Origin of the sequence: Micromonospora sp. NPDC049497 (genome assembly GCF_044465805.1) — a bacterium.
Taxonomy (GTDB): Bacteria; Actinomycetota; Actinomycetes; order Mycobacteriales; family Micromonosporaceae; genus Micromonospora.
This window is the reverse complement of record NZ_JBITMC010000029.1, coordinates 1-55,048: the sequence shown is the minus strand read 5'-3', so window position 1 is coordinate 55,048 and position 55,048 is coordinate 1. Positions and strand designations below refer to the sequence as shown.

The window sequence follows — 55,048 nt, the reverse complement described above, 5'->3', positions numbered from 1 at the left end:
GCGTCGACAACCTCGCCGACTGGATCGCCACCCGCGGCTACATCTCCTGACCCACACCAGAAAGGGCCGGCCCCCACAAGGGGCCGGCCCTTTCGTCATGCAGGGATGTCAGCCGACGGGCAGGGGCGGGCCGTCGCCGGCCAGGCGGTAGGAGGCCTCCCCGACGGGCTCCACCAGGCCGTCGGTCACCAGCCCCGCCAGTGCCCGGGACCGTTGCACGTCGTCTGCCCACACCTGGTCGAGGCGCTGCCGGGGGACCGGGTTCACGGCCTCCCGGAGGACGCCGAGCAGCAGTCCGCGTACCTGGCGGTCGGTGCCGGCGTACCGCTGGGGGCGGCGGGTCGGTCCGGTGGGCGCGGCCTGTCCGGACGCCCGCCAGGCGCAGACCGACTCGACCGGGCAGATGCCGCAGCGTGGTGCGCGGGCGGTGCAGACGATGGCACCGAGTTCCATGAAGGCCGCACTGGCCAGTGCGGCGGCGGCCGGCTCGACCGGGAGCAGTTCCTCGGCGGCGACCAGGTCGGCAGGGCGGGTGGTGGGACCGGCGTCGGACTCGCCGGCGACCGCCCGGCAGACCACCCGACGTACGTTCGTGTCGACCACGGGGTGCCGCTGGCCGTACGCGAAGGCGGCCACCGCGCGCGCGGTGTACGTGCCGACGCCGGGGAGCGCCAGCAACTGGTCCAGCCGGTCGGGTACCTGCCCGCCGTGCCGCTCGACGATCGCCACCGCGCACTCGCGCAGGCGTACCGCCCGGCGGGGGTAACCCAGCCGTCCCCACATCCGGATCGCCTCGGCCGGGGTGTCGGCGGCCACCGCGGCCGGGTCGGGCCAGCGGGCCAGCCACGCCTGCCAGGCCGGTAGCACCCGGACGACCGGGGTCTGCTGGAGCATCACCTCGCTGACGAGGATGGCCCAGGGGCTCACCCCGGGTTCCCGCCAGGGCAGGTCGCGCGCGTTCTCCTCGTACCACCGGCTGACCAGGGTGGCGAAAGTCGGTTCAGTCATCGCATCGCCGATGATGTCACGCCGTACCGTCCCGCTGTCTGGGCGACCCGGGCGGGGCGGGGCCGCACCGGCCGGCGGGTCGGGGAGAATGCCCGAATGAACGAGCTCGCGATCACCGTCATCGGCCGGGACCGGCCCGGCATCGTGGCCGACGTCGCCGAGGTGCTCGCCCGGCTCGGCGCGAACCTCACCGACAGCACCATGACGCGGCTGCGGGGGCACTTCGCGATGACCCTGATCTGCGTGGGTCCGGGGGCCCCCGAGGTCGAGGCCGCGCTGGCACCGCTGGCCGCGGACGGCCAACTGCTGGCCACCGTACGCGCGGTCACCCCGGACGGTGAGACGACGCCGGCGGGGGAGCCGTACGTGATGGCGGTGCACGGCGCCGACCGGATGGGCATCGTCGCCGCGATGACCCGGGTGCTGGCCGACGCGGGTGGCAACGTGACGGACCTGAGCACCCGGCTGGCCGGCTCCCTGTACGTCGTGGTGGCCGAGGTGGAGCTGCCGTCCGGCACGGCCGACGCGCTCGCCGGCAGGCTGGCGACGACCGCCGCCGACCTGGGCGTCGAGGTGACACTGCGCCCCGCCGACCCGGATCTGCTGTGACCGGGGACGAGTGCGTGCCGGACGCCGAGGCGTACGCCGGCCTCGGCGGCTGGACCCCGGAGGCGCTGGGCGTGCCGGGAGAGGTGCGGGCGGTGGTCTCCGCGCCCGCACCGGTGCTGAGCCGCGCCGGCGGGGAGGTGGACCCGACCGCCGAGGAGACCGTACGCCTGGCGGCGGACCTGGTCGCCACCATGCGGGTGTCGCCCGGCTGTGTGGGTCTGGCCGCGCCGCAGATCGGTGTGGGCGCACAGGTCTTCGCTGTCGACGTGACCGGCCACCCGAAGGCGGTCACGGTGCACGGCACGTTCGTGCTGTGCAACGCCCGGGTGGTCGAGGCGTCGCGCTGGAAGGCGGGCCGGGAGGGATGCATGTCGGTGCCCGACCTGACCGGTGACGTGAAACGTGCCAGCCGGCTGGTGGTGGAGGGCGCGCTGCCGGGAACCGGGGAGGCGGTCCGGCTGGTCACCGACGGATTCGAGGCGCGGGCTCTCCAGCACGAGATCGACCACTGCGCCGGCCTGCTCTTCCTCGACCGGGTGGCCGGGGCGCACGCCGTCTACCAGCGCAAGGTCTACCTCTGAGCGTCGCTCCGTCGGTGCCGAACTGTCGAGTGTGGAGAGTGTGACGAGGTGCGGTGTCGATGGTTCGGCGCGTCGCGGCGGCGTGCCGTGCGGCGCGCGGCTACGGTGGGGGCATCATGCGTCTGACGGTCGGCCCCCTTGCACCCGCCGTGTACTGGCGGCGACGCGCCGTCGTACTGGGAGCGGCGCTTCTCTTCCTCATCGTCCTGCTCAACTCCTGCATGGGATCGGGCCGGAACACCGGCACGTCCGGTGACGCGCAGCCCACGTCGAATGCGGCGACGCCGGGCGCCACGCCGCAGGCGACGGGGGCTCCACTGACGCCGCAGACCGGCGCGCCGTCGTCCGGCGGGTCGGCCGGGCCGGCGGATCCGGCACCGTCGACGGGTGGACCGGCTGGCAGCGAAGCTCCGCCGGCCGCGCCGGTGGCACCTGTCGTGGACGACGGCACCTGCACGGACACCGAGATCACGGTCACCGCGACGGCGCTGCCGGCCTCGGTGGTCCGGGGCGCGACGGTCGACCTGCAACTGAAGATCAGGAACCGGTCCGAGCGTACGTGCAGCCGGGACGTCGGGGCCGCCGTGCAGGAGTTGTTCGTCAAGTCGGGCGCGGAGACGATCTGGTCCTCCGACAAGTGCGGCAGTGGCACCAGCGCCGGCTCCGACGTGCAGTCCTTCACGCCCGGCCTCGAGCGCTCCTACCAGCTCGGCTGGAACGGACGGGAGAGCACGCGGTGCGCCGACGGCGTGGCCGCCGGGCCGAACCCGCCGCCCGGGACGTACCAGGTCTTCGCGCGGGTGGGCACCAGGCTCAGCGAGCCGGTGAAGATCACCATCACCGGCTGACCCGCGGCCGCTGGAGCGGGCGCGACCCCGACAGGCGGGGCACCGTCAGACGTAACGCTCCAGGATGGACGCCTCGGCGAGCCGGGACAGCCCCTCCCGTACGCCCCGGGCCCGGGCGTCGCCGACGCCCTCGACGGCCTGGAGGTCCTCGACGGTGGCGCCGAGCAGCCGCTGGAGGCTGCCGAAGTGCACAACCAGCCGGTCCACCACGGCCACCGGCAGCCGGGGCACCTTGGCCAGCAGCCGGAAGCCCCGGGGGCTCACCGCCGCGTCGAGCGCGTCGGAGGCGGCCGGGTAGCCGATGGCCTTGGCGACGGACACCAGGTCGATCAGCTCGGTGGCGCCGAGCAGGTCCAGCTCGACCAGCGCCTCGTCGAGGGTGCGGGACTTGCGGCCGCTCGGGAGGTAGTCCCGGATGACGAGGGTGCGGTCGGCGTCGACGCCGGCCATCAGCTCGTCGAGCTGGAGCGCCAGCAGGCGGCCGTCGGTGCCCAGCTCCACCACGTAGCCGGCGATCTCGTCGGCGATCCGCCGGACCATCTCCAGGCGCTGCACCACCGCGACGGCGTCGCGGACGGTGACCAGGTCCTCGATCTCCAGCGCGGACAGCGTGCCGGACACCTCGTCGAGCCGCAGCTTGTAGCGCTCCAGCGTGGCGAGGGCCTGGTTGGCGCGGGACAGGATGGCCGCCGAGTCGTCCAGGACGTGCCGCTGGCCGTTGACGTAGAGGCTGATGATCCGCATCGACTGGCTGACCGAGATGACCGGGTAGCCGGTCTGCCGGGCGACCCGCTCGGCGGTGCGGTGCCGGGTGCCGGACTCCTCGGTGGGGATGCTCGGGTCGGGCATCAGGTGCACGGCGGCCCGGACGATCCGGGTGCCGTCACTGGAGAGGACCACGGCCCCATCCATCTTGCACAGCTCACGGACGCGGGTGGCGGAGAACTCCACGTCGAGCGGGAAGCCGCCGGTGCAGAGCCCCTCGACGACCTTGTCGTAGCCGAGGACGATCAGTGCGCCCGTCCGGCCGCGCAGGATGCGCTCCAGGCCGTCGCGCAGGGCGGTGCCGGGAGCCATCAGTGCCAGGTTGGCCCGCAGCGGGTCACCCGCCCCGCCGGCGGTGCCCCCGGTGACGGTCACGCTGATCGTGCGGGCGGGCGAGCCCACGGCGCCGGTGCGGGCGTGGGGCGTCGCGCCGGCAGGCTTGGTGGTATCGCGGTCGATCGGCACGTCGACAGTCTACGGACTGCCGTGCGGTGGGTGCTGTCGCGGTTACTGTGATGTGTCACGATGCCGGCTCCCGCCTCGACCGCGGCCCCTGACCGGCCTGTCCGGTATCGCCCGTGCGGTCCCCGTCGGACGGCCACGGACGGTCACTCCGCCGATGCGCGGGCGACGGCCTGGAGCGCCGCGCGCACGTCCGTGACCTCGATCACCCGTATCTGCCCCGGGCCCGCCCCGGTGCTCTCCGGCCCGCAGCCGGGCGGCACGAGGGCCAGCCGGAAGCCCAGCCGGGCGGCCTCGGCCAGCCGCCGCGGCACCGCGCCGACCCGGCGCACCTCGCCGGTGAGCCCCACCTCGCCGATGGCCACCAGGTGCGGCGCGATGGCCAGGTTGAGCCCGCCGGAGGCGACCGCCAGGGCGACGGCCAGGTCGGCCGCCGGCTCCACCACCCGGATGCCACCCACGGTCGCCGCGAAGACCTCCCGGTCGTGCAGGGTGAGCCGTTCGGTGCGCCGTTGCAGCACCGCGAGCACCATCGCCAGGCGGGCCGAGTCGAGGCCGGACACCGTACGCCGGGGCGAGCCGGCGACCGTGGCGCCGATCAGCGCCTGGACCTCGGTGACCAGTGCCCGTCGCCCCTCCATCGCGACCGTCACGCAGGTGCCCGGCACCGGCTCCGAGTAGCGGGTGAGGAACAGCCCGGACGGGTCGGCGAGGCTGCTGATGCCGCCCTCGTGCATCTCGAAGCAGCCGACCTCGTCGGCGGCGCCGAACCGGTTCTTGACGCCGCGGACCATCCGCAGCGAGGAGTGTTTGTCGCCCTCGAAGTGCAGGACCACGTCGACCAGGTGCTCCAGGACCCGGGGACCGGCGACCTGGCCGTCCTTGGTGACGTGGCCGACCAGCACGGTGGCGACGCCGCGCTCCTTGGCGACCGCGACCAGGGCTGCGGTCACCGCGCGGACCTGGGTCACACCGCCTGGCACGCCCTCGGTGCCGGTGGTCGAGATCGTCTGCACCGAGTCGAGCACCAGCAGGCCGGGCTTCACCGCGTCGAGGTGGCCGAGCACGGCCGCGAGGTCGCTCTCGGCGGCCAGGTAGAGCTGGTCGTGCAGGGTGCCCATCCGTTCCGCGCGCAGCCGGACCTGGCTGACCGACTCCTCCCCGCTGACCACCAGCGAGGGGCTGCCGGCCCCGGCCGCCCACTGCTGTGCCACGTCGAGGAGCAGGGTGGACTTGCCCACCCCCGGCTCGCCGGCGAGCAGCACCACCGCGCCGGGGACCAGACCGCCGCCGAGCACCCGGTCGAGCTCGCTGACGCCGGTGGGGCGGGCCCGGGCGGGGGCGGCGCTGATGGTGGCGATCGGGCGGGCCGGCTCGGCCGGCATCCGGGAGCTGACCACCCGGCCGGAGACGGTCGGGCCGGTCACCGTGCACTCGACCACCGAGCCCCATTCGCCGCACTCCGGGCAGCGCCCCACCCACTTGGGCGGCTGGTGGCCGCAGGCGTCGCACTCGTAGGCCGGACGGGGCTCGCGCGCGGCGGCACGGCCGCGCCCGGCGCCCGCGCGCGGGGAGGTCGATCGGGAGGTGGTCACACCCGGACGTTAGCCCCCACGTACGACGAGAACACCGCCGGCGTGGTGGTCACCACGCCGGCGGTGCCGGGTCGTACGGAATGGGGTGGCGTCAGTGGCCGCCGCCCTCGCCTTCCTGCCCGCCGCCCTCGTAGCCGCCCTCGCGCTCGATGATCGGCGACGGGGGAGCGGCCGGGGTGAGCGGCACGGCGACCGGCGCCGGGCCGGTGACGGTGACGCCGTTGCCGAAGTCGAAGGTCACGAAGACGTTCTGGCCGGAGCGCAGGGACTCGTTCAACCCGATCAGCTGGAACGTCTGCTGGCCCTCGGTGTTGAGCTGCACGTAGCTCAGCGGCGGGATCTCGATGCGCGCGGGCTGCCCGGCCGGCGCGGCCGGGGCCTCGGTGGCCGACGGCGTGGCGCTCGGGCTGGCCGTCGGCGACCCCGACGGCGACGCGCTGGCCGCGGCGGTCTCGGACGGGCTGTCCGACGGCGACTGGTTGGGCGACGCCGATCCGACGGCCGAGGCGGCCGGAGCGCCACCGGCGATGACGATCTCGCGGGCGCTGTCGGTGGTCACGGTCACGGTGACCGGCTTCTCCGAGTCGTTGTAGATCACGGCGTTCAGGGTGGCGTTGGCGCCCGCCTTGTAACCGTCGACGCCCGGGAACTCGACCAGCAGGCCACGGACGGCGTACTCGCCGTTGGCCGCGGACAGGTTCACACCCTGGACCGACGGCTCCTTGTTGGCGGTCTCGGCGACCTGGCCGGCGCCGCACCCGGACAGCAGCAGCCCGATGGTCGCCGCCGTCCCGGACAGCAGCAGGGCCGCCCGCCGGGAACCCCTGATCGAGCGCGTCACGTCGGTCCTCCTCGTCACGATCCCACCCGGTCGTACGCCGGGCCCCGTGGCCCTGCCCGCGCAGACCGCGCTCCAGGGTAGTTGGGCCTGATCCACCGGCGCACGCCGACCCGGGGATGCCACCCGCCGGTGTGGCCGTCAGACCACCCGACCGCTCGTGACCAGCAGGACGACGTCGATCAGGGCCACCAGGATGACGGCCCGGAAGGCGGCCACCTGGCGGGCACCGGCCCGGGCGGTGGCTCGTCCGGCGTACCAGCTCACCGGCGGCACCACGACGGCGGTCGCGACCGCGGCGAGACCGACGCCCGACGGCGGCCCCGGCGGCCCGAGGACCAGGGTGGCGGTCGCCGCGAGCAGCAGCACGCCGGCCGCCACCCGGCTGCCGGCCGGCCCGAGCCGGTGCGGCAGCCCGCGCACCCCGGTCCGGGCGTCGTCGGCCAGGTCGGGCAGCACGTTGGCGAAGTGCGCGCCCGCACCGAGGAGGGCACCGGCGCCGACCAGCCAGGCGGGCGGGGTCGGCGCCCCCGGCAGGGCCAGCACGATGAAGGCCGGCAGGGCTCCGAAGGAGACCGCGTACGGCAGGACCGAGAACGGTGTGGACTTCAGCGGCCAGTCGTAGAGCAGCGCGGACACCAGCGCGAGGGTGACCCAGAACGCCGCCACGGGGTTGGTGGTGAGGGCCAGCACCGGGGTGGCCGACGCGGCCACCGCCGCCGCGACGGCCGTGCCGCGCCGCCCGACCGCACCGGTGACGACCGGTTTGTCGGTACGCCCCACCGCGGCGTCCCGGTCGGCGTCGAGCGCGTCGTTGGTCCAGCCGACGGCGAGCTGGCTCGCGGCGACGGTCAGCATCACCGCGCCGATGCCGGCCGTCCCGTGCCCGACTCCCCACGCGAGCAGCCCCGAGACGGCGGTGACCGCGGCGGCCGGCTCCGGGTGGCTCGCCCTGAGCAGCCCCAGCGTCCTCGTCTTGAGCTGCCCTAGCACCGTTGACGACATGAGGAAAGTCTGGTCGTTGGGGGTCAGTCGTGTCACGCTCGGATCCATGCGAGACGCGGGCCGTACCCTGCCGCGCAACGATCCGCGCCAGTACGACGACCTGGCCGGCGAGTGGTGGCGTCCGGACGGCGTGTTCGCGATGCTGCACTGGTTGGCGGAGGCCCGCGCGGCCCTGGTGCCACCGGCGGCGCGTCCCGACGCCCTCCTGGTCGACCTCGGCTGCGGTGCCGGCCTGCTCGCCCCCCATCTGGCCGGCAAGGGCTACCGGCACGTGGGGGTGGACCTGACCCGGTCGGCCCTGCGCCAGGCCGCCGCGCACGGCGTCACCGTCGTCAACGGAGACGCCACCGCGGTCCCGCTCACGGACGGCTGCGCCGACGTGGTGGCGGCCGGCGAGCTGCTGGAGCACGTGCCCGACTGGCGGCTCGCGGTGGCCGAGGCGTGTCGCCTGCTCCGCCCCGGCGGCCTGCTCGTCCTGGACACCCTCAACGACACCGCGCTGAGCCGGCTGCTGGCCGTGCGCATCGCCGAGCGGCTGCCCACGGTGCCGCGGGGCATCCACGATCCACGGTTGTTCGTGGACGCTCGCGCGCTCGTCGCGGAGGCCCGGCGGCACGGCGTCGACCTGCGACTGCGCGGCATCCGGCCCGGGGTGGGCGGCCTGCTCGCCTGGCTGGTCCGTCGGGCACGCGGCGCGGAGGGTGGGACGGGCGGCCGGGCTCCCCGGATCGTGCCGACCTGGTCGACCGCGGTGCTCTACCAGGGTCTGGGGGTCCGAAGGGGATAGCCGGGTCGGCCCGGGGGTATGGGTACGCGGAAGAGGGGGTTGGATGACGCTGCACGCGCTGGAGGCGGCCCGCCGGTTGGCGCCGCGCCTCGCCGCCCGGGCCGCCGGGCATGACCGGGACGGCTCCTTTCCGGTGGAGGACTTCCACGACCTGCGGGCGGCCGGGCTGTTCGGCCTGATGGTCCCTCGGGAGCTGGGTGGGGCGGGCGCGACCTTCGCCGGGTACGCGGCGGTCGCCACCGAGCTGGCCCGGGGAAACGGCGCGACCGCGCTGGTGTTCAACATGCACGCCTCGGTCACCGGCGCCCTCGGCGCGGTCACCGAGGAACTGGCCGATGCGCTCGGTGTGCCCGACGAGGCGCTGGCCGCCCGGGACCGGCTGCTCCGTGCGGCGGCCGAGGGCTCCTGGTACGCGGTCGCGATGAGCGAGCGCGGCGCGGGTGCCCGGCTCTCCCGGCTCAGCACGGTCTACGAGCCGGTCGAGGGCGGCTGGCGCATCAAGGGCAGCAAGACGTTCTGCTCCGGCGCGGGGCACGCCGACGGCTACCTGGTGGCCGCCCGCAGTGCCGACGATCCGTCGGTGGTGTCCCAGTTCCTGGTGCCGGCCGGGTCGGAGGGCCTGACCGTCGAACCCACCTGGGACTCGCTCGGCATGCGTGCGACCTCCTCGCACGACCTGCACCTGGACGTCGCCGTGCCGGCCGACCGGCTGCTCGGAGGCGTGGAGGGGCTGGCCCTGGTGGTGGCGCAGTTGATGCCGCACTGGCTGGTGGCGAGTTACGCCGCCGTCTACGTCGGGGTGGCGCGAGCGGCGGTCGACGCTGCCGCCGAGCACCTCAACGCCCGTGACCTCGCCGGCCTCCCGGCCGTCCGGGCCCGCCTGGGCCGCGCCGACGCGGCGGTCGCCGCTGCCGAGCTGGTGGTCGCCGAGGCGGCCCGACGGGTCGACGAGGCGCCGGGCGACGCGGAGACGAACCGCTGGGTGTGGCGGGCCAAGCTGCTCGCCGGCACCACGGCGGCGGAGGTGGCGGCGTCCATGCTGGAAGCGGCGGGCACGTCGGCGACGCGGCGCGGCCATCCGCTGGAGCGGCTCTACCGGGACGCGCGCTGCGGCTCGCTGCACCCGGCGACCTCCGACGTCTGCGCCGACTGGCTGGGCATCGCGGTTCTCGGCGGCGACCCGGACCGCGACGGATCGGCTCCCCGATGGTGAGGCCCCCGGCGACGGGTGGAGAGAGGCGGGCGACGTGGCCGTACCGGTGATCGCGGGGATGGGGACGGCGCACCCGCCGTCCGCCCGACAGGACGAACTGTGGGAGGGCTTCTTCTCGAAGCACTTCTCCGGCACCACCCGCGCGTTGGCCCAGCGGATCTTCGCCAACTCCGGCGTCACCCGCCGCCAGGCGGCCGTCAATCCCCTCCTGGAGGACGTGTCCGACTGGCCGACCGAGCGGCGGATGCGCCGCTACCAGGTGGAGGCGCTCCCGCTGGGCAAGGAGGCGGTGGGCCGGGCGCTCACCGCGGCCGGGCTGGCCGCCGGCGACATCGGGCTGTTCGTGGTGTGCTCCTGCACCGGGTACGCCACCCCCGGGCTGGACATCCTGCTCGCCCGTGACCTGGGCATGGCCCCGGACACGCAGCGCATGTTCGTCGGCCACATGGGCTGCTACGCCGCCCTGCCGGGGCTGGGCGCGGCGAGCGACTTCGTGACCGCCCGGGGTCGGCCCGCGCTGCTGCTCTGCGCGGAGCTGACCAGCCTGCACATCCAACCGTCCAGCGCGCGGGTCGACACGCAGCAGATCGTCTCCCACGCCCTCTTCTCCGACGCCGCCGTCGCCGCCGTGGTCGTGCCGGGCGGCCGGGGGTACGCGCTCCGCGAGGTCACCTCGGTCACTGACACGTCCACGGCCGACCACATGACCTGGGACGTCACCGACACCGGCTTCCGGATGGGCCTGTCGCCGAAGGTGCCGCAGGTGCTCTCCAGTCACGTCCGCGGGTTGGTGGAGGACCTGTTGGCCCGGCACGGCGGCTCGGTGCCCGACGTGGACGGTTGGGCGGTGCACCCCGGCGGGCCGCGCATCCTGAACGTCGTGGAACGGGAGCTGGCCCTGCCGCCGGAGGGGTTGGCGGCGTCCCGGGCCACCCTGGACGAGCACGGGAACTGCTCGTCGCCCACGGTGCTGCTGATCCTCGACCGTCTGCTCCGGGACCCCGCACCGCCGCGGCGGGTGGTGATGCTGGCGTTCGGGCCCGGGCTGACGCTCTACGCCGCACTGCTCGACCGGCAGGACTGAGCGGGCGGGTTCCGCCACCGCCCGGTTACCCTCGGCGCATGGACGCGGTGGACCGGCCGGTGGACGGGCCGCGCGCGCCCGTAGCCGGTACGCGGGCGGGCGCGGTCGTGCTCACCGTCGCCACCCTGGTCGTGCTGGTCACCGGCGGCTGGTGGTGGCGGGTGAACGAGCCGACCACCGGCCGGGTGGTGGGGACGGACCGACCGGCCGCGAGCGACCCCGTCACGGTCGACGCCGACTCCGGCATCGCCTACCGGACCGATCCGGACACCGGCCGGGTGACCTACGTCGTGCCGCCGGACACCGACGGCACTGCGCTGGGCAACTTCCCCGACACGGTGTGGAGGGAACGGTCGGAGCTGGCCCCGGACGACGGGATCGTCCGGCAGGCCCGGGCCGACGAGGGCGAACGCCATCTGCTCCAGTTCCGCTGCACCGGTCCCGGTGAGCTGCTCGTGCTGGTGGACGGCGCGCGCGCGGCCGATCCGTTCACCGCCGGGTGCAACGGATCGACCACGTCGACCGAGGTGACCGGGGCGGGCGGGCCGTTCCAGGTCTCGCTGTCCACCGTGGGCGCCGAGCCGCTCACGGTGGAGGCGCAGCTCGTCCTCCTGCCCTGAGCGCCCACCGTCGCGGCGTCGGGCGGCATCCGGCCGGCGGTTCAGCCGGCCAGGCGGCTCAGGTCGGCGCGGTAGTCCTCGGCGGAGCGGATCTCGGGCACCACCTTCACCACCAGACCGTCCCGGTCGACCAGGACCGCCGTGGCGACGCCCGGTCGGGCCGGGAGCTGGAGGAAGCCACGCAGGCCACCGGCGGGGTCGGCGAGGGCCCGCACGTCCGCCCGGGTCGGTGGCGCCGGGACGCGTACGGCGGGGTCGGTGTCGACGGTCACGACGGTGACGCCGTCCGGGGCGGTGGTGGCGGCGTCGGCCAACTCCTTCGCGCAGGCGCACCCGTCGACGAGGACGATGAGCGCGGGGAGCAGGCCGCGCAGCGGCACCGGGGAGCGTGTGGCGTCGACCAGGTCGAGGGCGGGCAGTGGTCGGCCGGTCAGGTTGGCCGGCGGCGCGTACGGAGCGGCGTTCGGTGGTGCGGCGCCGGTGCGGGCCGAGCGGGGCCAGGTGACGGCGATCAGCCCGCCGATCGTGGTCAGCAGCGCCACCAGCAGGATCAGCACGGGCAGGGCCAGCGGGGAGCGGGCCCACACCGGGCGCGTCGGCCCCCACCGCGAAGCCGCCGGTCGGATGGCTGCCTGTGTCCGTGCGCGCAGCTCGCGACGGATCTCCTCGGCCTCGGCGGCCAGCGCCGAGGCGTCGTCGGGCACGACCACCCGCCCCCACTCGGGAGGCAGGTCCGGCAGGCCCGGGCCGTCTGCGTCGGGTTTGCCCATCGGACCCCCAGGACCGTCTCGGTGAGCGGACAGCGGCTCCCTCCAGCGTCCCGCACGGGGCCTCCTCCCGCTACACCTGGGCGCGTTCCCGTGCCGCGGGATACCATGGGGTGAGCGCATTGCCCTTGATCTCGACGTCCGGTCTCACTCGTACCGGGACGTCACCCGCACGTCACAGAGCGTGTTCGAACCTTCGGTTTGGCTGCCTGTCAAGCTGAAGAAATACCTCTCACAGGGCCCCTGAGCTGCGCCAACGGTCAGGACAGCGGTGAGACATCGGTGCCTGAGCGTGTTACTCTAGACACAGCGAAAGGGGTTTCGAACCTATGGTTTTCAGTGTCGGCGAGACCGTTGTTTACCCCCACCACGGGGCCGCACTCATCGAGGCAATCGAGACTCGGGTCATCAAGGGCGAGCCCAGGGAGTACCTCGTCCTGAGGGTCGCGCAGGGTGACCTGACCGTCCGGGTGCCCGCTGAGAACGCCGAGATCGTGGGTGTGCGTGAGGTGGTCGGCGAAGAGGGCCTCGGCAAGGTCTTCGACGTCCTCCGGGCTCCGCACACCGAGGAGCCGACCAACTGGTCGCGGCGTTACAAGGCGAATCTGGAGAAGCTGGCCTCCGGTAACCCGCTGAAGGTGGCCGAGGTCGTCCGCGACCTGTGGCGTCGGGAGCGGGAGCGGGGCCTGTCCGCGGGCGAGAAGCGCATGCTCGCCAAGGCCCGTGACATTCTCGTCGGCGAGGTCGCGCTGGCGGAGAAGAGCACCAAGGACGAGGCGGAGACGCTGCTCGACAAGGTCCTCACCGAGGCCTGATCCACAGCATCGTCGTACCCGATTCGTAGCGAACAAACCCGAGGACCGCGACGTGACCGCGCAGCTCAATCCGCGCGGTGACGTCGCGGTCCTCGTGCCTGCGGCGGGTGCCGGCGTACGACTCGGTCCCGGCCGTCCCAAGGCGCTGCGGCTGCTGGCCGGCGAGCCGCTGCTCGTGCACGCGGTCCGCCGGCTCGCCGCCGCCGCCTCGGTGCACACGATCGTGGTGGCCGCACCGGCCGCCGAGCTGGACGCCGTACGCGAGCTGCTGGCGCCGGTCGCCCCGGTGACGGTGGTTGCCGGCGGCGCGGAGCGTCAGGCGTCCGTCGCCGCCGCCCTCGACGCGGTGCCCGAGGGCCCCGACATCGTCCTCGTGCACGACGCCGCCCGTGCCCTGACCCCGCCCGACCTCGTCGAGGCGGTCGCCGCGGCGGTGCGTGCCGGCCACGACGCCGTGATCCCGGTGCTGCCGGTGGTCGACACCGTCAAGGAGGTCGACGCCGACGAGGTGGTCCTCGGCACCGTCGACCGGTCCGCACTGCGGGCGGTGCAGACACCGCAGGGCTTCCGGCGTGCCGTGCTCACCACCGCGCACGCCGCCGCGTCCGATCCGCTCACCGACGACGCCGGCCTGGTCGAGAAGCTGGGCGTCGCCGTGCGCTGTGTCCCCGGCTCGGAGTACGCGCTCAAGGTCACCCGCCCGTTCGACCTTGCGCTGGCCGAGCACCTGCTGGCCGTCGGCGCGTGACGCGTACCCTCTGGTCGTGATCGTTCCCCGGGTGGCCATCGGCACCGACGTGCACGCCTTCGAAGCCGGCCGGCCGTGCCAGGTGGCCGGCCTGCACTGGCCGGACCAGGACGGGCTGGCCGGGCACTCGGACGCCGACGTGGCCGCGCACGCCGCCTGCAACGCCCTACTCTCCGCCGCCGGTCTCGGCGACCTGGGGGCGAACTTCGGGGTGGGGCAGCCGGAGTGGGCCGGCGCCTCCGGCGTGGCTCTGCTCGCCGAGACCGCCCGCCGGGTGCGCGCCGCCGGCTACGCGATCGGCAACGTGTCGGTCCAGGTCGTCGGCAACCGACCGAAGATCGGTCCGCGCCGGGAGGAGGCCCAGCGGGTGCTCTCCGACGCGGTCGGGGCTCCGGTGACCGTCTCCGCCGCCACCACCGACGGCCTCGGCTTCACCGGCCGGGGCGAGGGCCTGGCCGGCATCGCGGTGGCCCTGGTGTACGACGCCCCGGCCGCCTAGGCTCGCCGCGATGTCCAGTGACCCCACCTCCGACCGGTCCGCCGCCGACGGCTACGTCGAGCGGGCCGTCCTCCTCGCCGAGCTGGGCCGGTACGACGAGGCCGCGGCCGAGCTGGGCTACGCGGTCGCCCTCGAACCGGGCAACGCGCAGGCCCTGACCGTGCTGTCCCGGGTGCACCTCGCGGCCGGACGCCCGGCGGAGGCCCTGAGCGCGGCCGACGCCGCGGTCGCCGCGGCGCCCCAGGAGGTCTCGCCGCTGGTCGCGCGCGCGCTGGCCCTCGCCGACCAGGAGGAGTACGCCGAGGCGGCCCGTACCGCCGAGCGGATCCTGGCCCTCGGGCCGGACGACGCGTACGCCCAGCGGAGCGCCGCGGCGATCCTGGCCGGCTCACGCAACGGCCAGCCGGCGCTGAATGCGGCCTGGCGCGGGGTGGAGCTGGCCCCCGAGGAACCGCAGGCGCACCTGGTGCTGGGCCTGGTGGCGGCGAACATGCAGCTGTTCGACCTGGCCGAGCGGGCCTACCGGGAGGCGCTGCGCCTGGACCCGCAGCTGGCCGAGGCGCGGCACGACATCGGTGTGCTGCGGCTGGAGCAGCGGCGCTGGAGCGAGGCGCTGGAACACCTCGCCGAGGCCGCCGCGATGAGCCCGGGCCGCGTCGACTCCGGCCGGACCATCTCGGCCGGCGTGCGCCAGTTCGTGATCTACGGAGCCGGCTGGTCCCTGATCACCACCGTGCTGATCGCCTGTCTCGCGCCGGGCAGCCCGGGGCTGTCGCGGTTCGCCGCGTTCATCGCGGCGCTCGGCGGGGCGCTGGTGGTGTGGCGGCAGGCCGCGAGGCTGCCCGGCCTGGCCCGTACGGTGCTGCCGGGCCTGCTCCGCTCCGACCGCAGCCTGGCCCTGGCGGTGTACGCGGCGGCCGCCGCACCGGCGTTCGTCCTGCTCTACGCGCTGGTCGGCACCCCGTGGCCGCTGGTCCTGGCGATCGTCGCCGCCGCCCTGGCCGAGATCACCGTCTTCACCCGCCGCCTCGCCTGAGCCGCTCCGGTCAGGGGCGGCGGGCCCAGGTCCAGGCGTACGCGTCGTCCTCGCACGAGGTGGCCGCGTCGCACAGGTCCAGCGGGCGGAACGTGTCCACCATGACGGCCAGTTCGTCGAAGAAGTCGACCCCGATGGACCGCTCGGCCGCGCCCGGCTGGGGGCCGTGCGTGAACCCGGACGGGTGCAGCGAGATCGAGCCCTGCTCGATGCCGGAGCCGCGCCGCGCCTCGTAGTTGCCGCCGGTGTAGAAGAGCATCTCGTCGGAGTCGACGTTGTGGTGGTTGTACGGCACCGGGATGGCGTCCGGGTGGTAGTCCACCTTGCGCGGCACGAACGAGCAGATCACGAAGTTCGGGCCCTGGAAGGTCTGGTGCACGGGCGGCGGCTGGTGGATCCGGCCGGTGATCGGCTCGAAGTCGTGGATGGAGAACGCCCAGGGGTACATGTGCCCGTCCCAGCCGACCACGTCGAACGGGTGGTTGGCGTAGACGTACCTCGTCCAGCCGCGCCGGTGCCGGACGAGCACCTCGACATCGGTCCCGTCGACCAGCAGTGGCGCGTCCGGTCCCCGGACGTCCCGCTCGCAGTACGGAGCGTGTTCCAGGAACTGTCCGCGTACGGAGAGGTAGCGCTTGGGTGGCCCGATGTGCCCGTTCGCCTCGATGGCCAGGAGCCGTACGGGGGAGTCGCCGGTCGGGACGAGCCGGTGGATCGTCGACGTCGGGATGACCACGTAGTCGCCGGCCACCGCGTCGAGCACGCCGAACGTGGACTCGACCCGCAGGGTGCCCGACTCGACGTACAGGCAGTGGTCGCCGGTGGCGTCCCGGAAGAGGGGGGACGGCCGGTCGGCCACCACGTACGCGATGCGGACGTCGTCGTTGGCGAGCAGGTGACGCCGGCCGAGGACGGGGTCGGCACCGCTGGCGTCGAGCTTGTGGGTGCGCAGGTGGCGGGGCTTGAGCGGCAGGTTCGGCGTGCGGGTGACGGCCGGCGGGGTGAACTCCTCGGCGGCGACGATCGCGGTCGGCGCGTACCGGTGGTAAAGGAGGGAGGAGTCGGACGAGAAGCCCTCCTGGCCCATCAGCTCCTCGGCGTAGAGGCTGCCGTCGGGCTGGCGGAACTGGGTGTGGCGTTTGCGCGGAACCTCGCCGACGCTGCGGTAGTACGGCATTCTCGCCTCCCGGGGTCGTCCCCTACGTCAACCGGATGGCGTCCGATATTCGGACGCTGTTGTCCGTTCCTTGTAGCGTCCCGTACATTCTTGTCTCGTGTCAACGCAGGTGCCCGCACTGTTCCACGGCCTGGTCGACGACGCCGCCGTCTTCCCGCCCGGCAGCTCGCCGCTGCCCGAGGCCGTCGTCGCGCACCGCGCCCACCGCGCCTCCTGGTACACCGACCTGGTCGGTCCGCTGCTGGTTCCCGCCTCCGCCGTCCTCGCCGGTGACCTGGGCGAGCTGGTCGACCCCGGCTCCGTCGTCGGCCTGATCGGCGACACCGGCGTCGGGGGGCTACCCGCCGCGCTGTCCCAGCTCGCCGAGGACGGGATCGTCGTCCGGCAGGTCGAGGTGGCGGTCGCCAAGCGCGGGGAGGACCCGCAGGCCGGCCTGACCCACCTGCTGGCGTTCGCCCGGTCGTGGCACCTCGACGTCTACGCCGAGATCCCGCTGACCTTCGGGCTGCTGGGCGCGCTGGACACGGTGGCCGAGGCGCGGGCCGCCGGGCTGCCGGTCGCCGCGAAGTTCCGGACCGGCGGGCTGGCCGCCGAGCTCTTCCCGACGCCGGCGGAGCTGGCCGCCGTGATCTGCGCCTGCCGCGACCGCGCGCTGTCCTTCAAGCTCACCGCCGGCCTGCACCACGCGGTGCGCCACCTGGACCCGGTGACCGGCTTCACCCACCACGGCTTCGCCAACGTGCTCGCTGCCGCGATCGCCGCGGCCGAGGGCGCCGGGGTGCCGCGCGTCGCCGAGCTGCTCACCGCCACCGACCCGCGACCGCTGCTCCAGGCCGTCGAGGGGTGGGCCGACACGACGCGTCCGCTGTGGGTGGGCTTCGGCTCGTGCAGCATCCTGGAACCACTGACCGATCTGATCCGGCTTGGGCTGGTGAACGGGGGCTTCGAGGCATGAGTTGGGTGCGGGGTGTCGACGGTTCGGCGTACGGGGTGGCCAACCTGCCGTACGGGGTGTTCCGCCGGCCGGCGGAGGAGCCCCGGGTCGGCGTACGCGTCTCCGACTTCGTGCTGGACCTCGGCGGCGCGGAGGCCGCCGGGCTGGTCCTCGCCGCCGGGGCGCTCGGCCGGCCCTCGCTCAACGACTTCATGGCCCTCGGCCGGCCGCAGTGGACGGCGGTCCGGCAGCGGGTGACCGAACTGCTCACCGACGACGCCCACCGGGCCGACGTGGAGCCGCTGCTGGTGCCGCTGGAGCAGGTGGAGCTGCTGCTGCCGTTCGAGGTGGCGGACTACGTCGACTTCTACTCCTCCGAGCACCACGCGTCCAACGTCGGCCAGATCTTCCGGCCGGGCCAGCCGCCGCTGCTGCCCAACTGGAAGCACCTGCCGATCGGCTACCACGGCCGCGCCGGCACCGTCGTGGTCTCCGGCACGCCGGTGGTGCGTCCGACCGGCCAGCGGGCCACCCCGCAGGGCCCGGTCTCCGGCCCGTCGGTACGCCTCGACATCGAGGCCGAGGTCGGCTTCGTGGTCGGTGTGCCCAGCCCGCTGGGCAGCCGCGTCTCCGTCGACGACTTCGCCGACCACGTCTTCGGCGTGGTGCTCGTCAACGACTGGTCCGCCCGGGACATCCAGGCCTGGGAGTACCAGCCGCTCGGCCCGTTCCTGGGCAAGTCCTTCGCCACGTCGGTCTCCGCCTGGGTGACCCCGCTCGACGCCCTGGGCGCCGCGTTCGTGCCGGCACCGGACCAGGACCCGCCGGTCGCCGACTACCTGTCCGACGTGCCCCACCTGGGGCTGGACCTGTCCCTCGCGGTGGAGTGGAACGGCGAGCGGGTCGCCGAGCCGCCCTTCGCCACCATGTACTGGACGCCCGCCCAGCAACTGGCCCACCTCACCGTCAACGGCGCCTCGCTGCGCACCGGCGACCTGTACGCCTCCGGCACCGTCTCCGGCCCGGAGCGGGGGCAGGTGGGCTCCTTCCTGGAACTCACCTGGGGCGGCACCGAGCCGGTGAAGCTCTCCGACGGCGCCACCCGCACGTTCCTCTCCGACGGCGACACCGTCACCATCACCGCCACCGCGCCCGGCCCGGACGGCACCACCATCGCCCTCGGCGAGGTCACGGGCACGATCCTGCCGGCCCGCTGACCCGGTCGCACAGGAGGTCCGACCCCGGAGCACCGTTGCCCCGTTGATCGTCCGGATTCCGTCGCCATGCCGCGCCGGGACCGGGACGGCCCCCGTCCGGTTCCCGGTCCCGGCTCCGGCTGGCGTCCCGTCGGACAGGAGGGTGACGATGAACGATCTCGCGGGCGCTATCTGGCGCACCAGCAGCCGCTCGAACGACCAGGGTCTCTGCGTGGAGGTGGCCGACAACCTGGTCGGCGTCCTCGGCGTGGTGGCCGTACGCGACTCCAAGGACCAGGCCGGTCCCACGCTCGCGGTGAGCCCGCCGGGGTGGGACGCGTTCGTCCGGGCGATCCGGGGCGGTCAGTTCCGGCCCTGACCGCGCCGCCGGTCGTGGTGCGTACGGGGTTCCCGGGCGTGGAATTTCCGCTCCGGGGACCCCGCACCGCGCTCACCCGGCGTACCGTCGATGCCACGGGAGGTGGCATGTCGACGGTGACCGCAACGGAACTCATCGAGGCGCACGCCGCCGACCTGTGGCGTCTGCTGACCGAACTGGGCCTGCGCTCCGGCCGGCCCGGTGCCGCCGGTCCGGTGGAGGTGCTCACCACCGGCCGGTTCGGGCCGGGCACCGCCTGGCGGGAGACCCGCTCCCAGTCCGACGGCTCACCGCTGGTCGAGGAGTTCGTGGTGATCGAGACGGAGCCGCCCCACCGGCTGGTGCTCAGCTCGCCCGGCGCCGGCGTCGACTACCGGATCACCTGGACGCTGCGCCCGGTGGAGCGGCGCGGCCGTGGCTGCACCGCCGTGACCGTCACGCAGGAGGCGGTGCCCGTCGCGCCGTACGGCCGGGTGGTGGCGTTCCTGCTCGGCGGGCTCGCCGCCCGCGCGGGGGAGGGGGCGCTCCGTCGGGACCTCGCCGACCTCGCCGCCGCCGCCCGCCGCCGCACCACCGAGGCGGCCTGACCGCCGACCACCTGACCGGTGCCCGTCGTACGGCGCTGGGTAGGGTGCCGGACGGAGGTGCGCATGGGGTTCCCGAAGGGCCGGCGCCGGGTCGTCCTGACCGTCGCCGTGCTGCTCGCCGCCGTCGTGGCCGGGGCCGTGGTCTGGCGGGTACTCGCACCCGCCGAGGTGAGCACCCCCGCCCGCGGCGCCTACCCGCCGGTGCCCTCGCCGGCGCCCGGCGTGGTCGCCCGGCTGCCGGTCGCCCCGCTGATCGTCGACGGTCGTCTGCGGGTGTACGCGGGGAACCGCCAGGTCTACGCCGACCGGCCGGTGAACAACCGCTACCGCACCACCCCGTACTGGTCGTACCGCCGCTGGCCGGCGACGCTGGAGGGGGTGGTGGCCACCGCGACGACCGTGGTGAGCCGTTGGTCGGACGGGCGGCTGGTGGGCCTGGACGGTCGTACCGGCCGGGTGTCCTGGTCCGTCGACGGCCCGGAACCGGTCGGCGATCCGGCGGTTCGACGCACGCGCGCGACGACCGTGTGGGAACCGCGCGGCCTGTTCGTCACCGAGCCGGCCGGTGGTCGGCCGGTGGTCGTGTCCGCCGGGCGGGGCCGGGTGGTCGCCGTCGACCCGGCCGGCGGCCGGGAACTCTGGCGGACCGACGTCGACGCCGGATGCCGCGACGCGATCGGCACCACGTCGACCGGCCGGCTGGTCACGGTGGACGGCTGCGCCGGTCCCGCCGTCGTGGAGTTCACCGACGCCGCCACCGGTACGGTGGGTGCCCGCTGGCGTCCGCCGGGGGCCGCCGACGAGCTGGTGGTGACCCTGCTGGGGTGCCGGTCCGGCCGTTCCGGCTGCGCCGGCCTGCGTACCGCCGGGCCGGAGGACGACACGGGTCAGGGCTGGCTGCTCGGCGAGGCCGCACCCGTCGCCGCGCCCACCCTGGACCCGGCCGGCGCGGAGCTGGCCGGAGAGGTCGCGGTCGCCGTGACCGACGGCGCATTGGTGGGGCGCTCGGCGCGGACCGGTGCCGAGCTGTGGCGGCGAAGTGGCCTGGGCCAGGCCCGGGTGGTTGCCGTCCAGCCCGGCCGGGTGCACGTGCTGACCCCGGCGAACGACCTGCTGACCGTGGATCCCGCCACCGGAACGCAGCGGTCGTGGTTCGTGTTGAACATCGGGTCCGACGGGGTCGGCTGGGCACCCGGCGCGGTGCACGCGGCGGACGGTTTCGTCGCGGTGGAGCGGCTCCGGAAGCCGGTCGATCCGGAGGGGGACGACCGGCTCTACTTCTACAACTCGGAGCCGGTGATCCTCGCGGCGACGTGAAAGCGCTGCCTGTTGGATAAAAAGGACATAAGTTACTTATAGCCACGCGGTGCTACGTGTGCGCGCCCGGGCCGGTCCGCTAGGGGATGGCGGACCGGCCCGGTCACCACGTCCGGTTCGGGCGGGGTCAGGCGAGCGCCGCCTCGGCGGCGGCCAGGAAGGCGTCGTTCTCGGCCGGGGTGCCGATGGTCACCCGGACGCCGTCACCCGGGAACGGCCGTACGATCACGCCCCGCGACTCGCACGCCTTGCCGAAGTCCACCGCCCGGTCGCCGAGCGGCAGCCAGACGAAGTTCGCCTGGCTGGTGGGCACGTTCGGGACGAGCTTCCGCAGCGCCTCGGTGACCCGGTCGCGCTCGGCGACGACCAGGGCGCACCGCCGCTGGACCTCGTCGGCCTGTGCGAGCGCCGCCAACGCGCCGGCCTGGGCGGCCATGCTGGTGGAGAAGGGCGTGACGACCTTGCGTACCGCCCCGGCGACCGCCGGCTGGGCGGCCAGGAAGCCGATCCGCAGGCCGGCCAGGCCCCACGCCTTGGACAGCGTCCGCAGCACGGCCACGTTGGGCCGGTCGAGGTAGGTCAGGCCGTCAGGCACCTCGGGGTCGGTGACGAACTCCCGGTACGCCTCGTCGATGACCACCAGCACGTCGTCGGGGACCGCGTCGAGGAAGCGGTCCAGCTCGGCCCGGCGTACCGCCGTGCCGGTCGGGTTGTTCGGGTTGCAGACCAGGATCATCCGCGTCCGGTCGGTCACCGCCGCGGCCATGGCGTCCAGGTCGTGACCGTGCCCGGCGTCGTTCGGGACCCGCACGCTGGTCGCGCCGCTGGTCGCCGCGATGATCGGGTACGCCTCGAACGAGCGCCACGAGTAGAGCAGTTCGTCGCCGGGCAGGCAGGTGGCCCGGACCAGGTGCTCGGCCAGCGCCACCGATCCGCAGCCGGTGGCGACCTGCTCGACGCCCACCCCGTACCGCTCGGCCAGGGCCTCGCGCAGTGCCACCACGCCCATGTCCGGGTAGCGGTGCACCCCGGCGGCGGCCTCGGCGACCGCCTCCACCACGCCGGGCAGCGGGCCGTACGGCACCTCGTTGCTGGCCAGCTTGATCGCCTCGGACAGGCCCAGCTCGCGCGCCAGGTCGGCGGGGCTGCGCCCGGGTACGTAGTTGGGCAGCGCGTCGAGGTCGGCGCGGGTGAGACGCAGCGCCGGCTGGTGACGTCCGGTGTCGGTCATGGGGTGTCTCCCGGGGGTTCGGAGCGGTCCTTCGGGGTGGTGCGGGGGGTACGGCGGTCCTGGACCACCACGGTCTGCGCCCGCTTGTCGTGCAGGGCCTGGCGCATCGGGTGGTCGAAGAGCGGGGACAGCGCGTCGAGGAGTTGCAGGACGAAGCCGAGGCAGAAGCAGGGCCAGAGCAGGGTGGGCAGGCCGAGGGTGTTCCACCGGCGCAGCGCGCGGCCGAAGCCGAGCGGCTCGTCGGCGGCGACCGGCACCGCCCGGATGCCCACCAGCCGCTTGCCGAGGGTCTGCCCGCCGGACGCCATGGACGGCACCTCGTACGCCAGCCACAGCGCGGCGGCGATCAGCAGGATGACGATGAGCAGTGAATCGGCCTGCTGGCCGGGCTGGGGCAGCGGGTCGGTCGTCGTCTCCCGGGCCTCCACGCGGCGCCACCACTCCGCGAAGGTCGGTTCGAGCTCCCGTGCCAGTCGCCAGACGAACCAGCCGTTGACGACGGCGTTGAGCGCGAAGACGATCGCGAAGTCGATCAGGCGGGCGACCAGCCGGGCACCGTACCCGGCCAGCGGCAGCCCGTGCGGCCGGGGCTCCGGCGGTCGGCCCGGCCACGCTCCGGCCGGCCATCCCGGCGGCGGCCCGTAGCCCGGGTGGGACTGCCCGGGGTGGGACTGCCCGGGGTGGGGCTGCCCGGGGTGGGGGTGCGGTCCGCCCGTCGGGCCCCCGACCTGGCCCGGTCCGGTCGGTGGGCCGGGCGGTGCGGGGGGTGCCGACCCGGGAGCCCCCGGAGCCGGCCGGGACGGTGCCGGTGGGGGCGGGGACGCCGGTGCCGGCGGCTCGACCGGCGGCGGGCCGTCGGGCGGGGTGGCGTCCAGGGGGATCGGCGCGCCGATCCAGCCCTCGCCGTCCCAGTACCGCCGGGTGTCGCGGTCGACCGGGTCCACGTACCAACCGGGTGCGATGCTCACGTCGCCGCCTCGCTGTGCTCGTTCACGCAGCAACCTTAACGACGGCGCCGCCCCGGGATGCCGAGGCCGCGATGGCGACAACTTCGGGGAAGATGCTGGCTGCGGCGCGGGGGAGGGAGCATCTTCCCCGAAGTTGTCGACGGAGCCGCCGGCGGTACGGGGTGCGGCGGCGGGTCAGAGGTTGCCGCGCTTCTCCTGCTCACGCTCGATGGCCTCGAAGAGCGCCTTGAAGTTGCCCTTGCCGAAGCCCAGCGAGCCGTGCCGCTCGATCAGCTCGAAGAAGACCGTCGGGCGGTCCTGCACCGGCTTGGTGAAGATCTGGAGCAGGTAGCCGTCCTCGTCCCGGTCGACCAGGATCTTGCGGGACTTCAGCTCCTCGATCGGCACCCGCACCTCGCCGATGCGGGCGCGCAGCTCGGGGTCGTCGTAGTACGAGTCCGGGGTCTCCAGGAACTCGACGCCGGCCGCGCGCATCGCGTCGACGCTGGCGAGGATGTCGTTGGTGGCCACGGCGATGTGCTGGGCGCCCGGGCCCTGGTAGAACTCCAGGTACTCGTCGATCTGCGACTTCTTGCGCGCGATCGCCGGCTCGTTGAGCGGGAACTTCACCTTGCGGGTGCCGCTCGCGACGACCTTGCTCATCAGCGCCGAGTAGTCGGTGGCGATGTCGTCGCCGATGAACTCGGCCATGTTCGAGAAGCCCATGACCTTCTTGTAGAAGTCGACCCACTCGTCCATGCGGCCCAGCTCGACGTTGCCGACGACGTGGTCGACCGCCTGGAAGAAGCGCTTCGGCTGGAGGCCGGCGTCGATCATCGGCTGCCGGTCCACGATCGGCCTGCGGGCCACGAAGCCGGGCAGGAACGGGCCGGTGTAGCGGGACCGGTCGACCAGCGTGTGCCGGGTGTCGCCGTACGCGGCGATGGCGGCCATCCGGACGGTGCCGTGCTCGTCGCTGACGTCGTGCGGCTCGACCAGGCCGGTCGCGCCCTGCGCGGTGGCGTGGGCGTACGCGGCGTTGACGTCCGGTACCTCCAGGGCGATGTCGGAGACACCGTCGCTGTGCTTCGTGACGTGCTCGGCGCCGGGGGCGTCCGGGCGGACCGCGCCGGTCAGCACGAACCGGGCCGAACCGCTGGTCAGCACGTACTGGGCGTGGTCGCGGTAACCCTGCTCGGGGCCCCGGTACGCCACACAGGTCATGCCGAACGCGGTGGAGTAGTAGTGCGCGGCCTGCTTGGCGTTGCCCACCAGGAAGTGCACGTGGTCGAGGCCCTTGACCGGGAACGGGTCGTGGCTGATGTCGTGGTCGACGGCTCCGACGAGCCGGTCGACGTCGACGTCCTCGGTCGACTGGGGTCGGTCGATCGCCTGGGTCATGGTGGCCTCCCTCGCGTACCGGCCGGCCTCGTGGGCCGCCGTTTCCGGTGCTTCTTCCGCGAATATCGCCGGACCGGCACGCACTGGGCAACTGTCACCGTTATCGCTGGTCAGGTTGCACAAGGCGTAGGGTCTAACCCCATGAACACTGGTCAGGATGTACAGCTCGACGCGCTGGACGCGCGGCTGATCGAACTCCTCGCCGAGGAACCCCGGATCGGGGTGCTGGAGTGCTCGCGGCGGCTCGGGGTGGCCCGCGGCACGGTGCAGGCCCGCCTGGACAAGCTCCTCGACCGGGGCGTCGTGGGTGGGTTCGGGCCGGAGGTGTCGCCCGCCGCCATCGGGTTCACCGTGACCAGCTTCGTGACGCTGGAGATCAGCCAGCGGCACGGCCACGACCCGGTCACCCGCCACCTGGCGGCGATCCCCGAGGTGCTGGAGGCGCACACGATCACCGGCTCCAGCGACCTGCTCTGCCGGATCGTGGCCCGCTCCAACACCGACCTCCAGCGGGTGATCGACCAGATCGTCTCGTACGAGGGGATCCGGCGGGCGTCGACGATCATCGCCCTGGCCGAGCAGATCCCGTACCGGGTGCTTCCGCTGGTGCGCTCCGCCGCGCGGTAAGGAAGGGCCCCCGCTTAACGCCTGCGGTAGAGGAAGGGTCCCTTCCTAACACCTCAGCCGCCGGCGAGGGCGTCGCCGAGCGGGGTACGCCGGTAGAGGACGGTCCGGCCGGCGCGGGTGCCGGCGACCAGCCCGGCGGTGCGCAGCACGGCGAGGTGGTCGCCGACCGCGCCCAGGCTCATGTCGAGCTGAACGACCAGCTGGCTGGTGGTGGCCGGCACGGCCAGTGCCCGCAGCACCGCCGCCCGGCCCCGCCCGACCAGTCGGTCCAGCGCGTCCTCCGGGCGGCCCAGGTCCGGTGGCCCGAGGAGTTCCGCGATCCCCGAGGCGCGGTAGACGATCGCGAACGGCCAGGGTGGGTCGACGTAGTTGATCATGTTGCCGAAGACGGTGGGGATGAAGAGGAGCCCCTGGCCGTCCAGCGAACACGTGCGCGCGTCGGAGTCGCCCACCTCGATCGCCCCGAGGTCGCCGTCCGCCACCCACCGCAGCCGTGGGTCCAGGTCCGCGACGGCGGCGCCCCAGCCGTACGCGAGCAGCCGGCCGGCCCGGTGCAGCAGGTCCCGCTCCAGGATGGCCCGCAGCCGGGGCCAGTCCGGCTCGACCAGCGTCGTCCAGGCCGCCTCGATCGCGTCGGCCAGCAGGTCCACCACGTCCGCGGAGTCGAAGATCCGGCGGGCGTACGCCGGGGGCGCCCGGTGGCCGGCGAGGTTGCGGCGCAGCTCGTCGCGGGCCTGCGCCAGCGGGGTCGCCCGCACCACGGCCACCTCGTCGGCGAAGGTGCGACCGGTGCCGGCCGGCGGGGGCTGGATGAAGTCCGCGTTGTAGCCGCCCCGGCGCAGCAGGGCCAGGAAGGCCCCGACCGCCGGCTGCTCCCGGCGCAGCCGCTCGTACGCCGGACGGGCCCGGGCCACCCAGGGCGCCAGGGCGGGCGCGGAGCGCTGACCGGCGCACAGCCGCAGCGCCGACACCGCCTCGCCCAGCGGGGACACCGCGTACCGGCTGGCCGCGATGTCGGCCGGGGTCACCTCGATCCGCACGCTCTACCTTTCGTCGGTCACCGAAAGGATAGAGACGACGGCCGGCGGCCGGCACGCTGACCCGGTGACCACCACCAGCACCGTCGGGACCCCGGGCGTCAACGACCGTCCCGCCACCTTCCGGGACGTCTTCGCCGTCCGGGAGTTCCGGGTCCTCTTCGCGAGCTTCGGCGTCTTCCTCATCGGCGAGACGGTCAAGATGCTCGCCCTGTCGGTGCTGGTCTACGAGCGCACCGGGTCGGGGCTGCTCGCCGCCCTCGCGTACGTCACGGGGTTCCTGCCGCACGCGTTCGGCGGGGTGTTCCTGCTGGCCTACGCCGACCGGTGGCCGCCCCGGGCGCTGATCGTCGGGTACGACCTGGTGCGGCTGGCCGCGGTGGCGGTGCTCGCCTCCGGCGTGCTCGCCCCGGGGGCCATGCTCGGGCTGGTCGCCGTCGTCGGCCTTTTCGGCCCGGTGAGCAGCGCCGCCCGCTCCGCACTGCTGCCCGAGATCCTGCACGGCGACGCGTACGTGCTGGGGCGCTCGCTGCTCACCATGGCCTCCGGTGGCACCCAGGTCGCCGGGTTCGCGGTCGGCGGGCTCCTGCTGGGGTTGGTCGGCCCGTACGGCGCGCTCTGGCTGACCGCCGCCACCTGCGCCCTCTCCGCGCTGCTCGTCCGCGTCGGGCTGACCGCCCGCTCCGCCCGCGTCCGTGCCGACGCGACGACCGGCCGCGGGGGTGTGATCCGGGAGACGTGGCGTGTCAACGGAGAACTCCTCGCCGACCGGCGGATCCGGGGACTGCTGCTGGCCAAGTGGCTGCCCGGCTCGCTGCTGGTCGGAGCCGAGGGGGTCGCCGTGCCGTACGCCGCCGGGCTGGCGCCGGGGGCCGGTGCCGGAGTGCTGCTGATGGCCGGTGCGTCGGGGATGCTCGTCGGGGACCTGCTGGTGGGGCGTTTCGTGGCTCCGGCCCGCCGGGAGCGGTGGACGCCGTGGCTGGCGGTGCTGCTCGGCGTACCGATCCTGGTCTTCGCGGCCCGGCCCGGCCTGTGGCCGGCGGCGGCCCTGTTCGTGGTGTCCTTCGCCGGGTTCGCCTACCAGCTCGGCCTGGCCCGGCGGTTCCTCGACGCGGTGCCAGAGGCCCGGCGGGGACAGGCGTTCGGGCTGGTCGGCACCGGCATGATGGCCGTCCAGGGTGGGGCGGCGGCGGGTGCCGGCGCGCTCACCGAGGTGCTCGCACCGGGCGTCGTGATGGCCCTGTCCGGCGCCGCCTCGCTCGTCTGCACACTCGCGCTGTGGCGGGTGCTGTCCCCCCGAAGTGGAGATTGATCGGCCGACACGCGCCAGCGGCACCCTCGCCGACCGCCGGGGGTGGCTACCGTGTCCGGGTGAACGAGAGCCGCCTCGGTGTGCGTGGCTGGCTTCTGCTCGGGTTGGCCACTGTGGTGGTGCTCGCCGCCACGGGCGTGTGGAACCCGTTCCCCCGGATGTGGGACTGGGTGAACCGCAGCCGGCCAATCTCCGCCGACGTCGTCTGGCAGCAGCGCATCGGCGGCACCCCGCGCAGCGTGACCATCGCCGGCGACACCGTCGTGGTCGAGCAGCGCACCCGCGTCGAGGCGCGCGGCCTGGCCACCGGCAGCAAGCTCTGGGAGCGCAAGGCCGACTGGTCCGCGGTCGCCGGGGCCGACCGGGACGCCGTCGTCGTCGTGGGCAAGCTCCTGGTCAAGGGGTACGAGGTGCTCGACCCCACCACCGGCGCGACCCGGCGGCGCAACGGGGACGCGCTGGCCGTGTGGACGTACCGCAACCTGCTGCTGGACGCCCGCTGCGTCGACGCCACCGACTGCACGATCAGCGCCTGGGACCCGCGCGGCACGGCTCCGTTGTGGACCGCCTTCGTCCCCGGCGTCCGCAGCGGGCTCCTCGGCGACAACCCCGGCCTACTCGACACCCGCCGCCTCGACGCGCTGCGCATCGACGAGGAGGTGGCCGGTCCGGAACCGGTGCCGGGCCTGCTCGGCTTCCCGATCGACGGCCGGGTGCACGTGCTGGACACCGCCACCGGCCGGGTGCTCGCCGACGTCGAACCGGGCCGGGAGGAGCGGCTGTCGGTGGTCGGGGGCCGGCTGCTGCGGATCACCGCGCGGTCCGAGGACGGAACCTGCTACTTCGCCATCTCGGCCCGCGACCCGGCCACCGGTCAGGAGACGTGGCAGCGGGCCGGCGTCAACCTGCGTACCGCCGACAGCGCCGGCTGCGCGCAGCGGGAGGACCCGCAGGGTGCGCGGAGCGTGCTCCTCGGCGTCGCCCCGGACGGCCGCGAGGCGGTCCTCGACGGGTACGACGGGCGGCTGCTCCTGGTCGCGGCCCCCGGTGAGCGGGTGCTCGCCGTGGACGACCGGTACGCGCTGGTCCGGTCGGCCGACAAGGGCTCGGTGAGCGGACGGGACCTGGGCGGCGGGCGGATCCTCTGGAGCCGCGCGACCGGCGCGAAGGCGGGCGCGGCGCTCACCCCGTACGCGGCCGTGATCGCCGACGAGAAGCCGTCCCGGCTGTTCGCGCTGAACCCGCGTACCGGTGCCGAGCTGGCCGTCCTCCGGACCTCCGCGAACGCCCTCGCGGTCGGCCCGAACGGGATGATCATCGGGGAGGGGCGGGAGATCGGCTACGTGCGCTTCGGCGGCGCGGCCGGCGTACCGCCCGGCTCCGGCGGCGACCCCGCGCCCGGCCCGGCGGGCACCGGCGGTGTCCCGGCGCCCGAGGACAGCTGCGGCCCGAAGCGGGAGCAGTGCCCCGACCCCGACCCGGGCAAGGACGGCTGAGCCGGCCGACCCGCCGCCGGCCGTCGGGTGAGAGCGGCGTCCCAGGACGCACCCGGCGGGTGGGACTGATCGACCGTCCTGCCCTAGGCTTTCCGCTCATGAGCAGTGCCGCCGCGTTCTCGTATGCTCCCTTGCTGCCGACCGGTCCGGACCAGACGGAGTATCGCCTGGTCACCGACGAGGGCGTCGACGTCGTCAACGGTCCGGGGGGCCGCCGGTTCCTCACCGTGGAGCCGGCCGCGCTCACCGCGCTGACCGCCGAGGCGATGCACGACATCGCCCACTTCCTGCGCCCCGCGCACCTCGCGCAGCTCCGGTCGATCATCGACGACCCGGCGGCCTCGCCGAACGACCGTTTCGTGGCGCTCGACCTGCTGCGCAACGCCAACATCGCGGCCGGTGGCGTGCTGCCGATGTGCCAGGACACCGGCACCGCGATCGTGATGGGCAAGCGGGGCCGGCACGTGCTCACCGACGGCAGCGACGCCGAGGCCATCTCGCGCGGCGTCTACCAGGCGTACACGAAGCTGAACCTGCGCTACTCGCAGCTCGCCCCGCTGACGATGTGGGACGAGCGGAACACCGGCAGTAATCTGCCCGCCCAGGTCGAGCTGTACGCCGAGGACCCGGAGGGGCACCCCGACGCGTACAAGTTCCTCTTCATGGCCAAGGGCGGCGGCTCGGCCAACAAGTCGTACCTCTACCAGGAGACGAAGGCGCTGCTGAACCCGACGCGGATGATGCAGTTCCTGGAGGAGAAGCTGCGGCTGATCGGCACCTCGGCCTGCCCGCCCTACCACCTGGCGATCGTCATCGGCGGCACCTCCGCCGAGTACGCGCTGAAGACCGCCAAGTACGCCAGCGCCAAGTACCTGGACGCCCTCCCGACCGAGGGCTCGATGACCGCGCACGGCTTCCGCGATCTGGAGCTGGAGGCGGAGGTGCTGGAGCTGACCCGCAACTTCGGCATCGGCGCGCAGTTCGGCGGCCGGTACTTCTGCCACGACGTCCGGGTGGTGCGGCTGCCCCGGCACGGCGCGTCCTGCCCGGTGGCGATCGCCGTCTCCTGCTCCGCGGACCGGCAGGCGGTCGCGAAGATCACCCCGTCGGGTGTGTGGCTGGAGCGGCTCGAAACCGACCCGGCCCGCTTCCTGCCGGATGTCACCGACGAGACGCTGGACGCCGAGACGGTGGTCCGGGTCGACCTCAACCGGCCGATGGACGAGATCCGGGCCGAGCTGTCGAAGTACCCGGTGAAGACCCGGCTGTCGTTGAGCGGCCCGCTGGTCGTCGCCCGGGACATCGCCCACGCCAAGATCGCCGAGCGGCTCGACGCGGGTGAGGCGATGCCGCAGTACCTGCGCGACCACGCCGTCTACTACGCCGGCCCGGCGAAGACCCCCGAGGGGTACGCCTCCGGCTCGTTCGGCCCGACCACCGCCGGCCGGATGGACGCCTACGTGGAGAAGTTCCAGGCGGCCGGCGGCTCGAAGGTGATGCTGGCCAAGGGCAACCGGTCGGCGCAGGTCACCCGCTCCTGCCAGCAGCACGGCGGCTTCTACCTCGGCTCGATCGGCGGCCCGGCGGCCCGGCTCGCCCAGGACTGCATCAAGCACGTCGAGGTGCTCGAGTACGCGGAGCTGGGCATGGAGGCGGTCTGGAAGATCGAGGTGGAGGACTTTCCGGCCTTCATCGTGGTCGACGACAAGGGCAACGACTTCTTCGCCGAGGTCACCAAGCCGGTCCTGACGGTGGGCCGCCGCTGACGTTCGAGCCTGGACTCGGCGATCATCTGCACGTCGCCGCCGGGCGCGGCAGGATGGTACGCGTGACGACTCCAGAGGCAGCGGGTTACCGGATCGAACGCGACTCGATGGGCGAGGTGGAGGTGCCCGCCGAGGCGTTGTGGCGTGCGCAGACCCAGCGCGCGGTGCAGAACTTCCCGATCTCCGGCCGGGGCATCGAGCCGGCCCAGATCCGGGCCCTGGCGCAGATCAAGGGGGCCGCCGCCGAGGTCAACGGTGAGCTGGGCGTGATCGACGCCAACGTCGCCGCTGCCATCGCCGCCGCCGCCGCCCACGTGGCCGACGGCGGGTACGACGACCAGTTCCCCGTGGACGTCTTCCAGACCGGGTCCGGCACCTCGTCGAACATGAACACCAACGAGGTCATCGCCACCCTGGCCACCCGGGAGCTGGGCCGGGACGTGCACCCGAACGACGACGTCAACGCCTCCCAGTCCAGCAACGACGTCTTCCCGTCATCCATCCACCTGGCCGCCACCGAGGCGGTCGCGCGGGACCTGCTGCCGGCGTTGTCGCACCTCGCGCAGGCGTTGGAGGACAAGGCGGTCGAGTTCGCGACCGTGGTCAAGGCCGGCCGTACCCACCTGATGGACGCCACGCCTGTGACCATGGGGCAGGAGTTCGGCGGGTACGCCGCGCAGGTCCGCTACGGCATCGAGCGGCTCGACGCGGCGCTGCCGCGGCTGGCCGAGCTGCCGCTCGGCGGCACCGCCGTGGGCACCGGCATCAACACCCCGCTGGGCTTCGCCGCCCGGGTCGTCGAGCGGCTCCGGGACTCGACCGGGCTGCCGTTGACCGAGGCGCGTAACCACTTCGAGGCGCAGGGCGCCCGGGACGCGCTGGTGGAGACCTCCGGCCAGCTCCGTACGGTCGCTGTCGGCCTCTACAAGATCGCCAACGACATCCGCTGGATGGGTTCCGGCCCCCGTGCCGGCCTGCGTGAGCTGCGCATCCCGGACCTCCAGCCCGGCTCGTCGATCATGCCCGGCAAGGTGAACCCGGTGGTCGCCGAGGCGATGCGGCAGGTCTGCGCCCAGGTAGTCGGCAACGACGCGACGGTGGCGTTCGCCGGCTCGCAGGGCGACTTCGAGCTGAACGTCATGCTCCCCGTGATGGGCCGCAACCTGTTGGAGTCGATCCGGCTGCTCGCCGCGTCGAGCCGGCTCTTCGCCGACCGCCTGGTGGTCGGCCTGGTCGCGGACGCCGAGGTCTGTCTGGCGTACGCGGAGGGCTCGCCGTCGATCGTCACCCCGCTCAACCGTCACCTCGGGTACGACGAGGCCGCCTCGATCGCGAAGGAGGCCCTCGCGAAGCAGATCTCCATCAAGGAGGTCGTGCTGGCCCGGGGTCACGTGGCCTCCGGCAAGCTCACCGAGGTGCAGTTGGAGGAGGCGCTGGACCTGCTCCGCATGACCCACCCCTAGAGGCCCAGGCGAGGAAGCGGGCGAAGAGCGCGGCCGGGTCCGGCCCGTCCTGCGGGTGCAGCCGGCACAGGTCGGCGGTGGCCTCGTGCAGCACTGTGCAGAGGTAGATGCTGAGCGCGATCCGGTCGTGGGCGTACTCGGCGACGAGGGCGAGCCGCGCCGTGGCACACGGCCAGGGTGCGGCGCAGACCCGGCAGAGCCAGAGCGGGCGCAACGGTAGGTGCGGGCGGGCGGCGGGGCCGGCGGGGCTGGTCACCAGCGTTCGCCGTTGGCGGGTGCAGGGAGGCTGGCCGGCTCGGTCGGCACGGCCGCGTACCGGTCGGGGCAGGTGCGCCAGCGCAGGCCGCACGAGCAGTCCGCGCGCATCCGGCGCCAGACCCGGTCGTGCCGGGGTGCGAGGGTACCGGTCGCTGATTGCGGGGCGTCCGGGACATGCGGAAGGTCCAGGTCCGCCAGTTGGGTGGGGACACGGCGCAGCCTCCTGTCGAGCTGAATCATTTGCGTCATCGCCCCGGCGGTGGACCGCCCGGCCGGGGAGCGGGCGGTCCACCGTGACGCCGCGCCCGGGGGACGAGCGGCGAGCGTCGCGCTTCACAGTCTGGTGAGGACACCGCTACGGTCGGAAGGGTTCGTCCGCGCTGTCCGAGTTCCACTGCGGCGGGGCGGGTCGCCGGTGGCGTCGCGCTGGAGTCGATCAACCGGTTCCTGGGGGGTGGCTGGACATGGCGAGTGGGCAGATGACCGCAGCGGCGTTCCTGGTGGCGGAGCTGCGCCGGGGGCGGATTCGTCGCGGCTGGAGCCAGGAGGAACTGGCCAAGGCGGTCAACTACTCACCGTCGATGGTCAGCGCGGTGGAACTCGGCCAGCAGCCGCCCACCGGCAAGTACCTGGAACTGGTCGACAAGGCCCTGGACACGGGTGGCCTCTACACCCGGATGCTCACCGACCTGGTCAGCCTGGACCGAGCCCAGCCCTGGCTGCGTGGCTGGCAGGCGATCCTGGCGGACTCGTGGGCTCTACGCTGGTTCGACCCGCTGCACGTTCCAGGTCTGCTGCAGACCGAGGCGTATGCGCGGGCGGTCTTCGAGTCTGATCCACTGCTCGATCCCGAGGAAGTCGAGCGGCGGCTCACTGACCGGTTGGACAGTCAAGCGGTGCTCTATGCCGAGCGTCCACCCAGGCTCGTGGGGGTTATGGACGAGGCGGTACTACGGCGGACCGTGGGCGGTCGCAAGGTCATGTGCGATCAGGTGTCGCATCTCGCTCGCCTCGCCATCGAGCACCCGCACGTCCGGATCCAGGTCGTGTCGTTCGCGGCGGAGGAGTATCCGGGCCTGAACGGCCCGTTCATCCTCGCCAGCATGGCCGGTGGCGTGGAACTCGCTTTCCTCGGGGGCCAGATCGGAGGGCAGGAGCTGGACCGACCGGATGATCTCATGCGACTGCAACGGACCTGGGAGGCTACTCTCGCCGTGGCCCTGCCCCCACAGGAGTCGATCGAGCGGCTGAGGGAATTGGCGGAATCATGGAGTTGACTGGCGCTTGGTGGCGCAAGAGCCGTCGGAGTGGGTCCAACGACCAGTGCGTCGAGGTGGCGACGAATCTCTCCGGGGTGGTCGGGGTGCGGGACAGCAAGGACCCGGCGGGGCCGGTGCTGGGCGTCGACCCGTACTCCTGGCGGATCTTCGTGGCGGCGCCGCCGCAGCGGCCGTGACGGCCGCGCCCGGAGCGGACGCCCTGGCTCACTGAGCCATTGACGACATCAGCTCGACAGGGCGCGAGCGGTCAGGTGCGGGCGGCGGCCTTGCGGGCGCGGTAGGCGGTCACGGCGGCGCGGTTGCCGCAGGTGGTGTCGCAGAAGCGGCGGGAGCGGTTCTTCGACAGGTCGACCAGGACGTTGTCGCAGTCGGGGTGGTCGCAGATCCGCAGCCGTCCCAGCTCCTCGCTGCGGACCAGGTCGGCCAGCGCCATCGCGGCCTCGACGGCGATCCGGGTGGCGAGCGGAGCGTCGCGTGGCACGGCGTGGAAGTGGTACGGCTCGTCGTCGTGCGTGATGAGCTGCGGCAGGGCCTGGTTCTCACGGAGCAGCCCGTTGACGATGGCGACGATCTCGTCGGTGTCGGCGTGCCAGACGCGGCGCAGGCGGGGGCGCAGTTGCCGGACCGCCGCGAGCTCGGCCTGGGTGTGTTCGTGCCGTCCGGTGTACGCGTGCGCGACGAAGAACTCGTCCAGGGCGGCGACGTCGGGCAGCCCCTCGACGTCCCCGCCGTCGGTGTTGACGAGCGCGGCGGCACTGATCAGCGCGCACTCGGTGTCATGGGCAAAAAGCAACTTGACTCCTGTCATCGCCCGGCCGTAGCGTCATCGGCGTAACTCTAGTTTGCCCATGACTTCCGGCCACGCCAAGGAGAGATCGATGCGCCAACCCTCCGTCGGCGGTGCCGGCCTCGCCCTGGCCGTGCTGTCCGCGCTCACCTTCGGGACGTCCGGCACGTTCGCCCGCTCGCTCATCGACGCCGGTTGGTCGGCCGAGGCCCTGGTGATCGCCCGGGTGGGTCTCGCCGCCCTGGTGGTGGCGGTGCCGGCGGTCCTTGCCCTGCGCGGCCGGTGGGGGGTCCTGCGCGACAACCTCACGACGGTCGGCGTCTTCGGGCTGCTCGGCGTCGCGCTGGCGCAGGTGTGCTTCTTCAACGCGGTGCGATACCTGCCGGTCGGTCTCGCGCTGCTGCTGGAGTACCTGGGGATCATCGTCGTGGTCGGCTGGATGTGGCTGGTCCACGGCCAGCGCCCGCAGCGCCTGACGCTGGCCGGCTCGGCGGCGGCCCTGGCCGGTCTGGTGCTCGTGCTCGACCTCGCCGGCGCCGAACGCCTCGACCCGATCGGGGTCCTGTGGGGGCTTGGCGCGGCGGTCGGGCTGGCTGGGTACTACGTCCTCGCCGGGCGGGTCGACCCCCGCCTTCCCTCGGTGGTGCTGGCCGCCGGAGGCATGGGCGTCGGCGCGGCCCTCCTGCTGGTGCTCGGCGTGGTGGGACTGCTGCCGCTGCGGGCCACCTTCGGCGTGGTGGAGTTCGCCGGGGAGCAGACCGACTGGTGGGTGCCGGTCGCGGGTCTGGTGCTGGTGGCAGCGGTTGTCGCGTACCTGGCCGGGATCGCCGGTGCCCGCATCCTCGGCGCCCGCCTGGCGTCGTTCGTCGGCCTGACCGAGTTGATGTTCGCCGTCCTCATCGCCTGGCTGGTGCTGGACGAGGTGCTGACCGTGCAGCAGCTCGGCGGCGGTGCGCTCATCGTCGCCGGGGTGGCGCTGGTCCGGCTCGACGAGTTGCGTGAGCCCGCCCCGGCACCCGAGCCGGCACCGGAACCGGCGCTGACCGGCGACCGGTGACCGGGGGAGCGGTCGGGGTGCTGACCACGGTCGTCTTCGACGCCGACGAGACGCTGCTCGACCTGCGCCCGGCGGTGACCGGCGGGCTGCTGGCCGTACTCGATCAGATGCGGCGGCTGACCCCGGCGGCGGCCGGGGTGTCCCTCGCGGACCTGGAATCGGACTGGCACACCGTCTTCGGCGCACGGACGTCCGCGCCCGTCGTGGAGATCCGGCGAGCCGCGCTGGCCCGGTCCCTGGCCCGCGCCGGGCTCGACGACCACCTCGACGACCTCGCGGCGTTCTTCTTCGCGCGGCGGTTCGCGCTGACCCGGCCCTACCCGGACGTGCCGCCGGCCCTCGCCGCGCTGCGGCGGCGGTGGACGCTGGGCTACGCCACCAACGGCAACAGTCGCGCCGAACGCTGCGGGCTCGCCGACGAGTTCGCCTTCGAGGTCTACGCACACGACGGCGGCCTGCCGAAGAAACCCGACCCGGCGTTCTACGCGGCGGTGGTCGAGGCCGCCGGAGCGCCGGCCAGGCAGATCGCGTACGTCGGCGACTCACTCGTCCACGACGTGCTCGGGCCGCAGCGCGCCGGGCTGCGCGGCGTCTGGCTGAACCGTCACGGCCTGCCCCGCCCGCCGGACGTGCGGCCGGACGCCGAGGTGAGCACCCTGGCCGACCTGCCCGATGCGCTGCTCGAACTGCAGGAGCAAGCCGAATTTACGAATGCAACCGGATAGGTGTCTGGCGGAAACCATTTCAGCCTGTTCTGATGACAGCCACGTCCCTCAAGGAGAGGATCCGATGTGGTGAGCAAGCGCTTCACCGCCGGTGCCGTCGCCACCGCGACTGCCCTGGCACTCACGGTAACCGGCCTGACCATGCCGGCCGGCGCCGCGCCGTCCAGCAGCCAGACCTTCACGGTGGTCGCCGAGAAGGGGATCTCGGCAGAGGCCGCCATCGCGGCGATCCGAGCGGCCGGCGGTACCGTCGTGTCCCGCAACGACAGCGTGGGTACGTTCCAGGTGCGCAGCGACCGGGCGGACTTCGCCAGCCGCGCGGCCGCCGCTGACGCCCTGCTCGGCGCGGCTCAGCAGAGGGCCATCGGCCAGGCGCCGAAGATCGACCGCGTCGAGCAGGAGAACCTGCTGGCCGCCGCGAGGACCAAGGGCGCGGGCAGCGCCGCGCCGACGGCGGCGACCGGCATGGACCCGCTGGACGAGAAGCTGTGGGGCTTGCGGATGATCGGCGCCGACCGGGCGCGGCAGACCGAGCCGGGCGACCGAGGTGTGACCGTCGGCGTCCTCGACACCGGCGTCGACGCCAGCAACCCCGACCTCGCCGCCAACTTCAGCTGGTCGCTGTCGCGCAACTTCGCCCCGGACATGACCGACATCGACGGCCCGTGCGAGGTCGCGGGTTGCCTCGACCCGGTCGGCACCGACGACGGCGGCCACGGCACGCACGTCGCCGGCACCATCGGCGCGGCCGCGAACGGGTTCGGCCTCTCCGGTGTCGCTCCGAACGTGACCCTGGTCGAGCTGAAGGGCGGCCAGGACTCCGGCTACTTCTTCCTGAACCCGGTCGTCAACGCCCTGACGCACGCCGCCGACGCCGGCCTCGACGTGGTCAACATGTCGTTCTACGTCGACCCGTGGCTCTACAACTGCACCGCCAACCCGGCCGACTCGCCGGAGGCGCAGGCCGAACAGCGCGTCATCATCGAGGCGATGACCCGCGCGCTGAACTACGCCCACGACAAGGGCGTGACGCTCGTCGGTGCCCTCGGCAACAACCACGAGGACCTCGGCAAGCCGCGGACCGACTACTCCAGCCCGGACTACGGCGCCGACCCGTACGCCCGGCCGATCGACAACTCCAGCTGCTGGGACCTGCCGGCGGAGGGCCCGCACGTGATCGGTGTGTCGGCGCTCGGCCCGTCGGGCAAGAAGTCCGACTTCTCCAACTACGGCCTCGAGCAGATCTCGGTGGCGGCACCCGGTGGCTGGTTCCGTGACGGCTACGGCACCTCGTCGTACCGGACCGACGCGAACATGATCCTCTCCGCGTACCCGCTCAAGGTGCTGCAGGAGGAGGGCTCGGTCGACGCCCGCGGCAATGTGGTCCCCAGCGCCAGGGACTTCGTCTTCAAGGACTGCACCAAGGGCGGATCCTGCGGGTACTACACCTACCTGCAGGGCACCTCGATGGCCTCGCCGCACGCCGCCGGCGTCGCTTCGCTGATCGTCAGCGCGTTCGGCAAGACCGACCCGGTCAAGGGCGGTCTGCGCCTGGCCCCCGACCAGGTCGAGAAGCACCTCTACGTGACCGCGACCGAGCGGGCCTGCCCCGAGCCGCGCCTGCAGTCGTACGCCAACGAGGGCCGCTCGGCGGAGTTCGACGCCCTCTGCGAGGGCGACAGCACGTTCAACGGCTTCTACGGGCACGGCATCATCGACGCGCACGCCGCGGTGACCACACCCATGTGACAGGCCGGTACCACCTCGCGGGGCCCGGACGACCTCCCGTCGTCCGGGCCCCGCCCTGTCCCCGCCCTGTCCCCGCCCTGTCCGCGGCCACTCCCCGGCGCCCCGGCGACGCGCGCTGCGCGCGGCGGCGCATCGACCCTGCAAGATCCACTCGACGTTATTGATGTCGGGTTGTCCGGAGGCGTCAACACCGCGACATCAATGAAGGCGAGTCGATCACCTGGCGCGGTCACCGGCGCCAGCCGCGGGACGACAGAGCCGCCCGCACCTCGCGGAGCACGCCGGGGAAGTCCCGGTGCAGGCGGCGGCTCGTCACGTGCAGCACCAACCAGCCGGCGGCGACGAGCCCATTCAGGCGTGCCCGGTCGACGTGCAGCCGGTCGGCGTCAGCGTGCCACTGCCCGTCGTACTCGACGGCGACCCGGTGCTCCGGCCAGGCCAGGTCGGGATGCACCACCAGGCCGGACGGCAGGCACACCGGATGCTGGGTGACCGGCCTGGGCAGCCCGGCCAGCACCAGCCGCAACCGCAGGTGCGACTCCGGCGGGGACTGCGCACCGGCGTCCGCCAGGCCGAACAGCCACGCTGCGCGCCGCCCGCCGGGCCGTCCCGCGTACCGCTCGGCGGTCGCCGCCAACGCGGCGGGAGTGGTGAGGCCCTGGCCGAGCAGCGCGTCGATGACGCCGATCGCCCGGACGGGATCCACCCAGACCGCCGTCTCCCACGCCGCCTGCTCCGGGCTCGTCCGGGCCAGGACCGGAGCCTGCGCCCACCGGTACGGGGCTCCCGACACCGGGATCCCGCCGGGTGCCGGGTCTCGGGCCGGGGAGCGGTCCCGCCCGGGCACTGCTGCCCGCTGCGCCGGTCCGGCCGTCGTCCGTCCCGACCGCCGGTTCGGTGGACCGACGACATCGGCCGTCGGTCGCCCCGGTGCCCCGGCGACCGGTGACCCGCCGCTCGGCCGTCCCGGTGGCCGGGTGTTCGGCCGTGTCGATGGTCCGTCACCCGGCCGTTCCGGTGGCCCGACGACCACCGGGGCCGGTGGGCGGGTCGGCCGTGACGTGGCTGCGGGGTCGGGCGGGCCGGTGACGTGCAGGCGGATCCCCTTCTGTGCACCGAGCCGGCCAGGGCCGGGCACCAGCACGTGGACCTCGTCGGTGAAGCTCGCGGCGTGCTCGACGCCGTGCAGGTAGGCCGCCGACGGGCCGGCGATCCACACACCGTTCGGCAGGCGCAGCGTGGCGGCCTGGCAGGCGAGTGCGTGGTCCCGTTCGAGGCGGGCGTCGGCGTACACGTCGTGGCGCAGCCGCACCCACGCGGAGCTGCGCAACTGGTGCTCGGTGAGGAGGTAGCGGCCCACCGCGTCGGAGCCGCGGAAGACCTGCCAGGCCAGCGCGGCCGGCCGGTGTGGTCGAGGTGGCATGTCCGCAGCCTGCGCCGCCGACACGGTCGCCCGACACCCCTGTGGACAACCGTCCTGGTCCGCCCGGACGCCCCCTGTGGACAACCGCCTCGGACCCGTCGGGGTGTGGTATGCGTCGATCACCGCCGGGGGGCGGGGCCGGGCGGGGATGGCGGGCCAGGGCGCGGGTCAGCGGAGGGCGGTGGCGATGGCCTCGGCGGCGGCGGTGACCTGCGCCCCGACCGTGGTGACGTCCAGCGGTGCCAGCGCCACCACGCCGACGCTGGCCTCCAGGCCGGGCACGCCGAGGACGGGAGCGGCCACCCCGTACGCCCCGGGTTGCAACTCGCCGGCGGTGCTCACCGGGCCGGCGGCGCCGGACCGGCCGGCGAGGATGGCCTGACCGGCGGCGCCGCGTTCGAGCGGGTGCCGGGCGCCCGTCCGGTACGCCACGTGGAACGACGTCCAGCTCGGCTCGACCACGGCCAGGGCCACACCCTCGCCGCCCTCGACGACGGTGAGGTGGGCGGTGGCCCCGGCCTGCTCGGCGAGGCGGCGCAGCGCGGGCAGCGCGCCCTCGGCGAGCAGCGGTTGGGCCCGCCGGGCCAGGTGCAGGACGCCGGCGCCGAGGCGCAGCCGGCCCTCCGGGTCGCGGCGCAGCATGCCGTGGCCGGTCAGCGGGCCGACCAGCCGATAGACCGCCGCGCGACCGATGCCCAGCCGGTTGGCCGCCTCGGTGACGGTCAGCCCGCCCGGCGCGTCGGCCACCAGGTGCAGCAGCCGCAGACCCCGGTCCAGCGTCTGCGCGGTCTCGCCACCGACGGTGGAGACGGCCGGATCCGTGCCGGCCGGGGAGGCGCCGGTGCCGCCCGGACCGGCCACGCCGCCGGCCCGGCTCGTCGGGTCGCTGCCGCGTCGGGCCGTGGTGTCCACGCCAGCAGCGTACGACCCGGCTCCGGCCGACCCGGACAAGCGCCGACGGCTACCCTTGTACGGTGACGCTACGCCTCTATGACACCGCCACCCGATCGGTGCGGGACTTCGTCCCCCGGGAAGCCGGCAAGGTGGGCGTCTACCTGTGTGGTCTCACGCTCCAGGCTCCGCCGCACATCGGTCACCTTCGCTCGGGCGTCAACTACGACGTGTTACGACGCTGGCTGCTGGTGAGCGGCTTCGAGGTCACGTTCATCCGCAACCTGACCGACATCGACGACAAGATCCTCGTCAAGGCCGGAGAGCAGGGCAGGCCGTTCTGGTCGATCGCGTACGCGAACGAGCTGAAGCTGGCCGAGGCGTACCGGGCGCTGAACGTGCTGCCGCCGACGTACGAGCCGCGCGCCACCGGGCACATCCCGGAGATGCACGAGCTGATCGCCAAGCTGATCGCCGACGGCCACGCCTACCCGGCGACCGACTCCTCGGGCGACGTCTACTTCGACGTGCGGTCCTGGCCGGCGTACGGGTCGCTGTCGAACCAGTCGCCCGACGACATGCAGTCCGCCGAGGACGCCCCGGAACGGGGCAAGCGCGACCCGCGCGACTTCGCGCTGTGGAAGGGCGCCAAGCCGTCCGAGCCGGCCGACGCGTACTGGCCTTCGCCGTGGGGTCGGGGCCGCCCCGGCTGGCACATCGAGTGCTCGGCGATGTGCTGGCGCTACCTGGGCGCGGAGTTCGACATCCACGGCGGCGGGCTGGACCTGACCTTCCCGCACCACGAGAACGAACTGGCCCAGTCGCACGCCGCCGGGCTGCCGTTCGCCCGCTTCTGGGTGCACCACGGTCTGCTCAACATCGGCGGCGCGAAGATGGGCAAGTCCGCCGGCAACGCGCTCGACCTGACGTACGTCGACTCGCTGGGCGTACGCCCGGTGGATCTGCGGTACTACTACGCCGCCGCGCACTACCGGTCGGTGATCGACTACTCGGAGGACGCGCTGCGCGAGGCGGCCGTCGCGTACCGGCGGATCGAGGGCTTCGTGCAGCGTGCGACCGAACGGGTCGGCGCGGGCCAGCTCGGCGCGCTGCCGGCGGCGTTCACCGCCGCGATGGACGACGACCTGAACACCTCGGCGGCGCTCGCCGTGCTCCACGAGGTGGTGCGGGACGGCAACACGGCCCTGGCCGCCGGTGACGATGTGACCGTCCGCACGGCGCTCGGCGCTGCCCGCGCGATGCTGGATATCCTCGGGGTGGACCCCCTCGACCCGGCGTGGACCGGTGGTGGCCGTGCGGACGACCTGCGCGGCGTGGTGGACTCCCTGATCGCGCTGGCCCTGGAGCAGCGCGCGCAGGCGCGCGGCCGGAAGGACTGGGCCGCCGCGGACGCCGTACGCGACCAGCTCAAGCAGGCCGGTGTGGTGGTCGAGGACACCGCCCAGGGCCCCCGTTGGACTATTGGAGAGCAGGACTGATGGCCGGCAACTCGCAGCGCCGTGGCCGACGGCTGACGCCGAAGGCGGGCGCCCCCAAGGGCTCCGGCGGCAAGAACAAGGACTCCCTCGCCGGCCGGGGCAAGACCCTGCCCGCCGACGAGCGGCCCTGGCACAAGGCGTACTCGGGCACCGAGAAGCTGCCCCAGCGCACCGCCTGGAAGCAGGAGAAGGAGCGCCGGGCGGCGGTCGAGGAGGGGCGGGCCCCGAAGATCGGCCAGCCCGGCAGCAAGGACACCACCTGGGGCAAGGGCGGTGGCCGGGGCACGCCGAGCACCGGCGGTCGCGGCGCGGCGGGCCGGGGCGGCAAGCCGACCGGTCGTGGTGGGCCCCGGGTCGCACCGGGCCGCCGGTCCAACCCGTCCAAGGACAGCCCGGAGCTGTTGGTGGGCCGTAACCCGGTGCTGGAGTCGCTGCGCGCCCAGGTGCCGGCGACCGCGCTCTACACCGCGCAGGGTATCGACTCCGACGACCGGATCAACGAGATCATCCGCACGGCCGCGGACCGGGGCATCGCCATCCTGGAGATCAGCCGCGCCGAACTGGACCGGATGACCGGGGGCGTGCTGCACCAGGGCGTCGGCCTCCAGGTGCCCCCGTTCGCGTACGAGCCGTTCGAGGACCTCGTCGCGGCTGCCCTGGAGCAGCCCGCCCCGCTGCTGGTGGCGCTGGACGGGGTGACCGACCCGCGCAACCTCGGTGCGGTGATCCGGTCCGCCGCCGCCTTCGGCGCGCAGGGTGTCTTCGTACCCGAGCGGCGTGCCGCCGGGATCACCGCGACCGCCTGGCGGACCAGCGCCGGCGCGGCCGCACGCGTCCCGGTCGCCCAGGTGACCAACCTGACCCGGTCGCTGAAGGCGTGCCAGGACGCCGGGTTCGTGGTGGTGGGGCTGGACGCCGACGGTGACACCGACCTCTACGACCTGGAGGCCGCGGTCGGCCCGTTGGTCGTCGTCGTCGGCTCCGAGGGCCGCGGGCTGTCCCGGCTGGTCGGCGAGACCTGCGACCTGACCGTCAGCATCCCGATGATCTCCGACGTCGAGTCGCTCAACGCGAGTGTCGCCGCCGCCGTGACCCTGGCCGAGGTGTCGCGCCGCCGGGCCGCCGAGGCCTGACCCACGGCACAGAAACGAAAAGGGGCGGTCCGCCGAAGCGGACCGCCCCTTTCGTTTCGTACGTCAGATGCGGTCGCCGGTGGCCGCGTTGAACACGTGGCTGCGGCCCTCGCGCGGCTTGACGAACACGGTGTCACCCATGGTCGGCATGGTGCGGCGGTCGGTACGGACCACGAAGCGCTCGTTGTGGCCCTCGAGCGCGGCGTGGCCGTAGACGTTGGCGTCCGAGCCCAGGTCCTCGACCAGCTCGACGACGACCGGCATGCCGCCCTCGGTCGGGCTGACCAGGTCGCAGTCCTCGGGGCGGAAGCCGACGGTCACCTTGTTCTCGCCGCCCTCGGCGCGAGCCGCCTCGACCTGCTCCCGGGTGAGCGGGATGTGCAGGTCGGCGAACGCGGCACCACGCTCGTTGAGCGGAACCGTCTTGATGTTCATGGCGGGCGAGCCCATGAAGCCGGCGACGAAGACGTTGGCCGGGGTGTCGTAGAGCGCCCGCGGGGTGTCGACCTGCTGGAGGACGCCGTCGAGCATGACGGCCACCCGGTGACCCATGGTCATGGCCTCGACCTGGTCGTGGGTGACGTAGACCGTCGTGACGCCCAGCTTGGCCTGGAGGGAGGCGATCTGCGTACGGGTCTGCACGCGGAGCTTCGCGTCGAGGTTCGACAGCGGCTCGTCCATGAGGAAGACCTGCGGCTCGCGGACGATCGCGCGGCCCATGGCGACACGCTGGCGCTGACCACCGGAGAGGGCCTTCGGCTTGCGGCTGAGGTACTCCTCCAGCTGGAGCAGCGCCGCCGCCTCCTTGACCCGCCGGTCGATCTCGCTCTTCGAGGTCTTGCGCAGCTTGAGCGCGAACGCCATGTTCTCGTACACCGTCATGTGCGGGTAGAGAGCGTAGTTCTGGAAGACCATCGCGATGTCGCGAGCCTTCGGCGGGAGGTGGGTGACGTCCCGGTCGTCGATGTAGATCGAGCCCTCGTCGACGTCCTCGAGGCCCGCGAGCATGCGCAGGCTGGTGGACTTGCCGCAGCCGGACGGGCCGACCAGGACGAGGAACTCGCCGTCGCCGATCTCCAGGTCGAGCTGGTTGACGGCGGGGCGCTCGGTGCCCGGGTAGATCCGGGACGCCTTGCTGTACGTGACCGTAGCCATGGGGGGATGCTTCCTTTCACCGGCAGGAACGTGCCGGACGATCCGAGTGAAGGAGCGGCCGACCCGTTACCGGATCGGCCCACGGGCGCCCCCGGCGGGCCGGGATGTCATCCGTGTCACTGAACCGTAAACGCCTTCGCGCGTACTGCCAAGACGGGAACCTGTGGATGGGATGGACGGCATACACATACCGGTCAGGCGGGCACGGCGAGGCATCAATCGACGTATCACCCACCGCCGCGCCGGTCGGGTTGTCGACGTTTCCCATGCTCGGGACGCCTGCCGCGAGGGAAATCCGGACGTCAGTCGCTATGCTGACGTCGGCACGCACGCCCCTGTAGCTCAGCTGGCCAGAGCACTCGCCTTGTAAGCGAGATGTCGCCGGTTCGATCCCGGCCGGGGGCTCCAATTCCGCCTTGCGTTTCGGGGCCGTGGGCGCCACGAGAGCGCCCACCGCATCGCGTCGAGGTTCGCGCCGGCTCAGTACGGCTGGCCGCACACCTTCCAGGCGCCATCCTCCTTCACCAGCGGGAACACGTGCTGGTCGGTGAACCCGCTGTCCAGCACCAGGGCCATGCTCACCGTCGCCGACGTGCGGCCGTTGTAGCTCGACACGTTGACGCCGTTGACCTCATGGCTCCGGACCTTCGGCTGCCTGGCGACGCCCTCGACGAAAGCGTCCCTCGTGAACCTGCCGCGCGTGTCGCTGCACAACTGCCCGTACGCCTTGGCCGCATCGCCGGCCTCCAGGTCGCTCACGAACGACTCGGCGGCCTGCCGTGCCGGATCCGTCGCGCCCTTGACTCCCTTGAACAGGAAGAAGCCGCCGACGCCGGCGCCACCGCAGCACAGCACGACGACCACGCCGACAACGATCAACACGGTCCGTAGCGTCCGCCGCTTCGGCGGTGGGGGCACCTCGTACGGGTGGGTCATAGGTAGCGACGGTAGGGGATGCGAGAAACTTTCGGTGCCCCGAGCGCTGCGATGCCCTGCCGACGATCCACGCGGGACTCTGACCGGGAGCTGTGGACAAGAGCTTTCAGCCGCCGGCCTGCGCCCCGGCCAGGCAGGACGTTCGAACGACGTTGCCGCCCTCCGGGACGTCTGGGATACCGTGAGGTCGGTAGCGCTTCCGCGTGACCAGTCCATCGACTTCATGAGGGCAAGAACATGGATGCCTCGAAGGATGCGCGATGGCGCACGAGTATCCGCAGCAGTTCCAACGGCGGTGCCTGCGTCGAGGTCGCCGACAACCTGCCCGGCGTCGTCCTCGTCCGCGACACCAAGGACCGCGACGGCGGCACCCTCACCTTTACCCCGACCGCCTGGCGAGCCTTCGTCGCCGAGGTCGCCGACCGGGCCTGATCCGTCCCCACGTGAGCCGCGCCGTCGAGGAGAGCAACCGGGCGATGCTGCGCGCCCGGGACGCCATGGACCGGGCGTACGCCGAGCCACTGGACATCCCCGCGCTGTCCCGGATCGCGCACGTCTCCCCGGCGCACTTCATCCGGACCTTCCGCGCCACCTTCGGGGAGACCCCGCACCGCTACCTCCAGCGCCGCCGGGTGGAGCGGGCCATGTACCTGCTGCTGCACACCGACCGGGACGTCACCGACGTCTGCTACGCCGTCGGGTTCGGCAGCCTGGGCACGTTCAGCCGCACCTTCCGGCAGATCGTGGGGGAGTCCCCGTCGGAGTACCGACGGCGGAAGGCTCCGGCCGCCGCCGTGCCGAGTTGCTTCACGAAGGCGTGGACGAGACCGAGCAGTTTTGGATAAGCAGCAGGTCAGGGTGGGCGACTAGCGTTTCCGGCATGACGATGAACGCGATTTCCCGCTCCCAGATCTACGTCCTCGACCAGGACGAGGCGCTCGACTTCTACGTCGGCAAGCTCGGCATGGAGGTCAACACCGACCAGGATCTCGGCTTCATGCGCTGGCTGACGGTCAACCTGCCCGGTGACACGGAGCGCGAGATCCTGCTGGAGAAGCCGGGCCCGCCGGCCCTCGACCCGGCCACCGCCGAGCAGGTCCGTGAGTTGCTCACCAAAGGCGCGCTGGGCGGCTACCTCTTCATGACCACGGACGACGCCCACAAGACGTACGAGGACCTCGTCGCGAAGGGTGTGGAGATCACCGACGAGCCGATGGAGCGCCCGTACGGGATCGACTTCGGGATCCGGGACCCGTTCGGCAACAAGATCCGCATCGGCCAGATGTTCCCGCGTCAGTGACGGTGCCGACCCGACTGCTGCTCCTGGCCCGGCACGGCGAGCAGGAGCAGCCGTCCGGTGCCGAGACCACGGAGTCGGGGCTCTCCGAACGGGGTCGCCGGCAGGCGGCGCTGCTCGGCGAGCGCCTGTCCCGGGTGCCGCTGGACGCCGTCCACCACGGTCCGCTCCGCCGCGCCGTCGAGACCGCCGAGCTGGTCGCGGGGTCGCTGCCCGGAGTGCCGGTGTACGCCACCGAGCTGGCCGGTGACCACCTGCCGCACGACACGGATCCGGCCGCCGTGCCGCCCGCGTACGCCCGGTTTCTGGACGGGTTCACGGCGGCCGAGCGGGCCGACGGGCCGGGCATGACGGCGGCGGCGGTGCGGCGGTTCGGCCGGCCGCCGGACGGGGGGGACGTGACGGAGCTGGTGGTCACGCACGCGTTCCTGATCGCCTGGCTGGTGCGCGACGCCCTGGCCGCGCCGGAGCACCGCTGGCTGGGGCTCAACCCGCACAACTGCGGGCTGACCGTCATCCGCTACACCGACCGGCTGCCGCCACGGCTGGTCGCCTTCAACGACGTCGCGCACCTGCCGGCGGAACTGCGCGGCACCGGCCTGCCGCCGGAGTACCGGTTCTGACCGGAGCGGTGGATCAGAACGACGGATCAGCGGCGCAGGCCGGCCAGCAGGGTGTCGACCAGGGCGTCCGCGTCGGCCGTCGACATCCGACGGTGGGTGACCACCGCGCGCAGCCACACCGGCCCGAGCAGCAGGTCGGCGAGGAGCATGTCGTCGACCGGGCCGGCCAGTTCGCCACGTGCGACGGCGCGCCCGGTCACCTCGGTCACGTGGGCGCAGTGCTGGCCGAGCAGTTCGTCGGCCAGCCGGGCCAGCTCGGTGTCGGCGCCGGTGTGCGCGAGCACGTCGGCGGCGAGCCGGCCCGGCCCGTCGGCGAAGAACGCCGTCTTCGACCGGACCAGCGCCACCAGGTCCCCGCGCAGGGAGCCGGTGTCCGGCACGGGCAGGTCCCGGGCGATGGCGTGCCGGAACGTCGCCGCGACCAGCGCGGGCTTCGACGGCCACCAGCGGTAGAGGGTGGTCTTGTTGACGCCGGAGCGCCGGGCCACCCCCTCCACGGTCAGGCGTGCGTACCCGTCGGCGGCCAGCAGGTCGAGCACGGCGGTGTGGATGGCCTCGGCGCCGCGCGGGCCCCGCGCGGCCGGCCCGCCGCCGCTCGCGATCACAGCCCCGTACGGCGCAGCAGGCGCAGCGCCGAGGTCATCCGACGGGTCCAGGCCGCGGTCCGCTCGCCCGGCCGGTGGTACGCCGGTGCGAGGCCGAGCCCGCGCTGCCGGGCCACCGTCTTGACGCGGGTGAACCGGTGCAGCCCCTCGGCGCCGTGCCGGCCGCCGAGCCCGGAGTCCTTCCAGCCGCCCATCGGCGCGTCGATGCTGCCCCAGACCGCGCTGTAGCCGTCGTTGACGTTGACGCTGCCGGCGTCGATCCGGGCCGCGACCGCCTCGCCGCGTGCGCCGGAGCCGCTGAAGACGCTGGCGTTCAACCCGTACGCGGTGTCGTTGGCCAGCGCGACCGCCTCGTCGTCGGTGTCGAAGCGGTACACCGCGACCACCGGACCGAAGGTCTCCTCGGCGTACATGCGCATGCCGGGGGCGACGCCGGTGAGCACGGTCGGCTCGAAGACGTACGGGCCGATGTCCGGGCGGGGCCGGCCGCCGGTGTGCACGACGGCGCCCCGCGCGACGGCGTCGGCGACGTGCGCGGTGACGGTGTCGAGCTGACGGGCGGAGGCGAGCGAGCCGAGGTCCGCCCCGAAGTCGCCGACCACGCCGAGGCGCAGCGTGGCGGTACGGGCGACGAAGCGGCGGAGGAACTCGTCGTGCAGCCGGTCGGCGACGTACACCCGCTCGATCGAGATGCAGAGCTGGCCGGCGCTGGCGAAGCAGGCCCGGATCGCGCCCTCCACCGCCCGGTCCAGGTCGGCGTCGTCGAGCACCAGCAGCGGGTTCTTGCCGCCCAGTTCCAGCGATGCCGGCACCAGCCGTCGGGCGGCCTGGGCGGCGACCTCACGGCCGACCCGGGTGGAGCCGGTGAAGCAGACCTGGTCGGCGCGGTCGACGACGAGCGGGCCGACGACCGTGCCCTCACCCGCGACGATCTGCCACACCTCCGGGGGCAGTCCCGCCTCGACGGCGAGAGCGCGGACCCACAGCGCGCTGAGCATGGTGGCCGGGTCCGGTCTGTGCACCACGGCGTTGCCGGCCATCAGGGCGGGCAGCACCTCGGAGGCGGCCAGCGACAGCGGGTAGTTCCACGGGGAGACGACACCGACCACCCCGACGGGGAAGCGCAGCTCGACCGTCCGGGTGAGCACCGGCAGGGCACCGGTGCGCCGGCGGGAGCGCAGCAGCTTCGCGGCCGCGCGGGCGTAGTAGCGGGCGTTGATGGCGGTGTCGAGGACCTCCTCGACCGCGTGCCGCCGTGCCTTGCCGGCCTCCAACTGGATCAGGTCCAGCCCCTCGGCCTGCCGGTCGAGGACCAGGTCGTGCAGGCGCAGCAGGACGGCGGCGCGCCGGGAGACCCCCAGCGCGGCCCACGACCGCTGCGCGGTCCGCGCGGCGGCGAAGGCGTCGTCGACGTCGGCCGGGGTGCTCGACGGTACGTCCACCGTCCGCTCGTCGGTGAGCGGCGAGGTGGCGGTGAAGGTGGGCCCGGTGCCGCGCACCTGCGCGACGAGGGCGGGCGCGGTGGCGGGCAGCGCGGGCGGCGCCCCGACGACGACGGGGTTGCCGCCGGCCGGAGCGCCGGTCGACGGTACGTGCGTGGCGACGGTCATGCCCCACCGTATCGCAACGCAACGTCGCGTTGCACTCCGCGCTGTCCCACATCTCTGTGACGCCTCGAACACGGAAATAGTGGCTATTCCGCGGGGAATAGCCACTATTTCCGTGAAACTGCGGGCGCAGCCCACGGTCACCGCCCAGGTCCGCGCGCTGGAGGAGGCCCTCGGCCGACCCCTCTTCGACCGGGTACCCCGTGGCGTGGTGCCCACCGCCGCCGGTGACGAGCTGGCCCGGCGCGTGGCGGACCCGCTGGACCGGCTCGACACCGTGCTCGCCGACGAGCCGGGTACGCCGTACCCCCGGACGGTCTTCCTCGGCGGCCCGGCGGAGTTCCTCGCCGCGCGTGTCCTCCCGGCGGTGGCCGGCCTGGTCGCCGACGGCCTGGAGCTGCGGGTCACCGCCGGCCTGCCCGACCAGCTCCTCGACGACCTGGTCGCCGGCCGGCTCGACCTGGCGGTGACCAGCGTGCGCCCCCGGCGCCGGGGACTGACCGCCGAGCCGTTGCACGACGAGGAGTTCGCGCTGGTCGCCGCGCCGGCCTGGGCCCGCCGCCTGCCGGATCCGGTCACCCCGCACGCGCTGCGCGGGGTGCCGTTGGTCGCGTACGCCGAGGAGGCCCCGATCCTGCGGCGCTGGTGGCGGACGGTGTTCGACACGCGGCTGACCCGGACGCCGAACCTGGTGGTGGCCGACCTGCGGGCGGTGCTCGCGGCCGTGGTGGCCGGCGCGGGGGCGAGCGTGCTGCCGACGTACCTCTGCGAGCGGCAGCTCGCCGCCGGTGAGCTGGTACCGCTGCTGCGGCCGGCGGTACCCCCGCTCAACACGCTCTTCCTGGCAACCCGGCCGCAGGTCGGCGGCCGGCGCGAGGTGCAGGCGGTACGGCGGGCCCTGCTGGACGCTGCCCCCGGCTGGTGAGGCGGCGGGCTCGCGCCGCTATGGTCGCCGCACCGGCGCCGCCGAGGGCGCGGCCGGTCGAAGGGGTGGTGACGGTGGCGGACGCGGACCTGCTCGTCGAGGTGACCGGTGCGGTCGCGACGGTGGTGATCCACAACCCGGGACGGCGCAACGCGATGACCACGGACATGTGGCGGCGGCTGCCGGACCTGCTGGACGGCCTGGAGGCCGACCCCGCCGTCCGGGCGCTGGTGCTCACCGGCGCGGACGGCACCTTCTGCGCCGGCGCGGACCTCGGGGATCTGGACGAACTGCTGGACGCCGGTGACGGCAGCATCGCCGTCGCCGCCGAGGAGCGGCTGGCGGCCTTCGCCAAGCCGACCGTCGCCGCCGTCCGGGGTGCCTGCGTCGGCGGCGGATGCCAGCTCGCGGTGGCCTGCGACCTGCGGATCGCCGCCGACGACGCGCGCTTCGGCGTACCGCCGGCACGGTTGGGACTGGTCTACCCGGCGCCGACCACCCGCCGGCTGGCCCGGCTGGTCGGCCCGGCGGCGGCCAAGCACCTGCTGTTCACCGCGGAGCTGATCGGCGCCGAGCGGGCGCTGCGGGTCGGTCTGGTCGACGAGGTGCTGCCCGGTGACGCGCTCGCCGCCCGGGTGGAGGAGATCACCGCCGCGGTCGTGGCCCGCTCACAGCTCAGCGTCGCCGCGGCGAAGGAGATCATCGACGGTCGTGCGGACGACGACCGGATCGCCTGGTGGCACGGCCAGGTGCGGGCGAGCGGCGAGGCCCGTGAGGGTGTCGCGGCCTTCCACGAGCGCCGGCCGCCCCGGTTCGGTTGGGCGCCGGGAAACGCGCGGTAGGGCCGAGCGTCGCATCGCGGCGACTCGATGTCGGGTGGTGCCGGGCCGGTCCGGTGCGGCAGGCTGTCCACTGTGCAGCGTGATCAGTTGCTCGCCGGCCGCTACCGGCTGGACGAGCGCCTCGGCAGGGGCGGCATGTCCGTGGTCTGGCGGGCCCACGACGAGGTGCTGGAACGGGACGTGGCGGTCAAGGTGCTCGTCGCGACGGATCCGGCTGCCCGGTGGCGGATCCGGGCGGAGGCGAAGGCGGCGGCCCGGCTGTCGCATCCGAACGTCACCAACGTCTACGACTACGGCGAGTCTCCGCTCGGCGGCGGCCAGGTTCCCTTCGTGGTCATGGAACTGCTGACCGGCACCACACTCGCGCAGCGCCTCACCGAGGGGCCGCTGCCGCCGAGGGACGCGCTGCGGATCGGGGCCGAGGTGGCCGCCGGTCTCGCCGCCGCCCACGGCGAGGGCCTGGTGCACCGGGACGTCAAACCCGAGAACGTGATGCTGACCCCGACCGGCGCGAAGGTCGTCGACTTCGGCATCGCGGCGGTCGCCGGCACACCGGAGATCGACGTCGAGGGGCGGCTCCTCGGCACCCCGGCGTACTTCGCCCCCGAACGGCTGGACGCCGGCGAGGTGATCGCCGCCTCCGACGTGTACGGGCTGGGCCTGCTGCTGCACCGGATGCTCACCGGCCGGCTGCCGTGGCGGCGGGAGACCGGGACCGGGATGCTGCGCGCCCACGCGTACGACGAGCCGGCCCCGCTGCCCGACGTCGAGGGGGTGCCACCCGAGGTCGGTCGTCTCCACCGCTGGTGCCTGGCGAAGGACCCGGTGGACCGGCCGACCGCCGCCGAGGCGGCCCGGGTCCTCACCGCCGCGCTGGCCGGGAGACCCGAAGCCGCGGCGCTGGCCGGTAGACCCGACCCCGACGCGAGCGCGCGCGCCGATCCGGCCGGCGGGCATCCGGACGGGAAGCCACCGGCCCTGCGATCCCCGGCCACCCCGCCGGCCCGCGCCGCTCGTGCCGTCACCGGGCGGCGGGTCCGGCTGGGCTCCCGGGCGCTCGTGGCGGTCGGCGCGGCCGTACTCGGCGTGGTGGCGCTCGCCGGCACGCTGGGCGAGCCCGCGTTCCGGCGGCCCGGCGCAGCCGACGAGCCGGAGACCGGTTTCGGGACCGGCGACACGTCCAGCGTCGCGCTGCCGGCCACCGCCGCGGCGCCCCGGGCACCGGCCCCGTCGGTCGGTGCCCCGTCCAGCGGGCCGTTGACCGCCCGGTCCCCCCGCGCGAGCGCGTCCGCCCCCGTGTCACCGGACGTCGGTGCGACGCCGTCCGGCGGTCCCACACCGACCCCGTCGACGGGTCAGACGACCACGGACGTCTCGGCGCGCGGCGGCACGGTGTCGGTCCACTGTGCCGACAGGTCGGCCGAGATCGTCGTCGTCACCCCGGCCACCGGCTACCAGATCGGCACGTACGAGCCAGGACCGGCCCGGGAGGTGCGGGTCGAGCTGGTGTCCACCGGACACCGCAGCGTCGTCACCGTGCGGTGCGCCAACGAGCGGCCGGTCCCCCGGATCAGGGAGCAGGACGGTTGACAACCCGTCCCACCGGCCCGGTCGGGCACGGACCGGTGGGACGGGCGAGGGGCCGGCGGGCGCCGCGCCGGGGGCGTACCCCCGGTGCGGCCCCCCGTTCCCGCCGGCCGGTCACCTCACCGCCCCGCCAGCGCCGCCCAACTCGGCGTCACCGGCTCCCGGCGCAGCGGCATGCCCGCCTCGTCCGGCGTGCGGTCGCCCTTGCGCTGGTTGCACGCGTAGCAGGCGGCGGTGGTGTTCCGCCACGTGTTCCGGCCGCCGCGCGAGCGGGGCAGGATGTGGTCGATCGTGGTCGCCGTCCCGCCGCAGTACGCGCAGCACCGCCCGTCCCGGCGCAGCACGCCGGCGCGGGACCAGGCCGGGCCGGAACTGAACCGCCAGCGGGTGACGACGTACCGGACCAGCCGGACGACCCGGGGCATCGGGAAGACACCGATCACCTGGTCCGGCTCGGCCTCGTGGATCTCGGCGACCCGGCGGCAGAGCATCCGGATCGCGTGCTGGACGGTGACCCGGTGCAGCGGGCCGAGGTCGGCGTTGACGACGAGGACGGCGTCCACCGGTGTCTCCTTCCATGAGTCGTGCGGGGCCCGGGCAACGGAAGAGCCGCCCGCTCCCCGGGTGGGAACGGGCGGCTCGACGTCGTGTCGTCGTACACGTCAGTCGGGCCGGCCGTCCCCGGGGTCTTCGCTCCGCCGACCGCCGGCGGGCAGCGTCGACGGCACGAGGGTGTCGTGCGACATCGACATGCTGAACTCCCGGAACGGTGGTCGGCCTTGCATGATCACGGTAGGTCGGCCCGGTGGGGCGGGCAACGGATTTCGATGCGGTTCAGCCGCGCCGGGCGAGCAGCCCCCGGGGACGGATCGAGCGGACCGGCTCGGCGGCGCCGCCGGTGGCCCGCAGGATGTGGTTCGCGGCGAGGATGCCGGTGGCCGCCGAACGTTCCATCAGCGCACTGGGGAACTCCGTCCGGATCCCGTCCCCGGCCAGGTAGAGACCGTCGACGTCGGTGCGTACCCCCGGCCGCCAGGCGTGACTGCCGGGAGTGAAGGCCGGCGCCTGCGCCTCCACCCGCGCCCGCAGTTCCCGCACCCGCAGTCGGGCCGTCTCCGGCCAGAGCGCGGTCAGCTCGGCGCGCATCCGCTCGGCCAGCTCCTCGGCGGGCACGCCCGGCTCGCAGGCGTACGCGTGCAGCTCGACCACCGAGCCGCCGGTGCGCTCGGCCCAGCGGCGGGACTCGTTCTCCAGCCGGTGGTAGAGGGTCACCGAGTCCAGCGTCGGCTGCCGGGACACCCCGCTGAACACCGCCCGGTCCGGGTTCACGTCCCCGTCGCACCAGTAGCGCGCCACCGCGTACGGCGGACCGGCCTGGCCGAACGCGGGCATCCGCGCCGCCAACTCGGGAGCGACCTCGGCGAGGGTGGGGGAGGCCGCGACCAGCGCGGCGAGCGCGGGCGGGTCGACGGCGAGCACGACGTGCCCGGCCGGGTACGACGTGCCGTCCGCGGTCTCCACCCGCCACCCGGCGGCGTCGCGGGTCAGCGCCGTGGCCGCCGCGCCGGTGACCACCCGGCCGCCGTGCTTCTCCACGTGCCGGGTCAGCGGCTGCCAGATCGCGGTCGCGTAGTCCTCGTCCGGGCAGTCGAAGGCCAGCCCCTCCGGGTTGCCCAGCAGGTAGAAGTGGAACTGGGCGATCATCTCGGCGGCCGACATCTCGGCCTCGTGGTTGAAGAACGAGTGGGAGAAGACCTCGAAGAGCATCGCCCGCGCCCGGTCCGGCAGTTTCAGCGAGGTGAGCAGCTCGTCGGCGGTGGTGTCGTCGAACTCGGCGTACGTGCGCACCGGATCGTAGGTGAGCAGCGGCAGGGCCGCGTCCCGGTCCATGCCGCGCAGGTCGCCCAGGCGCAGGCTCGGGCTGCGCAGCAGCAGCGCGAGGAGGTTCGCCGGCGGGGCGGGCGGCAGCTTGCCGAACTCCTCGGTCGGCCACCGCTCACTGAGGATGGGGTAGCCCGGGATCGGCTTGAGGAAGCCCAGGTGCGGGTCGACGCGGCGCAGGATGGACCGCCAGTTGTAGTACTGCCGGAAGAACGCGTGGAAGCCGTGCTCGTTCTGCTGCGGCCCGTCGGGCAGCTCCTCCGGCCAGGCGCCGAGCCGTCCGCCGAGGGTCGGGGCGGCCTCCAGCACCGTCACGTCGACGCCCCGCTCGGCGAGCACCACGGCCGCCGACATGCCGGCGATCCCGCCGCCGACCACCACCGCCGTGACCGGCTGCGGCACTCGGGAGGCGCCACCGCCGCCGGGATCCACCTCGTGCTCGCGTACGCCGATGAGCCGACCGAACACCTGCGACAACGCCATGTGCACCTTCTTCGCCCGCTGTGGCCTCCAGTCTGCCTGAGGTGAAAGGAAGGGACCCCTCTTAGTGAGTGTTTGAGAATTCGGCTCAGGTGTTGGTTGCCTGGGCCGGATTCGTGTGTCGGGCTAGGCGGGTGGCCATGACGTGGATCATGGCC

Annotated in this window: 57 protein-coding genes, 1 tRNA gene and 1 pseudogene; 37 read left to right on the top strand and 22 right to left on the bottom strand. The window is 73.7% G+C overall.

What is annotated here, in order from left to right:
* Positions 1–108 precede the first annotated feature (108 nt).
* A complete protein-coding gene (locus ACIBR0_RS27240) occupies positions 109–1,008 on the bottom strand; it encodes an A/G-specific adenine glycosylase (protein ID WP_396720336.1) in 900 nt (299 codons plus the stop codon).
* 96 nt (positions 1,009–1,104) lie between these two features.
* Here ACIBR0_RS27240 and ACIBR0_RS27235 point away from each other — a divergent pair, with 96 nt between their 5' ends.
* The 3 genes from ACIBR0_RS27235 (at position 1,105) to ACIBR0_RS27225 (ending at position 3,046) form a co-directional block, all read left to right on the top strand.
* A complete protein-coding gene (locus ACIBR0_RS27235) occupies positions 1,105–1,617 on the top strand; it encodes a glycine cleavage system protein R (protein WP_396720334.1) in 513 nt (170 codons plus the stop codon).
* Positions 1,614–2,198 (top strand): peptide deformylase, encoded by a 585-nt coding sequence (locus ACIBR0_RS27230; protein ID WP_396720332.1) that lies wholly within the window; start codon positions 1,614–1,616, stop codon positions 2,196–2,198. Before ACIBR0_RS27235 ends, ACIBR0_RS27230 begins: the two co-directional genes overlap by 4 nt.
* Before the next feature lie 116 nt (positions 2,199–2,314).
* Positions 2,315–3,046 (top strand): hypothetical protein, encoded by a 732-nt coding sequence (locus ACIBR0_RS27225; RefSeq protein ID WP_396720330.1) that lies wholly within the window; start codon positions 2,315–2,317, stop codon positions 3,044–3,046.
* A gap of 45 nt (positions 3,047–3,091) precedes the next feature.
* Here the strand turns inward: ACIBR0_RS27225 and disA are convergent, their stop codons facing one another.
* The 4 genes from disA to ACIBR0_RS27205 all read right to left on the bottom strand — a co-directional run bounded on the left by disA (position 3,092) and on the right by ACIBR0_RS27205 (position 7,711).
* Positions 3,092–4,276: a DNA integrity scanning diadenylate cyclase DisA gene (gene disA, locus ACIBR0_RS27220; RefSeq protein ID WP_357035927.1), complete on the bottom strand. Its 1,185-nt coding sequence runs from the start codon at positions 4,274–4,276 to the stop codon at positions 3,092–3,094.
* 143 nt (positions 4,277–4,419) lie between these two features.
* The gene (gene radA, locus ACIBR0_RS27215) at positions 4,420–5,868 is read right to left on the bottom strand and encodes a DNA repair protein RadA (RefSeq protein WP_396720328.1); all 1,449 of its coding nucleotides are present in this window, start codon (positions 5,866–5,868) and stop codon (positions 4,420–4,422) included.
* Between the two features lie 91 nt (positions 5,869–5,959).
* Positions 5,960–6,709 carry a hypothetical protein gene (locus tag ACIBR0_RS27210; RefSeq protein ID WP_396720327.1) on the bottom strand — a complete coding sequence of 250 codons (750 nt, stop codon included), beginning with the start codon at positions 6,707–6,709 and terminating at the stop codon, positions 5,960–5,962.
* Positions 6,710–6,847: 138 nt separating this feature from the next.
* The gene (locus ACIBR0_RS27205; protein WP_396720344.1) at positions 6,848–7,711 is read right to left on the bottom strand and encodes a UbiA family prenyltransferase; all 864 of its coding nucleotides are present in this window, start codon (positions 7,709–7,711) and stop codon (positions 6,848–6,850) included.
* A 46-nt stretch (positions 7,712–7,757) separates the two neighbouring features.
* Between ACIBR0_RS27205 and ACIBR0_RS27200 the strand changes: the two genes are divergently transcribed.
* From ACIBR0_RS27200 to ACIBR0_RS27185, 4 genes are read left to right on the top strand one after another with little or no spacing between them, the layout of a single operon-like run.
* On the top strand, positions 7,758–8,498 hold the full coding sequence (locus ACIBR0_RS27200) for a methyltransferase domain-containing protein (protein ID WP_396720325.1): 741 nt from the start codon (positions 7,758–7,760) through the stop codon (positions 8,496–8,498).
* Between the two features lie 43 nt (positions 8,499–8,541).
* Positions 8,542–9,711, top strand: coding sequence for an acyl-CoA dehydrogenase family protein (locus tag ACIBR0_RS27195; RefSeq protein ID WP_396720323.1), 1,170 nt, complete (start codon positions 8,542–8,544; stop codon positions 9,709–9,711).
* Positions 9,712–9,745: 34 nt separating this feature from the next.
* The gene (locus ACIBR0_RS27190) at positions 9,746–10,795 is read left to right on the top strand and encodes a type III polyketide synthase (protein WP_396720321.1); all 1,050 of its coding nucleotides are present in this window, start codon (positions 9,746–9,748) and stop codon (positions 10,793–10,795) included.
* Between the two features lie 38 nt (positions 10,796–10,833).
* Entirely contained in the window at positions 10,834–11,415 is a 582-nt protein-coding gene (locus tag ACIBR0_RS27185) for a hypothetical protein (protein ID WP_396720319.1), read from the top strand.
* A gap of 41 nt (positions 11,416–11,456) precedes the next feature.
* Here the strand turns inward: ACIBR0_RS27185 and ACIBR0_RS27180 are convergent, their stop codons facing one another.
* Complete coding sequence (locus tag ACIBR0_RS27180) at positions 11,457–12,185, bottom strand: TlpA family protein disulfide reductase (RefSeq protein WP_396720317.1); 729 nt, start codon at positions 12,183–12,185, stop codon at positions 11,457–11,459.
* 326 nt (positions 12,186–12,511) lie between these two features.
* On the opposite strand from ACIBR0_RS27180, the gene ACIBR0_RS27175 reads away from it, so the two are divergent.
* From ACIBR0_RS27175 to ACIBR0_RS27160, 4 genes are read left to right on the top strand one after another with little or no spacing between them, the layout of a single operon-like run.
* The gene (locus ACIBR0_RS27175) at positions 12,512–12,997 is read left to right on the top strand and encodes a CarD family transcriptional regulator (RefSeq protein WP_013288937.1); all 486 of its coding nucleotides are present in this window, start codon (positions 12,512–12,514) and stop codon (positions 12,995–12,997) included.
* A gap of 52 nt (positions 12,998–13,049) precedes the next feature.
* Positions 13,050–13,745, top strand: coding sequence for a 2-C-methyl-D-erythritol 4-phosphate cytidylyltransferase (gene ispD, locus ACIBR0_RS27170; RefSeq protein ID WP_396720314.1), 696 nt, complete (start codon positions 13,050–13,052; stop codon positions 13,743–13,745).
* A gap of 16 nt (positions 13,746–13,761) precedes the next feature.
* A complete protein-coding gene (gene ispF, locus ACIBR0_RS27165) occupies positions 13,762–14,244 on the top strand; it encodes a 2-C-methyl-D-erythritol 2,4-cyclodiphosphate synthase (protein WP_357033740.1) in 483 nt (160 codons plus the stop codon).
* A 10-nt stretch (positions 14,245–14,254) separates the two neighbouring features.
* A complete protein-coding gene (locus ACIBR0_RS27160; RefSeq protein WP_396720311.1) occupies positions 14,255–15,280 on the top strand; it encodes a tetratricopeptide repeat protein in 1,026 nt (341 codons plus the stop codon).
* A gap of 10 nt (positions 15,281–15,290) precedes the next feature.
* On the opposite strand, the gene ACIBR0_RS27155 is transcribed toward ACIBR0_RS27160, so the two are convergent.
* Complete coding sequence (locus ACIBR0_RS27155; protein ID WP_357033744.1) at positions 15,291–16,457, bottom strand: cupin domain-containing protein; 1,167 nt, start codon at positions 16,455–16,457, stop codon at positions 15,291–15,293.
* Positions 16,458–16,554: 97 nt separating this feature from the next.
* Between ACIBR0_RS27155 and ACIBR0_RS27150 the strand changes: the two genes are divergently transcribed.
* From ACIBR0_RS27150 to ACIBR0_RS27130, 5 genes are all read left to right on the top strand, one after another.
* On the top strand, positions 16,555–17,412 hold the full coding sequence (locus tag ACIBR0_RS27150; RefSeq protein ID WP_396720309.1) for a hypothetical protein: 858 nt from the start codon (positions 16,555–16,557) through the stop codon (positions 17,410–17,412).
* Positions 17,409–18,608 carry a fumarylacetoacetase gene (fahA, locus tag ACIBR0_RS27145; protein WP_396720307.1) on the top strand — a complete coding sequence of 400 codons (1,200 nt, stop codon included), beginning with the start codon at positions 17,409–17,411 and terminating at the stop codon, positions 18,606–18,608. The genes ACIBR0_RS27150 and fahA overlap by 4 nt, the downstream gene beginning before the upstream one ends.
* 148 nt (positions 18,609–18,756) lie before the next feature.
* Complete coding sequence (locus ACIBR0_RS27140) at positions 18,757–18,966, top strand: DUF397 domain-containing protein (RefSeq protein ID WP_357033750.1); 210 nt, start codon at positions 18,757–18,759, stop codon at positions 18,964–18,966.
* A 107-nt stretch (positions 18,967–19,073) separates the two neighbouring features.
* The gene (locus tag ACIBR0_RS27135) at positions 19,074–19,553 is read left to right on the top strand and encodes an SRPBCC domain-containing protein (protein WP_396720305.1); all 480 of its coding nucleotides are present in this window, start codon (positions 19,074–19,076) and stop codon (positions 19,551–19,553) included.
* Positions 19,554–19,616: 63 nt separating this feature from the next.
* On the top strand, positions 19,617–20,870 hold the full coding sequence (locus tag ACIBR0_RS27130; RefSeq protein ID WP_396720303.1) for a PQQ-binding-like beta-propeller repeat protein: 1,254 nt from the start codon (positions 19,617–19,619) through the stop codon (positions 20,868–20,870).
* Positions 20,871–20,997: 127 nt separating this feature from the next.
* Here ACIBR0_RS27130 and hisC read toward each other — a convergent pair whose 3' ends face one another.
* From hisC to hppD, 3 genes are all read right to left on the bottom strand, one after another.
* On the bottom strand, positions 20,998–22,101 hold the full coding sequence (gene hisC / locus ACIBR0_RS27125; protein ID WP_396720301.1) for a histidinol-phosphate transaminase: 1,104 nt from the start codon (positions 22,099–22,101) through the stop codon (positions 20,998–21,000).
* Positions 22,098–23,069 carry an RDD family protein gene (locus ACIBR0_RS27120; protein ID WP_396720300.1) on the bottom strand — a complete coding sequence of 324 codons (972 nt, stop codon included), beginning with the start codon at positions 23,067–23,069 and terminating at the stop codon, positions 22,098–22,100. Before ACIBR0_RS27120 ends, hisC begins: the two co-directional genes overlap by 4 nt.
* Before the next feature lie 174 nt (positions 23,070–23,243).
* Positions 23,244–24,449 carry a 4-hydroxyphenylpyruvate dioxygenase gene (gene hppD / locus ACIBR0_RS27115; RefSeq protein WP_396720298.1) on the bottom strand — a complete coding sequence of 402 codons (1,206 nt, stop codon included), beginning with the start codon at positions 24,447–24,449 and terminating at the stop codon, positions 23,244–23,246.
* Between the two features lie 141 nt (positions 24,450–24,590).
* Here hppD and ACIBR0_RS27110 point away from each other — a divergent pair, with 141 nt between their 5' ends.
* On the top strand, positions 24,591–25,076 hold the full coding sequence (locus tag ACIBR0_RS27110) for an Lrp/AsnC family transcriptional regulator (RefSeq protein WP_396720296.1): 486 nt from the start codon (positions 24,591–24,593) through the stop codon (positions 25,074–25,076).
* Between the two features lie 53 nt (positions 25,077–25,129).
* On the opposite strand, the gene ACIBR0_RS27105 is transcribed toward ACIBR0_RS27110, so the two are convergent.
* Positions 25,130–26,116: an ArsR family transcriptional regulator gene (locus ACIBR0_RS27105; protein ID WP_396720294.1), complete on the bottom strand. Its 987-nt coding sequence runs from the start codon at positions 26,114–26,116 to the stop codon at positions 25,130–25,132.
* A gap of 64 nt (positions 26,117–26,180) precedes the next feature.
* Between ACIBR0_RS27105 and ACIBR0_RS27100 the strand changes: the two genes are divergently transcribed.
* The 4 genes from ACIBR0_RS27100 (at position 26,181) to ACIBR0_RS27085 (ending at position 32,150) form a co-directional block, all read left to right on the top strand.
* Positions 26,181–27,425, top strand: a complete 1,245-nt coding sequence (locus ACIBR0_RS27100; protein ID WP_396720292.1) for an MFS transporter — start codon at positions 26,181–26,183, stop codon at positions 27,423–27,425.
* Positions 27,426–27,583: 158 nt separating this feature from the next.
* A complete protein-coding gene (locus ACIBR0_RS27095) occupies positions 27,584–28,921 on the top strand; it encodes a PQQ-binding-like beta-propeller repeat protein (RefSeq protein ID WP_396720342.1) in 1,338 nt (445 codons plus the stop codon).
* A gap of 98 nt (positions 28,922–29,019) precedes the next feature.
* Positions 29,020–30,687 carry a fumarate hydratase gene (locus ACIBR0_RS27090; protein WP_396720290.1) on the top strand — a complete coding sequence of 556 codons (1,668 nt, stop codon included), beginning with the start codon at positions 29,020–29,022 and terminating at the stop codon, positions 30,685–30,687.
* A gap of 53 nt (positions 30,688–30,740) precedes the next feature.
* The gene (locus tag ACIBR0_RS27085) at positions 30,741–32,150 is read left to right on the top strand and encodes a class II fumarate hydratase (RefSeq protein WP_357033811.1); all 1,410 of its coding nucleotides are present in this window, start codon (positions 30,741–30,743) and stop codon (positions 32,148–32,150) included.
* Here ACIBR0_RS27085 and ACIBR0_RS27080 read toward each other — a convergent pair.
* Together ACIBR0_RS27080 and ACIBR0_RS27075 are read right to left on the bottom strand one after the other, a co-directional pair.
* On the bottom strand, positions 32,095–32,406 hold the full coding sequence (locus ACIBR0_RS27080) for a hypothetical protein (RefSeq protein ID WP_396720288.1): 312 nt from the start codon (positions 32,404–32,406) through the stop codon (positions 32,095–32,097). The genes ACIBR0_RS27085 and ACIBR0_RS27080 overlap by 56 nt on opposite strands.
* The gene (locus ACIBR0_RS27075; protein WP_396720286.1) at positions 32,403–32,657 is read right to left on the bottom strand and encodes a hypothetical protein; all 255 of its coding nucleotides are present in this window, start codon (positions 32,655–32,657) and stop codon (positions 32,403–32,405) included. Before ACIBR0_RS27075 ends, ACIBR0_RS27080 begins: the two co-directional genes overlap by 4 nt.
* A 215-nt stretch (positions 32,658–32,872) precedes the next feature.
* Here ACIBR0_RS27075 and ACIBR0_RS27070 point away from each other — a divergent pair, with 215 nt between their 5' ends.
* Together ACIBR0_RS27070 and ACIBR0_RS27065 are read left to right on the top strand one after the other, a co-directional pair.
* Positions 32,873–33,685, top strand: a complete 813-nt coding sequence (locus ACIBR0_RS27070; protein WP_396720284.1) for a Scr1 family TA system antitoxin-like transcriptional regulator — start codon at positions 32,873–32,875, stop codon at positions 33,683–33,685.
* Complete coding sequence (locus ACIBR0_RS27065) at positions 33,676–33,864, top strand: DUF397 domain-containing protein (protein ID WP_396720282.1); 189 nt, start codon at positions 33,676–33,678, stop codon at positions 33,862–33,864. Before ACIBR0_RS27070 ends, ACIBR0_RS27065 begins: the two co-directional genes overlap by 10 nt.
* 71 nt (positions 33,865–33,935) lie before the next feature.
* Here ACIBR0_RS27065 and ACIBR0_RS27060 read toward each other — a convergent pair whose 3' ends face one another.
* Positions 33,936–34,481: a CGNR zinc finger domain-containing protein gene (locus tag ACIBR0_RS27060; protein ID WP_396720280.1), complete on the bottom strand. Its 546-nt coding sequence runs from the start codon at positions 34,479–34,481 to the stop codon at positions 33,936–33,938.
* An 85-nt stretch (positions 34,482–34,566) separates the two neighbouring features.
* Here ACIBR0_RS27060 and ACIBR0_RS27055 point away from each other — a divergent pair, with 85 nt between their 5' ends.
* The 3 genes from ACIBR0_RS27055 (at position 34,567) to ACIBR0_RS27045 (ending at position 38,006) form a co-directional block, all read left to right on the top strand.
* A complete protein-coding gene (locus tag ACIBR0_RS27055) occupies positions 34,567–35,532 on the top strand; it encodes an EamA family transporter (RefSeq protein WP_396720278.1) in 966 nt (321 codons plus the stop codon).
* A 17-nt stretch (positions 35,533–35,549) separates the two neighbouring features.
* A complete protein-coding gene (locus ACIBR0_RS27050) occupies positions 35,550–36,257 on the top strand; it encodes an HAD family hydrolase (protein ID WP_396720340.1) in 708 nt (235 codons plus the stop codon).
* Between the two features lie 69 nt (positions 36,258–36,326).
* The gene (locus tag ACIBR0_RS27045; RefSeq protein WP_396720276.1) at positions 36,327–38,006 is read left to right on the top strand and encodes a S8 family serine peptidase; all 1,680 of its coding nucleotides are present in this window, start codon (positions 36,327–36,329) and stop codon (positions 38,004–38,006) included.
* Positions 38,007–38,235: 229 nt separating this feature from the next.
* Here ACIBR0_RS27045 and ACIBR0_RS27040 read toward each other — a convergent pair whose 3' ends face one another.
* Together ACIBR0_RS27040 and ACIBR0_RS27035 are read right to left on the bottom strand one after the other, a co-directional pair.
* Complete coding sequence (locus ACIBR0_RS27040; protein ID WP_396720274.1) at positions 38,236–39,429, bottom strand: hypothetical protein; 1,194 nt, start codon at positions 39,427–39,429, stop codon at positions 38,236–38,238.
* Between the two features lie 168 nt (positions 39,430–39,597).
* Positions 39,598–40,341 carry an IclR family transcriptional regulator gene (locus ACIBR0_RS27035; RefSeq protein ID WP_396720272.1) on the bottom strand — a complete coding sequence of 248 codons (744 nt, stop codon included), beginning with the start codon at positions 40,339–40,341 and terminating at the stop codon, positions 39,598–39,600.
* Positions 40,342–40,403: 62 nt separating this feature from the next.
* Between ACIBR0_RS27035 and cysS the strand changes: the two genes are divergently transcribed.
* Positions 40,404–41,819, top strand: a complete 1,416-nt coding sequence (gene cysS, locus ACIBR0_RS27030) for a cysteine--tRNA ligase (protein ID WP_396720270.1) — start codon at positions 40,404–40,406, stop codon at positions 41,817–41,819.
* On the top strand, positions 41,819–42,952 hold the full coding sequence (rlmB, locus tag ACIBR0_RS27025; RefSeq protein ID WP_396720268.1) for a 23S rRNA (guanosine(2251)-2'-O)-methyltransferase RlmB: 1,134 nt from the start codon (positions 41,819–41,821) through the stop codon (positions 42,950–42,952). The genes cysS and rlmB overlap by 1 nt, the downstream gene beginning before the upstream one ends.
* A 63-nt stretch (positions 42,953–43,015) precedes the next feature.
* On the opposite strand, the gene ACIBR0_RS27020 is transcribed toward rlmB, so the two are convergent.
* On the bottom strand, positions 43,016–44,107 hold the full coding sequence (locus ACIBR0_RS27020; protein WP_396720266.1) for an ABC transporter ATP-binding protein: 1,092 nt from the start codon (positions 44,105–44,107) through the stop codon (positions 43,016–43,018).
* Positions 44,108–44,438: 331 nt separating this feature from the next.
* On the opposite strand from ACIBR0_RS27020, the gene ACIBR0_RS27015 reads away from it, so the two are divergent.
* Positions 44,439–44,515: transfer RNA gene (locus ACIBR0_RS27015), tRNA-Thr, on the top strand.
* A gap of 72 nt (positions 44,516–44,587) precedes the next feature.
* On the opposite strand, the gene ACIBR0_RS27010 is transcribed toward ACIBR0_RS27015, so the two are convergent.
* Positions 44,588–45,043, bottom strand: a complete 456-nt coding sequence (locus ACIBR0_RS27010) for a hypothetical protein (RefSeq protein WP_396720264.1) — start codon at positions 45,041–45,043, stop codon at positions 44,588–44,590.
* Positions 45,044–45,155: 112 nt separating this feature from the next.
* Between ACIBR0_RS27010 and ACIBR0_RS27005 the strand changes: the two are divergent.
* The 5 genes and pseudogenes from ACIBR0_RS27005 to ACIBR0_RS26985 all read left to right on the top strand — a co-directional run.
* Positions 45,156–45,287: pseudogene (locus ACIBR0_RS27005) on the top strand (XRE family transcriptional regulator); the annotation flags it as partial.
* On the top strand, positions 45,281–45,475 hold the full coding sequence (locus tag ACIBR0_RS27000; RefSeq protein WP_396720262.1) for a DUF397 domain-containing protein: 195 nt from the start codon (positions 45,281–45,283) through the stop codon (positions 45,473–45,475). The pseudogene ACIBR0_RS27005 and the gene ACIBR0_RS27000, both read left to right, overlap by 7 nt.
* An 11-nt stretch (positions 45,476–45,486) precedes the next feature.
* A complete protein-coding gene (locus ACIBR0_RS26995; protein WP_357035137.1) occupies positions 45,487–45,888 on the top strand; it encodes an AraC family transcriptional regulator in 402 nt (133 codons plus the stop codon).
* A gap of 35 nt (positions 45,889–45,923) precedes the next feature.
* Positions 45,924–46,343: a VOC family protein gene (locus tag ACIBR0_RS26990; protein ID WP_396720338.1), complete on the top strand. Its 420-nt coding sequence runs from the start codon at positions 45,924–45,926 to the stop codon at positions 46,341–46,343.
* Positions 46,344–46,345: 2 nt separating this feature from the next.
* Positions 46,346–46,963, top strand: a complete 618-nt coding sequence (locus tag ACIBR0_RS26985) for a histidine phosphatase family protein (RefSeq protein ID WP_396720259.1) — start codon at positions 46,346–46,348, stop codon at positions 46,961–46,963.
* Between the two features lie 26 nt (positions 46,964–46,989).
* On the opposite strand, the gene ACIBR0_RS26980 is transcribed toward ACIBR0_RS26985, so the two are convergent.
* Together ACIBR0_RS26980 and ACIBR0_RS26975 are read right to left on the bottom strand one after the other, a co-directional pair.
* Positions 46,990–47,568, bottom strand: a complete 579-nt coding sequence (locus ACIBR0_RS26980; protein ID WP_396720257.1) for a TetR/AcrR family transcriptional regulator — start codon at positions 47,566–47,568, stop codon at positions 46,990–46,992.
* The gene (locus ACIBR0_RS26975) at positions 47,565–49,178 is read right to left on the bottom strand and encodes a succinic semialdehyde dehydrogenase (RefSeq protein ID WP_396720255.1); all 1,614 of its coding nucleotides are present in this window, start codon (positions 49,176–49,178) and stop codon (positions 47,565–47,567) included. Before ACIBR0_RS26975 ends, ACIBR0_RS26980 begins: the two co-directional genes overlap by 4 nt.
* 112 nt (positions 49,179–49,290) lie before the next feature.
* On the opposite strand from ACIBR0_RS26975, the gene ACIBR0_RS26970 reads away from it, so the two are divergent.
* From ACIBR0_RS26970 to ACIBR0_RS26960, 3 genes are all read left to right on the top strand, one after another.
* Positions 49,291–50,100: a LysR family transcriptional regulator gene (locus ACIBR0_RS26970; RefSeq protein ID WP_396720253.1), complete on the top strand. Its 810-nt coding sequence runs from the start codon at positions 49,291–49,293 to the stop codon at positions 50,098–50,100.
* Between the two features lie 68 nt (positions 50,101–50,168).
* A complete protein-coding gene (locus ACIBR0_RS26965; RefSeq protein ID WP_396720251.1) occupies positions 50,169–50,942 on the top strand; it encodes an enoyl-CoA hydratase/isomerase family protein in 774 nt (257 codons plus the stop codon).
* A gap of 72 nt (positions 50,943–51,014) precedes the next feature.
* Positions 51,015–52,532, top strand: coding sequence for a protein kinase (locus tag ACIBR0_RS26960; protein ID WP_396720249.1), 1,518 nt, complete (start codon positions 51,015–51,017; stop codon positions 52,530–52,532).
* A gap of 116 nt (positions 52,533–52,648) precedes the next feature.
* On the opposite strand, the gene ACIBR0_RS26955 is transcribed toward ACIBR0_RS26960, so the two are convergent.
* Positions 52,649–53,092, bottom strand: a complete 444-nt coding sequence (locus tag ACIBR0_RS26955; RefSeq protein ID WP_357030957.1) for an HNH endonuclease — start codon at positions 53,090–53,092, stop codon at positions 52,649–52,651.
* A gap of 271 nt (positions 53,093–53,363) precedes the next feature.
* On the bottom strand, positions 53,364–54,893 hold the full coding sequence (locus ACIBR0_RS26950; RefSeq protein WP_396720247.1) for an FAD-dependent oxidoreductase: 1,530 nt from the start codon (positions 54,891–54,893) through the stop codon (positions 53,364–53,366).
* Positions 54,894–55,048: the final 155 nt, after the last annotated feature.

Coding starts and splice junctions, on each gene's coding strand:
- ACIBR0_RS26950 (WP_396720247.1), bottom strand. CDS start 54,893: ATGGCGTTGTCGCAGGTGTTCGGTCGGCTCATCGGCGTACGCGAGCAC.
- hppD (WP_396720298.1), bottom strand. CDS start 24,449: ATGACCCAGGCGATCGACCGACCCCAGTCGACCGAGGACGTCGACGTC.
- ACIBR0_RS27135 (WP_396720305.1), top strand. CDS start 19,074: ATGTCGACGGTGACCGCAACGGAACTCATCGAGGCGCACGCCGCCGAC.
- ACIBR0_RS27110 (WP_396720296.1), top strand. CDS start 24,591: ATGAACACTGGTCAGGATGTACAGCTCGACGCGCTGGACGCGCGGCTG.
- ACIBR0_RS27180 (WP_396720317.1), bottom strand. CDS start 12,185: ATGGGCAAACCCGACGCAGACGGCCCGGGCCTGCCGGACCTGCCTCCC.
- hisC (WP_396720301.1), bottom strand. CDS start 22,101: ATGACCGACACCGGACGTCACCAGCCGGCGCTGCGTCTCACCCGCGCC.
- ACIBR0_RS27065 (WP_396720282.1), top strand. CDS start 33,676: ATGGAGTTGACTGGCGCTTGGTGGCGCAAGAGCCGTCGGAGTGGGTCC.
- ACIBR0_RS26975 (WP_396720255.1), bottom strand. CDS start 49,178: ATGACCGTCGCCACGCACGTACCGTCGACCGGCGCTCCGGCCGGCGGC.
- ACIBR0_RS27160 (WP_396720311.1), top strand. CDS start 14,255: ATGTCCAGTGACCCCACCTCCGACCGGTCCGCCGCCGACGGCTACGTC.
- ACIBR0_RS27175 (WP_013288937.1), top strand. CDS start 12,512: ATGGTTTTCAGTGTCGGCGAGACCGTTGTTTACCCCCACCACGGGGCC.
- ACIBR0_RS27240 (WP_396720336.1), bottom strand. CDS start 1,008: ATGACTGAACCGACTTTCGCCACCCTGGTCAGCCGGTGGTACGAGGAG.
- ACIBR0_RS27185 (WP_396720319.1), top strand. CDS start 10,834: ATGGACGCGGTGGACCGGCCGGTGGACGGGCCGCGCGCGCCCGTAGCC.
- ACIBR0_RS27090 (WP_396720290.1), top strand. CDS start 29,020: ATGAGCAGTGCCGCCGCGTTCTCGTATGCTCCCTTGCTGCCGACCGGT.
- ACIBR0_RS27095 (WP_396720342.1), top strand. CDS start 27,584: ATGTGGGACTGGGTGAACCGCAGCCGGCCAATCTCCGCCGACGTCGTC.
- ACIBR0_RS27075 (WP_396720286.1), bottom strand. CDS start 32,657: ATGACGCAAATGATTCAGCTCGACAGGAGGCTGCGCCGTGTCCCCACC.
- ACIBR0_RS26990 (WP_396720338.1), top strand. CDS start 45,924: ATGACGATGAACGCGATTTCCCGCTCCCAGATCTACGTCCTCGACCAG.
- ACIBR0_RS27130 (WP_396720303.1), top strand. CDS start 19,617: ATGGGGTTCCCGAAGGGCCGGCGCCGGGTCGTCCTGACCGTCGCCGTG.
- ACIBR0_RS27155 (WP_357033744.1), bottom strand. CDS start 16,457: ATGCCGTACTACCGCAGCGTCGGCGAGGTTCCGCGCAAACGCCACACC.
- ACIBR0_RS27140 (WP_357033750.1), top strand. CDS start 18,757: ATGAACGATCTCGCGGGCGCTATCTGGCGCACCAGCAGCCGCTCGAAC.
- ACIBR0_RS27195 (WP_396720323.1), top strand. CDS start 8,542: ATGACGCTGCACGCGCTGGAGGCGGCCCGCCGGTTGGCGCCGCGCCTC.
- ACIBR0_RS27020 (WP_396720266.1), bottom strand. CDS start 44,107: ATGGCTACGGTCACGTACAGCAAGGCGTCCCGGATCTACCCGGGCACC.
- ACIBR0_RS27205 (WP_396720344.1), bottom strand. CDS start 7,711: ATGTCGTCAACGGTGCTAGGGCAGCTCAAGACGAGGACGCTGGGGCTG.
- ACIBR0_RS27040 (WP_396720274.1), bottom strand. CDS start 39,429: ATGCCACCTCGACCACACCGGCCGGCCGCGCTGGCCTGGCAGGTCTTC.
- ACIBR0_RS27000 (WP_396720262.1), top strand. CDS start 45,281: ATGGATGCCTCGAAGGATGCGCGATGGCGCACGAGTATCCGCAGCAGT.
- ACIBR0_RS27225 (WP_396720330.1), top strand. CDS start 2,315: ATGCGTCTGACGGTCGGCCCCCTTGCACCCGCCGTGTACTGGCGGCGA.
- ACIBR0_RS27235 (WP_396720334.1), top strand. CDS start 1,105: ATGAACGAGCTCGCGATCACCGTCATCGGCCGGGACCGGCCCGGCATC.
- ACIBR0_RS27055 (WP_396720278.1), top strand. CDS start 34,567: ATGCGCCAACCCTCCGTCGGCGGTGCCGGCCTCGCCCTGGCCGTGCTG.
- fahA (WP_396720307.1), top strand. CDS start 17,409: ATGAGTTGGGTGCGGGGTGTCGACGGTTCGGCGTACGGGGTGGCCAAC.
- rlmB (WP_396720268.1), top strand. CDS start 41,819: ATGGCCGGCAACTCGCAGCGCCGTGGCCGACGGCTGACGCCGAAGGCG.
- ACIBR0_RS27010 (WP_396720264.1), bottom strand. CDS start 45,043: ATGACCCACCCGTACGAGGTGCCCCCACCGCCGAAGCGGCGGACGCTA.
- ACIBR0_RS27200 (WP_396720325.1), top strand. CDS start 7,758: ATGCGAGACGCGGGCCGTACCCTGCCGCGCAACGATCCGCGCCAGTAC.
- ACIBR0_RS27085 (WP_357033811.1), top strand. CDS start 30,741: ATGGTACGCGTGACGACTCCAGAGGCAGCGGGTTACCGGATCGAACGC.
- ACIBR0_RS27070 (WP_396720284.1), top strand. CDS start 32,873: ATGGCGAGTGGGCAGATGACCGCAGCGGCGTTCCTGGTGGCGGAGCTG.